The 57,671-nt window shown below is 70.5% G+C and carries 46 protein-coding genes (2 of these 46 only partly in view); 25 read left to right on the top strand and 21 right to left on the bottom strand.

Features of this window, described 5'->3' with window-relative positions:
• A protein-coding gene (locus tag CHC05_RS03660) for a chloride channel protein (RefSeq protein ID WP_089244573.1) crosses the window boundary here: on the bottom strand, positions 1-865 show its 5' portion. Its footprint begins 419 nt before the window's first position; 865 of the gene's 1,284 nt are visible here — the first part of the coding sequence; the start codon lies at positions 863-865; the stop codon falls past the left edge of the window.
• A 684-nt stretch (positions 866-1,549) separates the two neighbouring features.
• A complete protein-coding gene (locus CHC05_RS03650; RefSeq protein WP_089244569.1) occupies positions 1,550-2,239 on the bottom strand; it encodes a hypothetical protein in 690 nt (229 codons plus the stop codon).
• Between the two features lie 94 nt (positions 2,240-2,333).
• Between CHC05_RS03650 and CHC05_RS03645 the strand changes: the two genes are divergently transcribed.
• From CHC05_RS03645 to CHC05_RS03630, 4 genes are all read left to right on the top strand, one after another.
• Positions 2,334-3,119, top strand: a complete 786-nt coding sequence (locus CHC05_RS03645; protein ID WP_144022466.1) for a hypothetical protein — start codon at positions 2,334-2,336, stop codon at positions 3,117-3,119.
• A 104-nt stretch (positions 3,120-3,223) separates the two neighbouring features.
• Positions 3,224-7,132 carry a ThuA domain-containing protein gene (locus CHC05_RS03640; protein WP_089244565.1) on the top strand — a complete coding sequence of 1,303 codons (3,909 nt, stop codon included), beginning with the start codon at positions 3,224-3,226 and terminating at the stop codon, positions 7,130-7,132.
• Between the two features lie 59 nt (positions 7,133-7,191).
• The gene (locus tag CHC05_RS03635) at positions 7,192-8,793 is read left to right on the top strand and encodes a SpoIIE family protein phosphatase (RefSeq protein WP_144022465.1); all 1,602 of its coding nucleotides are present in this window, start codon (positions 7,192-7,194) and stop codon (positions 8,791-8,793) included.
• On the top strand, positions 8,794-9,000 hold the full coding sequence (locus CHC05_RS03630; RefSeq protein WP_342745605.1) for a hypothetical protein: 207 nt from the start codon (positions 8,794-8,796) through the stop codon (positions 8,998-9,000).
• Positions 9,001-9,008: 8 nt separating this feature from the next.
• On the opposite strand, the gene CHC05_RS03625 is transcribed toward CHC05_RS03630, so the two are convergent.
• The 5 genes from CHC05_RS03625 to CHC05_RS03605 form a co-directional block, all read right to left on the bottom strand.
• The gene (locus CHC05_RS03625; RefSeq protein WP_089244753.1) at positions 9,009-10,577 is read right to left on the bottom strand and encodes a serine/threonine-protein kinase; all 1,569 of its coding nucleotides are present in this window, start codon (positions 10,575-10,577) and stop codon (positions 9,009-9,011) included.
• A gap of 66 nt (positions 10,578-10,643) precedes the next feature.
• A complete protein-coding gene (locus tag CHC05_RS03620) occupies positions 10,644-13,784 on the bottom strand; it encodes a type I restriction endonuclease subunit R (protein ID WP_089244561.1) in 3,141 nt (1,046 codons plus the stop codon).
• A 6-nt stretch (positions 13,785-13,790) separates the two neighbouring features.
• Positions 13,791-15,047 (bottom strand): restriction endonuclease subunit S, encoded by a 1,257-nt coding sequence (locus CHC05_RS03615; RefSeq protein WP_089244559.1) that lies wholly within the window; start codon positions 15,045-15,047, stop codon positions 13,791-13,793.
• Positions 15,044-17,065, bottom strand: coding sequence for a type I restriction-modification system subunit M (locus CHC05_RS03610; RefSeq protein WP_089244557.1), 2,022 nt, complete (start codon positions 17,063-17,065; stop codon positions 15,044-15,046). The genes CHC05_RS03615 and CHC05_RS03610 overlap by 4 nt, the downstream gene beginning before the upstream one ends.
• Positions 17,062-19,209, bottom strand: a complete 2,148-nt coding sequence (locus CHC05_RS03605; protein WP_179266038.1) for an N-6 DNA methylase — start codon at positions 19,207-19,209, stop codon at positions 17,062-17,064. The genes CHC05_RS03610 and CHC05_RS03605 overlap by 4 nt, the downstream gene beginning before the upstream one ends.
• A gap of 269 nt (positions 19,210-19,478) precedes the next feature.
• Between CHC05_RS03605 and CHC05_RS03600 the strand changes: the two genes are divergently transcribed.
• The 6 genes from CHC05_RS03600 to CHC05_RS03570 all read left to right on the top strand — a co-directional run bounded on the left by CHC05_RS03600 (position 19,479) and on the right by CHC05_RS03570 (position 29,049).
• Positions 19,479-21,941, top strand: coding sequence for an AAA family ATPase (locus CHC05_RS03600; RefSeq protein ID WP_089244553.1), 2,463 nt, complete (start codon positions 19,479-19,481; stop codon positions 21,939-21,941).
• Positions 21,938-22,294: a hypothetical protein gene (locus CHC05_RS03595; RefSeq protein ID WP_089244551.1), complete on the top strand. Its 357-nt coding sequence runs from the start codon at positions 21,938-21,940 to the stop codon at positions 22,292-22,294. Before CHC05_RS03600 ends, CHC05_RS03595 begins: the two co-directional genes overlap by 4 nt.
• A gap of 15 nt (positions 22,295-22,309) precedes the next feature.
• Complete coding sequence (locus CHC05_RS03590; protein WP_089244549.1) at positions 22,310-25,984, top strand: ATP-dependent DNA helicase; 3,675 nt, start codon at positions 22,310-22,312, stop codon at positions 25,982-25,984.
• A 352-nt stretch (positions 25,985-26,336) separates the two neighbouring features.
• Entirely contained in the window at positions 26,337-27,362 is a 1,026-nt protein-coding gene (locus CHC05_RS03580; protein ID WP_144022464.1) for a hypothetical protein, read from the top strand.
• Between the two features lie 75 nt (positions 27,363-27,437).
• Positions 27,438-28,076, top strand: a complete 639-nt coding sequence (locus CHC05_RS03575; RefSeq protein ID WP_089244543.1) for a hypothetical protein — start codon at positions 27,438-27,440, stop codon at positions 28,074-28,076.
• 79 nt (positions 28,077-28,155) lie between these two features.
• Entirely contained in the window at positions 28,156-29,049 is an 894-nt protein-coding gene (locus CHC05_RS03570) for an aldo/keto reductase (protein WP_089244541.1), read from the top strand.
• Positions 29,050-29,122: 73 nt separating this feature from the next.
• Here CHC05_RS03570 and CHC05_RS03565 read toward each other — a convergent pair whose 3' ends face one another.
• Positions 29,123-29,701 carry a cadmium resistance transporter gene (locus CHC05_RS03565; protein ID WP_089244539.1) on the bottom strand — a complete coding sequence of 193 codons (579 nt, stop codon included), beginning with the start codon at positions 29,699-29,701 and terminating at the stop codon, positions 29,123-29,125.
• A 40-nt stretch (positions 29,702-29,741) separates the two neighbouring features.
• Between CHC05_RS03565 and CHC05_RS03560 the strand changes: the two genes are divergently transcribed.
• Positions 29,742-30,104 (top strand): hypothetical protein, encoded by a 363-nt coding sequence (locus tag CHC05_RS03560; protein WP_089244537.1) that lies wholly within the window; start codon positions 29,742-29,744, stop codon positions 30,102-30,104.
• Here CHC05_RS03560 and CHC05_RS03555 read toward each other — a convergent pair.
• The 3 genes from CHC05_RS03555 to aceA all read right to left on the bottom strand — a co-directional run bounded on the left by CHC05_RS03555 (position 30,085) and on the right by aceA (position 33,508).
• A complete protein-coding gene (locus tag CHC05_RS03555) occupies positions 30,085-30,624 on the bottom strand; it encodes a hypothetical protein (RefSeq protein WP_089244535.1) in 540 nt (179 codons plus the stop codon). The genes CHC05_RS03560 and CHC05_RS03555 overlap by 20 nt on opposite strands.
• A gap of 83 nt (positions 30,625-30,707) precedes the next feature.
• A complete protein-coding gene (aceB, locus tag CHC05_RS03550) occupies positions 30,708-32,243 on the bottom strand; it encodes a malate synthase A (RefSeq protein WP_089244533.1) in 1,536 nt (511 codons plus the stop codon).
• Entirely contained in the window at positions 32,243-33,508 is a 1,266-nt protein-coding gene (gene aceA, locus CHC05_RS03545) for an isocitrate lyase (protein WP_089244531.1), read from the bottom strand. Before aceA ends, aceB begins: the two co-directional genes overlap by 1 nt.
• A gap of 171 nt (positions 33,509-33,679) precedes the next feature.
• On the opposite strand from aceA, the gene CHC05_RS03540 reads away from it, so the two are divergent.
• The 11 genes from CHC05_RS03540 (at position 33,680) to CHC05_RS03495 (ending at position 43,392) form a co-directional block, all read left to right on the top strand.
• The gene (locus CHC05_RS03540; protein ID WP_179266036.1) at positions 33,680-35,068 is read left to right on the top strand and encodes a short-chain fatty acyl-CoA regulator family protein; all 1,389 of its coding nucleotides are present in this window, start codon (positions 33,680-33,682) and stop codon (positions 35,066-35,068) included.
• 15 nt (positions 35,069-35,083) lie between these two features.
• The gene (locus CHC05_RS03535) at positions 35,084-36,733 is read left to right on the top strand and encodes a RecQ family ATP-dependent DNA helicase (RefSeq protein ID WP_089244527.1); all 1,650 of its coding nucleotides are present in this window, start codon (positions 35,084-35,086) and stop codon (positions 36,731-36,733) included.
• Between the two features lie 128 nt (positions 36,734-36,861).
• A complete protein-coding gene (locus tag CHC05_RS03530; RefSeq protein ID WP_089244751.1) occupies positions 36,862-38,052 on the top strand; it encodes an AAA family ATPase in 1,191 nt (396 codons plus the stop codon).
• Complete coding sequence (locus CHC05_RS03525; RefSeq protein ID WP_089244525.1) at positions 38,049-38,735, top strand: hypothetical protein; 687 nt, start codon at positions 38,049-38,051, stop codon at positions 38,733-38,735. The genes CHC05_RS03530 and CHC05_RS03525 overlap by 4 nt, the downstream gene beginning before the upstream one ends.
• A gap of 87 nt (positions 38,736-38,822) precedes the next feature.
• The gene (locus tag CHC05_RS03520; RefSeq protein WP_089244523.1) at positions 38,823-39,128 is read left to right on the top strand and encodes a hypothetical protein; all 306 of its coding nucleotides are present in this window, start codon (positions 38,823-38,825) and stop codon (positions 39,126-39,128) included.
• 17 nt (positions 39,129-39,145) lie between these two features.
• On the top strand, positions 39,146-39,820 hold the full coding sequence (locus tag CHC05_RS03515) for a hypothetical protein (protein WP_089244521.1): 675 nt from the start codon (positions 39,146-39,148) through the stop codon (positions 39,818-39,820).
• A 13-nt stretch (positions 39,821-39,833) separates the two neighbouring features.
• Positions 39,834-40,262, top strand: coding sequence for a YbaB/EbfC family nucleoid-associated protein (locus CHC05_RS03510; protein WP_089244518.1), 429 nt, complete (start codon positions 39,834-39,836; stop codon positions 40,260-40,262).
• Between the two features lie 3 nt (positions 40,263-40,265).
• A complete protein-coding gene (locus CHC05_RS41280; protein WP_179266035.1) occupies positions 40,266-40,412 on the top strand; it encodes a hypothetical protein in 147 nt (48 codons plus the stop codon).
• Between the two features lie 19 nt (positions 40,413-40,431).
• Positions 40,432-41,241, top strand: a complete 810-nt coding sequence (locus CHC05_RS03505; protein WP_089244516.1) for an SDR family NAD(P)-dependent oxidoreductase — start codon at positions 40,432-40,434, stop codon at positions 41,239-41,241.
• Positions 41,242-41,271: 30 nt separating this feature from the next.
• Positions 41,272-42,288, top strand: coding sequence for a LacI family DNA-binding transcriptional regulator (locus tag CHC05_RS03500; protein WP_425426702.1), 1,017 nt, complete (start codon positions 41,272-41,274; stop codon positions 42,286-42,288).
• Between the two features lie 141 nt (positions 42,289-42,429).
• Positions 42,430-43,392 (top strand): LysR family transcriptional regulator, encoded by a 963-nt coding sequence (locus CHC05_RS03495; RefSeq protein ID WP_179266034.1) that lies wholly within the window; start codon positions 42,430-42,432, stop codon positions 43,390-43,392.
• Positions 43,393-43,709: 317 nt separating this feature from the next.
• On the opposite strand, the gene arfA is transcribed toward CHC05_RS03495, so the two are convergent.
• The 8 genes from arfA to CHC05_RS41275 all read right to left on the bottom strand — a co-directional run bounded on the left by arfA (position 43,710) and on the right by CHC05_RS41275 (position 52,300).
• A complete protein-coding gene (gene arfA, locus CHC05_RS03490) occupies positions 43,710-45,212 on the bottom strand; it encodes an arabinosylfuranosidase ArfA (protein WP_089244511.1) in 1,503 nt (500 codons plus the stop codon).
• Between the two features lie 8 nt (positions 45,213-45,220).
• Complete coding sequence (locus CHC05_RS03485; RefSeq protein ID WP_089244509.1) at positions 45,221-46,078, bottom strand: carbohydrate ABC transporter permease; 858 nt, start codon at positions 46,076-46,078, stop codon at positions 45,221-45,223.
• 1 nt (position 46,079) lies between these two features.
• Positions 46,080-47,030: a carbohydrate ABC transporter permease gene (locus CHC05_RS03480; protein WP_245870634.1), complete on the bottom strand. Its 951-nt coding sequence runs from the start codon at positions 47,028-47,030 to the stop codon at positions 46,080-46,082.
• 14 nt (positions 47,031-47,044) lie between these two features.
• Positions 47,045-48,391, bottom strand: a complete 1,347-nt coding sequence (locus CHC05_RS03475) for an extracellular solute-binding protein (protein ID WP_089244507.1) — start codon at positions 48,389-48,391, stop codon at positions 47,045-47,047.
• A gap of 117 nt (positions 48,392-48,508) precedes the next feature.
• Positions 48,509-49,498, bottom strand: coding sequence for a beta-L-arabinofuranosidase domain-containing protein (locus tag CHC05_RS03470; RefSeq protein WP_144022463.1), 990 nt, complete (start codon positions 49,496-49,498; stop codon positions 48,509-48,511).
• A 78-nt stretch (positions 49,499-49,576) separates the two neighbouring features.
• The gene (locus tag CHC05_RS03465; protein WP_179266033.1) at positions 49,577-50,821 is read right to left on the bottom strand and encodes an FAD-dependent oxidoreductase; all 1,245 of its coding nucleotides are present in this window, start codon (positions 50,819-50,821) and stop codon (positions 49,577-49,579) included.
• The gene (locus CHC05_RS03460; RefSeq protein ID WP_179266032.1) at positions 50,788-51,807 is read right to left on the bottom strand and encodes a UbiA prenyltransferase family protein; all 1,020 of its coding nucleotides are present in this window, start codon (positions 51,805-51,807) and stop codon (positions 50,788-50,790) included. Before CHC05_RS03460 ends, CHC05_RS03465 begins: the two co-directional genes overlap by 34 nt.
• A complete protein-coding gene (locus CHC05_RS41275; protein ID WP_179266031.1) occupies positions 51,800-52,300 on the bottom strand; it encodes a hypothetical protein in 501 nt (166 codons plus the stop codon). Before CHC05_RS41275 ends, CHC05_RS03460 begins: the two co-directional genes overlap by 8 nt.
• Positions 52,301-52,572: 272 nt before the next feature.
• Here CHC05_RS41275 and CHC05_RS03455 point away from each other — a divergent pair, with 272 nt between their 5' ends.
• The 3 genes from CHC05_RS03455 (at position 52,573) to CHC05_RS03445 (ending at position 55,752) form a co-directional block, all read left to right on the top strand.
• Positions 52,573-53,382 (top strand): phosphatase PAP2 family protein, encoded by an 810-nt coding sequence (locus tag CHC05_RS03455; protein WP_089244501.1) that lies wholly within the window; start codon positions 52,573-52,575, stop codon positions 53,380-53,382.
• Between the two features lie 154 nt (positions 53,383-53,536).
• The gene (locus tag CHC05_RS03450) at positions 53,537-55,156 is read left to right on the top strand and encodes an ABC-F family ATP-binding cassette domain-containing protein (RefSeq protein WP_089244499.1); all 1,620 of its coding nucleotides are present in this window, start codon (positions 53,537-53,539) and stop codon (positions 55,154-55,156) included.
• A gap of 14 nt (positions 55,157-55,170) precedes the next feature.
• The gene (locus CHC05_RS03445) at positions 55,171-55,752 is read left to right on the top strand and encodes a hypothetical protein (protein ID WP_089244497.1); all 582 of its coding nucleotides are present in this window, start codon (positions 55,171-55,173) and stop codon (positions 55,750-55,752) included.
• A 56-nt stretch (positions 55,753-55,808) separates the two neighbouring features.
• Here the strand turns inward: CHC05_RS03445 and CHC05_RS03440 are convergent, their stop codons facing one another.
• Positions 55,809-57,047 (bottom strand): 5'-nucleotidase C-terminal domain-containing protein, encoded by a 1,239-nt coding sequence (locus tag CHC05_RS03440; RefSeq protein WP_089244495.1) that lies wholly within the window; start codon positions 57,045-57,047, stop codon positions 55,809-55,811.
• 22 nt (positions 57,048-57,069) lie between these two features.
• Positions 57,070-57,671, bottom strand: the 3' portion of a protein-coding gene (locus CHC05_RS03435; RefSeq protein WP_089244493.1) for a TIGR03619 family F420-dependent LLM class oxidoreductase. The gene runs 361 nt beyond the window's last position; only the last 602 of its 963 coding nucleotides appear in the window; its start codon lies beyond the right edge, outside the window; it ends in the stop codon at positions 57,070-57,072.

Below are 57,671 nucleotides of genomic sequence, written 5' to 3'. Positions count from 1 at the left end.
CCTTGTCGCTGACCGCCGCGAACAGGGCCGCGAGGCCGCCGACGACCAGCCCCGCCAGGGGCGTGGCGAGCAGGACGCGCCGCGACACGTACGGCTGGAGCTGAAAGGCGAGGCGACGGATCGCGGTGCCGAGCATCCCGGCGGCCAGCCCGATCGCGACGGCCCAACCGAACTGACCCACCGTCGGCGCGCCCAACGTGGGGATGTTCGGCACCGCCAGCGAGAACGTGCCGAACCCGGTGACGTGGTCGAGCCCGACGAAGATGAGCGCGCCGATGCCCGCGGCCAGCAGCCCGGGAGCCAAAACGACGCTGGCCATGCCCGCGCCGACGCCCGCCGCCTCCAGCAGCAGGAACGCGCCCGCGAGTGGCGAGATGAGCAGGGTCGAGATGGCGGCGAAGCTGCCGGACGCACCGACCACCACCAGCGCCTTGTCCGGGGCGTCGCGCTTGAGCAGCCGCGCGATCACCACCGCCAGACCCGAGCCGATGAGCACCAGCGGCCCTTCGGGCCCGAGCACCGCCCCGAACGCGAGGGTGGCCAGCGAGGCGGCGGCGACGCCGGGCAGGTCGCGTGCGCTGACGGCCGGCCCCGCGACGAACCCGTCCGCTGGGTTGTGGCCGCCGGTGCCCGGCAGGTAGCGCAGGCTGAGCCCGACCAGCAGTCCGCCGACCGCCACCATGGGGATCGGCCACCACACGGGAGTGCCGGCGAACCCCAGGTCGTGCGGCAGGTCGGTCAGAAAGAAGCGCTGAGCCCTGCCGACCGCCTCGAGGTAGAAGTAAGCGACGATCGCCACAGGTGCGCCGATGACCGCACCCAGGACCAGCAGCGCGATGTAGCCGCGGCTCCGGAGCAGCTCCATGGGGCTGGGCGCACTCGACGACGCACTAGACACGACGGTCCGCGCGCTCACCCATCAGCGACTCCTTGTCAGGCCCCTACGCTGATCTTCCGTAGGATCCGCGACCCGCGGGCGGACATCGCGAAATTCACCGAACGAGGGCCTCGAACGGCTGACCCCTTCGGACCCCGAGCGCACTGCTCCCGGTGCCGCGACCAGGGTTTTTCGACGTGGGTCGAACGGACGTGCAACCTGCGGCCGGTGGTTGGACGCTGTGGTATGGCCGGCCAACGGCCACATCATGCGGCAACTACGGGGGAGAGAACATGCGGAAACTCATGGCGGCGGTGGCAGCGATCTGCGCCGGCTTCGCGCTGGCGATGGTTGGCGGATCACCCGCGTTGGCCCAATCGAGCGGTGACGTGTCGATCCTGTCGACTCGCTGCACGGAGCGGGCCGACCTCAACCCGGGGACCTACTTCGGAGTGTCGTGCTCCACCGACTTGTGGACGCCATGGCAGGCCTTCAAATACCGAGCGCGGATCCAATGCTCGGACGGCGCCCAGTACTCAGGGCCGTGGCGGCACTCCATCACCTTCTCGAGTGAGTCTCGCGCCGTCTGTCCGTTCGGGACCAGGACCAGCGGCTGGATAGAGACCGCGTAACCAACGTCCGGATTTCGCCAGGGCGACCCAGCGGTCGGGCTCAGGCCGGTTCCTTTCGGCGGCGTAGGCGGCGCACCGCGAAGAGGGAACCGGCCGCGGCGACCAGGATCAGACCGATCACCGTGGCCAGTTGCACGGCGGCGCTGCGGCCTCGACCGGCGTCGGGCCCGGGCGGTGCTCCGACGAGCGTCCAGTCGTGCGTCTCGTCCGCGCCGTCGTACACCGCCTTCTGGCCGTTCGGTCCCGTGGCGAGCGTGCGGTACGCGGGGTTGAGGTCCGTCAGCATCCGGACCGCGACCGTCGCCGTGGTCACGGGGCCAGGGCACGTGTAGTCGGCGGTCGCGCCCTTGAGGCCGAGGGAGAGGATCGGCTGTGTGCTCCCCGTGCACGGCCGACCGGAACTGGTGATGGTGATCCGGTCCAGCAGGTAGCGGGAGAACGTTTCCGACTTGGCGAGCACTCCCGGGTCGGTGTAGCGGTAGTCCACGGCTCCGTCGACCATGATGCGGTCCGCGGGGAGCAGGCCGAGCGAGACGCCGAGCACCGTGAGGTCGTCGGGTCCGCCGACCCGCCACGTCACCTGGACGACGTCGGCGCGGTCCGCGGCCAGGCCGATGGCCACCGTCTGGGGGTCGCCGAACGGGTGCGCCGACGCCGGCTTCGGGACCAGGACGGCGGCGGCCGAGAGGGCGGTCACCGCCAGCAGCGCACGGGCACGGGTGGAGAGCACGGCACAGTGTCGCCGCCAAAGGTGATCTTCAAGGGTCGCCCGCGTGAACATCGCAGGGGCATCGGGTTCGGGATCTTGCGATTAGCCTGTGCCGATGTCGACAGCGAAACGGATTCTGGCGCTGCTCGTGCCGGTCGCGGTGGCGCTCGCCGGCGCGCTGGCCGGATCGCCCGTGGTCACCGGCACCGGTGTCATCCTCGTGTACGGCGTCCTCGCGTTCCAGGACCCGGCGGTGCCGCGACCGACCCGGCTGCTGCTGCGCGCGGGCCTGCTCTTCCTCGCCGTCGCGCAGGTCGGCACCGTCTGGGTTCCGGCGACCGTCGGCGACGAGCAGCAGGTGTTGAACTGGGTGGCCGACCCTGCCAACCACCGCGTCTACTGGTACTGGCAGCTCCTCGCGGCCTCCGCCATGCTCCTCGCCTGTGTCTGTCTCGCGGCCGCGATCGCCCGGATTCCACGGGAACCGCTGGACCGGGTGGGTCTGATCACCCCTCTGGCCGCCGGCCTCATTCTGCTGGCGAGCATCTTCCTCGACCTGCTCACCGTCGGCCGCTCGATCGAGACCGCCTTCGTCCCGCTGGTGGCGCTCGCCGCTTGCGCGCTCGTGGCCATCCGGATCCTGTCCAGGCACGGGATCGCGGCCGCTGTCGGGCTCGGCGCCGGCACGCTCGCCGTGGTGACCTACTCGAAGCTGTCGTACGCCTGGTACACCCGGCCGTCGTTCGGCGAGCCCGTCGGGTCCGATGTGCGAATTCCCGAGGCGGCCCGACAGGCCCTCGACATCGACCTGGCCGTTGCCGTCGCCGTGCTGCTCACCGGCGCCATCGTCACGGTGCTGACCTGCGCGCGGCTGAACACACCGGAATCGGCACCCGCGTAGGGGACTGTTCGAGGGATTGACGGAGAGCGCTCTATCGGCCATCGTTTCAGGCACGGCGTGGTCGGCGCACGCTTCATGACCGTCCCCATGAGAAAGGTCCGATCATGTTGCGCAGAGCGCTGCTCTGCGTCGCCCTCGTGGCAGCGGCACTCGTCGGAATACCGGCGACGCCCGCTCTCGCGGCCGACTTCACCGTGCTGGTCTTCAGCAAAACGGCGGGGTTCCGGCATGACTCGATCCCGGTGGGCATCACCGCGATCCAGCAGCTGGGCGCGCAGAACAACTTCACTGTCGAGGCCACCGAAGACGCAACCGCCTTCACGACCGCCAACCTGGCCCGCTTCCAGGCCGTCATCTTCCTGTCCACCACCGGCGACGTGCTCAACGCCGCACAGCAGACCGCGTTCGAGGGCTACGTCCGCGCCGGCGGCGGCTACGCGGGCGTGCACGCCGCGGCCGACACCGAGTACGACTGGTCCTGGTACGGCAGCCTCGTCGGCGCCTACTTCCTCCAGCACCCGGCCATCCAGCAGGCGACCGTACGCGTCGAGGACAGCAGCCACCCGTCGACGGCCGGCCTGCCGGCCAACTGGGTGCGCACCGACGAGTGGTACAGCTACCGCACCAACCCCCGGGCCAACGTGCGCGTACTGGCCAACCTGGACGAAGCCACGTACTCCGGCGGTGGCATGGGTGACCACCCGATCGCCTGGTGCCGCGCCTACGACGGCGGCCGTTCCTGGTACACGGGCATGGGTCACACCCAGGAGAGCTACGCGGACACCAACTTCCGCAACCACCTGCTGGGCGGCATCCGGTACGCCGCGCAGGGCACCGGAAACTGCTCGGTGGGCTCCGGCCCGACCGACCCACCCGGCGCCTTCGCCCAGGTGACGCTGGCCAAGGGTGTCGCGGAGACCGGCGAGCCGATGGGCCTGACCGTGCTGCCCGACCGCGGCGTGTTGCACACCTCGCGCGACGGCGTCGTCCGCTACACCGACGCCGCCGGCAACACCAAGGTGGCGCTGACCCTACCGGTCTACTCGCACGACGAGGAGGGCCTGCAGTCCATCAAGGCCGACCCGGCCTTCGCGACGAACCGCTGGGTCTACCTCTACTACGCGCCGCCACTGTCCACACCGGCCGGTGACTCGCCGACCACCGGCACGCCCGCGCAGTTCGCGCCGTTCGACGGCGTCAACCGGTTGTCCCGCTTCACCGTGCGGGCGGACAACACGATCGACCCGGCGTCCGCGGTCACGGTCATCGACGTCCCCGCCAGCCGTGGCCAGTGCTGCCACGTCGGTGGCGACATCGACTTCGACGCCGCCGGCAACCTCTACCTGTCGACCGGCGACGACACCAACCCGTTCGACTCCGCCGGCTACGCCCCGCTGGACGAGCGGACCGACCGCAACCCGGCCTTCGACGCGCAGCGCTCCTCCGGCAACACCAACGACCTGCGGGGCAAGGTGCTCCGCATCAAGCCGTCGGCGGCCGGCGGCTACACGATCCCGTCCGGCAACATGTTCGCGCCGGGCACGGCCAACACCAAGCCCGAGGTGTACGCCATGGGCTTCCGGAACCCGTTCCGGATGAGCGTCGACAAGGCGACCGGCATCGTCTACCTCGGCGACTACGGCCCGGACGCGGGCACCGCGGACCCGAACCGCGGGCCGGCCGGCACGGTCTCGTACGAGCGGATCACCCAGCCCGGCAATTACGGCTGGCCGTACTGCTCCAACTACAACACCCCGTACCACGAGTACACGTTCCCCAGTGGACCGTCGCTCGGCCAGTACAACTGCGCCGGTGGCCCGACCAACAACTCGCGCAACAACACCGGTCTGACCACGCTGCCGGCGTCCCGGGCGGCGTGGCTGCCCTACGGCGGCGGCCAGGACCCGCCGGGCATCTGCTGCGGCAGCCTCTCGCCCATGGGCGGCGCGGTCTACCGCTACAACGCCGGGCTCAACTCGAGCGTGAAGTTCCCGCCCTCGTACGACGGGAAGTTCTTCGCCACCGAGTTCGGCCGCCGGTTCATCAAGACGATCAACATCAACGCCAACGGCACGCCGGGTACGATCACGAACTTCCCGTGGACCGGCACGCAGGTGATGGACTACGAGTTCGGCCCGGACGGCGCGCTCTACGTCCTCGACTACGGCACCGGCTGGTTCGGCGGCGACGCCAACTCGGCCGTCTACCGCATCGAGTACCAGGTGACCGGCGGCAACCGGCCACCGGTCGCGGTCGCGTCGGGCAGCCCGACCGGCGGCACGGCACCGCTGACCGTGCAGTTCTCGTCGGCCGGCTCCACGGACCCCGACGGCAACCCGCTGACGTACGCCTGGGACTTCCAGACGAACGGCTCGGTGGACTCGACGGCGGCGAACCCGTCCTTCACCTACACCGCCAACGGCCAGTACACGGCGACGCTGACGGTGCGCGACCCGTCCGGCGCCTCGGCGACGGCCAGCGTGGTGATCGGGGTCGGCGGCCCGACGATCAGCGTGTCGTTGCCGCAACCCGGCCGGCTGTTCAACTTCGGTGACCAGGTGCCGTTCACGGTCAACGTCACCGACCCGGCCAACCCGACGATCGACTGTTCCCGGGTCAACGTGACCTACGTGCTCGGGCACGACTCGCACGGCCACCCGATCACCAACGTGGCCGGGTGCTCGGGCAACATCCAGACGACGGTGGACGGCGAGCACGACGTCTCGGCGAACATCTTCGGCATCATCAACGCCGCCTACACCCCGCCGGGCTCGACCACCGCGATCAACGCGACGCCGGTGGTCCTGCAGCCGCGCGCTCGGCAGGCCGAGCACTACGGCAACCAGCAGGGCGTCAGCATCGTCACCTCCACGGCGGCGCAGGGTGGCAGCGCGGTCGGCAACATCGGCAACGGTGACTGGATCTCGTTCACGCCCTACTACCTGTCCGGACTGGCCACCGGGTTCACCGCCCGGGTGTCGGCACCGGCGGGTGGCGGCGGCACGATCACGATCCGGTCGGGCTCGGCCACCGGCACGGTGGTCGGCACGGCAACCGTTGCCGCGACCGGGTCGTTCGACACGTTCGCGGACGTGACCGGCACGATCACCGCCCCGACCACCTCCGGACCGCTGTTCCTGGTGTTCACCGGCGGCACGGGCGCGGCGCTGTTCAACGTCGACTCGTTCGCGTTCACGAGCGGTGGCACGCCGCCGACGGGCACGAACCTCGCGCTCAACAAGCCGGCGACGGCGTCGAGCGTCGAGGCCGCCGAGTTCCCGGCCTCGCTGGCCGTCGACGCGTCCGCCACCACCCGGTGGTCGAGCGCGTTCGCCGACCCGCAGTGGATCCAGGTCGACCTGGGCCAGACGTACGCGATCGACCGGGTGCGGTTGCTCTGGGAGGCGGCGTACGGCTCGGGCTACCGGATCGAGACCTCGACCAACGGCACCACCTGGACCGTCGCGCGGACGGTCACCGGTGGCAACGGCGGCGAGGACGACAACACCGGTCTGGGCGCCAGCGGCCGCTACGTCCGGATCTACGGTACGGCCCGCGGCACGGCGTGGGGCTACTCGCTGTTCTCGTTCGAGGTCTACGGCGGTGGCGGCCAGCCGCCGACGGCGACCAACGTGGCGCTCAACAAGCCGGCGACGGCGTCGAGCGTCGAGAACGCGGCGTTCCCGGCCTCCCTGGCGGTGGACGCGTCCACCACCACGCGCTGGTCGAGCGCGTTCGCCGACCCGCAGTGGATCCAGGTCGACCTCGGTCAGACCTACTCGATCAGCCGCGTCCGGTTGCTCTGGGAGGCCGCGTACGGCTCGGCGTACCGGATAGAGACCTCGACCAACGGCACCACCTGGACCGTCGCGCGGACGGTGACGGGCGGTAACGGCGGCGAGGACGACAACACCGGGTTGTCGGCCAGCGGGCGATACCTCCGGATCTACGGCACCGCCCGCGGTACGGCGTACGGCTACTCCCTCTTCAACCTGGAGGTGTTCGGAAGCTGACCTTTCGGTGGGGGGTGCGGTGACGCGCCCCCCACCACGGTCGGAGTTAGGCTGTGCGCGTGATCGAAGGGGCCACTGACAGCGACGAGCGCCTGCGGGGCCTCGAAGCCGTCACCGACGCCGCCCTTTCCCACCTGGGGGTCGACGAGCTCCTGTCCGAGCTGCTCGACCGGGTCTTCGAGCTGCTCCAGGTCGACACCGCGGTGATCCTGCTGCTCGACCCGCACGCCCGGCAGCTCGTCGCCACCGCCGCCAAGGGCCTCGACCAGGAGTTCCGACCGGGCGTACGCGTGCCGGTCGGCCGGGGTTTTGTCGGGCGGATCGCCCGCGACCGGCGGCCGTTGATCATCGACGACATCGCCGAGGAGACCGACACCAGCAATCTCGTCCGCGGCGGGGGAGTCCGGTCGCTGCTCGGCGTGCCGATCTTCGGCGGCGGCGAACTGGCCGGGGTCCTGCACGTCGGCAGCGTGCGCCCGCGCGCCTTCTCGGTCAACGACGTCCGCCTGCTGGAGATGGTCGCCGACCGGGCCAGCGTCGCCACCCACACCCGGGCCGGCACCGTCGACCGCGACACCGCCCTCGCCCTGCAGCGCAGCCTGCTGCCGACCGCCCTGGCCGCGGTGCCCGGCGTCGAGATGGCGGCGCGCTACCTGCCCGGCCACGACTCGGGCGTCGGAGGCGACTGGTACGACGTGTTCAGCCTCCCGTCCGGCTGGCTCGGCGTGGTGGTCGGCGACGTGTCCGGCCACGGCCTCGCGGCGGCCGTCGTGATGGGGCGGCTGCGCAGCGCTCTGCGGGCGTACGCGCTGATCTGCTCCGATCCCGCCGACGCCCTGACGCACCTCGACGCGAAGGTCCACCACTTCGAGACCGGCAACCTCGCCACCGTGCTCTACGCGATGATCCCGCCCACGCGCGACAGCATCCACATCTCGCTGGCCGGCCACCCACCGCCGGTGCTGGTCGACGCGGACGACCACGTCGCGTTCCTGGAGGCGCACACCGACGTCCCGCTCGGCATGGGCCACCCGGCCACCGACCGGCGCACCACGGTCGTCGACTTCCCGCCGGGCGCGCTGCTGGTCTGCTACACCGACGGCCTGGTCGAGCGCCGCCGCGAGTCGATCGACGTCGGCCTCGACCGGCTGCGCGCGACCGTCTGGGCGGGCCAGCCGGACGAGGTCTGCACGGCGCTGATGCTGGTCGTGGGCGAGGAACGCCCGACCGACGACACGGCGCTCCTGGCGATCCGTCGCTCCGGCCCACCGCCCCGGCGGGTCCTGCTCGACGAGGCGTTCGACCGGGCCGGCGTGGCGTCGCTGCGCCGCCGGGTCGCCGACGAGGCCGCGCGGCACGGCATGGCGGACGAGGCCGCCGACGACTTCGTGGCCGCCGTCAACGAGGTGATGACCAACGCGATCCGGCACGGCGGCGGTGCGGGCACGCTGCGCCTGCTGCTCGCCGACGACGCCGGCCTGGTCAGCGAGGTCCGCGACCGCGGCGCCGGCTTCCCGGCCGCCGCGTTCCTGGCCCGCGTAGAGCGGCCGGTGCCGTCGTCGACCGGCGGCATGGGCCTCTGGATCGCCCAGCAGACCAGCCGCCTGCACATCGAGAGCGGCCCGACGGGCACCCTGGTGCGGATCACCGCGGCCGGCTGAATGGTCGCGGCACTCGAGCTCTACCTGGACACGGACGCGACCCGGCGGCTGCGCGCGCTGTGGAAGGCCCTGGAGGCCGAGGGCATCCCGACGCTGGCGTCACTACAGGACTCCAAGCACCGCCCGCACGTGTCGTTGGCGGCGGCGTCGCGGCTGTCCCCGTCGGCCGTCGCCGCGGCGTTGGGCTCCGTGCCGCTGCCGGGCTGAGCCCGAGGTCAGCCGGCTGAGTGCCGGAGCCGGTCGAGCACCTCGGCGACCTCCTGGGTCTCCTCGTGTTCCGGCCCGAAGACGAGACAGAGGTCCTCGTGCAGCGGGCGCAGCTCGTCGGCGGCCTCCGCGGTGTTGCCCTCGGAGAGCAGCAGCATGGCGATGTTGCGACGCAGGTCGAGCGCGGTGGCGGAAACGTCGCCGGACGCGGCGCGTACGTGGGTCAGCACCTGCCGGAACTGGCGTAGCGCCGCGGTGGCCTGGCCGAGCTCGGCCCGGCAGTGTGCGGCCTGCCGGAGGCATTCGAGCGTGTTCTCGCCGGTCGGTCCCTCGGTCCGCGTGTACGCGGCGGTCAGCGCGTCGAACTCGGGTAGCGCGCGGCGGAAGTCGCCGCCGATGACGAGGATCGCGGCCCGGCGCGAACGCAGCCTGAGCACGCGTGGACTCTCGGCACCGAGCGCCGCGCTCGCGGACCCGATCACCTGCTCGAGCACCTCGGCCGCCTGGGCGAAGCGTTCGTCGTCGAGCAGGTCGGACGACTGCGCCACGGCCGCGTTGATCGCGTCACGCAGCTCGGTCCGCGGCACCAACGTCGGGTCGACGCTCTCAGTTCGCTGCGCGGGTACGACCGGCGCCGGCTCGGGTCGGCGCCTCGGCGAGTTCGGCCGCCGGTACACCAGTGTCGGGTCCGGCATTCTCCCGGACGGCGTCTCGGCGGCCGTCGGCGTCGACCCGGGCAGCGGGAGAAACGGCAGGAGCCGGTCGTAGACGTCGTACGCGTCCGCCGGGCGGTCCTCGGGCGCCTTGGCCAGCAGGTCGAGGACCAGCTCCTCGATCGGCGCCGGCACGTCCGCCCGCAGCGTCCGCAGCGGTGGTGGCGGTTCGAGGACGTGCTTGCGCCACAGCTCGAAGCCGCTGGCGGCCACGAAGACCCGCCGGCCGGCGAGCAGCTCGTGGAGGACGCAACCCAGCGCGTACAGGTCGCTCTGCGGTGTGATCTGTCCACCCTGGATCTGCTCGGGCGGCATGTAGTGCTGGGAGCCGATCGGGCTGCCGGTCGCCGTGAGCCGGGTGACGTCGGTGCGCAGGATCGCGGCGATGCCGAAGTCGAGCAGCTTGACCGTGCCGTCCGGGGTGATCAGGACGTTGTCGGGCTTGAGGTCGCGGTGCACGACGGGCACGGCGTGGGCGTGCGAGAGCACGGTGCAGATCTGCGCGGCGATGGCGGCGGCCCAGGTCACCGGCAATGGGTCGGCCGGGTCGATGAACGAGCGCAGCGCGCTGCCGCGGACGAACTCCATGACCAGATAGAGCCGCTCGTACGAGCGGTCGAGCACCGCGTCGTACACCTGGGGAACGCCGTGGTGCTGGATGCGCGCGGTGACCCGGGCCTCGCGGCGGAACCGCTTGGCCAGCTCGTCGGCCAGCTCCACGCTGTGCACGGCGTCGGGGCGGATGAGCTTGATGGCGACCTCGCGGTCGAGGACGCTGTCGTAGCCGCGCCAGACCTGCCCCATGCCGCCGGCGCCGATCTCCTCGACCCGCTCGTACCGACCGGCGATCGGCTCTGCCCGCACCACGTTCTCCGTCCCGCCGCGACTGCCTCGGCCGACGATCAGTGTTGACTGTCGCACCGATCTCTATCACGCCGCCTCGTCGTCTACGACCCCTTCCTGGCGGCGGATGAGCCGCCACGCGGCGCTACGGGCGCTGCGGTTGAGCGAGCTGCGGAAGTCGGGCTCCGGGCCGAAGTACCGTTTGCCGAGGTCGGCGGTCGTCTCGAAATGGTCCATCATCTTGTCTTCGAAGACCGGGATGAAGACGCGGCCGAAGTTCTCCTCGTCGTTGGCGACGGCGGCCTGGCGGACCTTCGGCTCGGCCAGCGCGTCGTTGAACGGCTGGACGACGTCCTCTTCGGTGAAGCTGGTCCCGAATCGCTCGTTGAAGCGGTCGATGAGCTGGGAGAGCAGCCCCTTCTCAGGTTCCTTCGCCCCGCCGGAGCCGTCGCCGAACCCCTTCATCTCGGCCGGGCCCTCGGGGTCGAGGCTCACGTTGTGCTCGCCGGTCTTCTCCACCCGCAGGTGGCTGAGGTCGACCTCGCCGATGTCGACGCCGCCGTCGTCGCGCCGGGGTAGTCGATTGAGCAGGTGGCGGCCGTAGAGGTAGAGCCGTTCCAGCTCGGGGTCCGCGTACGGGACGATCTGGGCGAGGAAGCCGTACTTGCGGACGTAGTCGTTGAGGTTCGCGCGGAACGCCTCCGCGGTCTCCAGGTCCGCCTCGTCCTCGCTGTCGAGCAGCACCTCGAAGCGCTCGACGGCGGGCTCGAGGTGGCGGTAGAGCTCGGCGTGGAGCTTCGCCCACTTGTTCGCGTTGCCGGCGGCCGTTTCCTCAGCCGCGAGGTAGGCCTCCACGAACGACTGCATCTCCGCGTCGACCAGCAGGTCCGCGGCCATCACCCGGCTCTGCGCCTGGTAGAGCAGGTTCGGGTCGGAGGGGAGGGTCTCGGCCTCTTCGAAGTACGGCCGGAACGCCTCCTTGATGTCCTCGGCGTCGTTGACGAAGTCCAGCACCGCGAGGTCGCCCTGGCTCTTGCGGTCGGCGGTGCGGTTGAGCCGCGACAGGGTCTGCACGGCCGAGACACCCGCGAGCTTCTTGTTGACGTACATGGTGGTCAGCAGCGGCTGGTCGAAGCCCGTCTGGTACTTCTCCGCGACCACGAGGATCCGGTACTCGCGCTGCCCCGCCGACGTGCCCGCGCGGGCGGTCTTGTCGTCGGCCCGCGTGTAGGCGAACGCCTTGGCCAGACCCGACTCCGGCAGGCCGCCGTTCTCCTTCGACTCGGTGACCTCCTCGCCCTCGTAGGTCAGGCTGCCGGAGAACGCGACCAGCACACCCGGGTCCGGGTAGTCGCGATCCCCGAGGTACCGCTTGATCGCCCGGGACATCTGCACCGCGCTCTGCCGCGAGGCGGTGACGACCATCGCCTTGGCCCGGCCGCCGAGCCGACCCGCGGTGTGCGCCCGGAAGTGCTCGACGACGATCTGCGCGTGCTGGGCGACCGTCGAGTCGTGGGTCAGCGCGTACCGGGCCAGCTCCTTGTTGGCCTTCGACGAGTCGACCTCCCGCTCGTCCGGGTTCTCGTTGACCAACTTCCAGTAGGTGTCGTAGGTGACGTAGTTGCGCAGCGGATCGAGGATGAAGCCCTCCTCGATCGCCTGGCGCATCGAGTACGTGTGGAACGGGTGGTACTTGCCGTCGTCCCCGAGAGTGCCGAACAGTTCGAGCGTCTTGTGCTTCGGCGTGGCGGTGAAGGCGAAGTAGGACAGGCTCTGGCTGCGCTGCCGCTTCCGGACGCTGGCCGCCAGCTTCTCGTCGGCGGTCTGCGGGCCGTCGGCGCTGGCGGCGCCCTTCTCGTCGTCGTCGGCATCGAGGCCGAGGTCGCGCAGCACCCGCCGCACGTCGGTAGCCGCCTCGCCGGCCTGCGACGAGTGCGCCTCGTCGACGACGATGGCGAACCGACTGCCGCGAATCTCGGTCGGGTTGCGCTTGAGGTAGTCAACGAGGGCCGGAAACGTGGCCAACGTGACGGTCACGATCTTGCCAGTCTCCTGCGAGAGCGCCTTGGCCAGCTGTTCCGACTTGGCGCCGTGCTTCTCGTCAATCTTGATCACGAGGCCGGCGGTCTGCTCGAAGGAGCCGATGGTGTCGCGGAGCTGCGAGTCGAGGTTCCGCCGGTCGGTGATGATGAGGATTTTGTCGAAGACCGGGGTGCCGGGGTCGCTCTCGCTGTGCAGCGACGATAGTCGGTGGGCGAGCCAGGCGATGGCGTTGGACTTGCCGGAGCCGGCCGACGCCATCATCAGGTAGTTGTGCCCGGCGCCATGGCGGGCCGCGTGCGCGGTCAGCTTCTTCACCGCGTGCCACTGGTGGTAGCGGGGGAAGATCAGCGACTTCTTGGTGCGCTTGTCGGGCCCCTTCTCCTGGTGGAGGTGGACGAAGCGCTCCAGGAGATCGAGCCAGTTGTCGGGCTGCCAGATCTCGTCCCAGAGGTACGAGGTCGCGTACTTGCCGAACTCGGTCGCCGCCGGGTTCCCCTTGCCACCGGGCTTGCCGGGCCCGTTGCTGCCGGTGTTGAAGGGCAGGAACCGGGTCTGCGGGCCGCGCAGCTGGGTGGTGACGAAGACCAGGTCGGGGTCGACGGCGAAGTTCGCGATGACCCGGCGGGTGAAGATGAGCTCGGTAGGGTCGCGGTCGTTCCGATACTGCTCCTTGGCGTGCTCAACCCCAGACCCGGTGAGGGGGTTCTTGAGCTCAGCGGTCGCAACCGGGATCCCGTTGAGCATCAACGTCAGATCAAGCCGGTGACCGCGGTCGGCCTGCTTGGTCGCATACGCCAGCTCCCGAACGACGGTAAGCCGGTTCCTGCGATAGTCGGCCAGAATGGCGTCCGACTCCACAAAGGATGGCTTAAAGTAAGCGACCCGAATCCGCACACTGTGGTCTTTGACCCCGTTGCGGAGCACGTCGAGCAGCCCTTTGGTCGCGATGTCTTGATCGAGTCGCTTGACAAACCCCCGTTGCGCAGCGTCCGGGTCCCCGCCGTAGTAGGTAAGCAGCTCCTCCCACTGCTCGGCCTGCGTAGCGCCGATAAACGTGAATAGCTCACCGGTGTCGAGGCCAAGCTCGGCGCGATAAGCGGCGGGGTTGCCTTCGATCCAACCGCTGGCAAGAAGGGCTGTGGCGATCGCGTCGCCGAAGGCCGACTCGTGGTGTATGGCGCCCATCTCTGCTCAGCCCTCGATCCCTCGTCCACTCGCCGTCGACACGTCAACCTGCCCGGTAACCGCTGCCGTAATCAACGAGCGCCTACGCTCAGTTTGAAGATTTAGGCGCACTCCGAGAAGGCGTTCGACTCTTTTCATGTCAAGAACAACTTCGTCGACCCGCTCAACGACACGCCTCTGCGTGCGAAGGTCTGCGATGGGTAAATTTATGAACCGGACATTCCCGGCCTCAAGGTGAGGGTGAAGGGCTCCAGTCTGCTCACGAAGCAGAATGTTCCTCCCCCAATGGCTGCGCAGTGCGTGCCATAGATAAGTGGGATCAAGGATCGCCTTATTTGCCCTTGCGATCAGGAGGGCGTGACAACTCGCGCCAGCGCTTCGTTCGTCAACAATCGCAACTTCGCCAATCGCGCCAGTTTGGACGATCAGGACATCGCCGATTCCCAAACTTATTCGAGGTCGCTCCCGAGCCCAATCCGCAGATACGAAATATGGGCGACGCTCGAAGTCGACGCGACCGTCCTTTATGTGTAAGGACTGAAGATAGGGGACTCCTTGATCGACCAGGATATCGCGAGTCGGTCCTACATATCCGTTAGTCAATTGCGTTAGTGCTTGGTTTAATGGAACCATGTCCCAGTGGTCGGCTTCAGCGCGCGGACTAAGTATATCGAGACCGGGGCCTCCCTCGATTTCGATCGCGTGATGGAACGCCGCGCCACGACGTTCGACCATCAACGAAATTTGTCGCTGTGTCGCAATCTGAAGTCGATCGATGAGGGCGATTTCGCCATCGAGGAAGTCGGCGATGCGTTGTTGCTCACGTAAAGGTGGGATGACGACCGGAACCGATGCTAAGGATTCGGACGAAAGCTCAACAAATGTCGTGCCCAGCCCGCGAGCTTGGAGATCGGGACGCATTGATTCCAGCTGGTATCCGATGAAACGCGGATCCACGTTATCGTTTAGAACGAGCGCACGACATCCTTGATTGAATGCCATTGGCGTGCTTGCCAGAGCAACATAACCGATTGGGGCCCGCGTGGATAGCAAAATCGCACCTGCCGGGACGATTGTCGAGCCAACCTTTGCGCCAAGCGCGGTCAAAGTCCTACGCGTCGCGGTAATTGGGGCGAACGCTGCGCCGAAATCGGCTGGTGTGGCCCATGGGACGTCGCCGTTCCAATTCGCGTCGTCCGGTGACGGCGTCCCTCCGTTGATTACCTTTGTGATTCGACGCAGTGGGAGTAGGTCCGAACTCACAGGGTCACCTCACCGAGAAGGGCTTGAATTTCGGCTTCAAGCGCCTTCAGGTCTGCGTCAATTTCGGCAAGGCGTCGGGGTGGCTTGTAAACGTAGAAGTGGCGCGTGAAGGGGATCTCATAGCCGATCTTCGTCTTGGTGTGGTCTATCCAAGCGCCCGGGGCGTGTTGCACCACTTCGCGGCGGAGGTACTCCTCGATATCCTCCTGCAGCGGCACGTTTTCGTAGTCGCGCATGTCCGGGTCCGGCTCGGGCTCGCCCTTGATGAGCTGCGCCTCGCCCTCTGGGTCTCGGATGCCGATGACGTCGCGTAGTGCCTTTTGGACGGGGGCGCCGGTTGGCCACAGCACGCCGGCCTCGGCCATCGCCGTACGAAGTGCGTCCCACGCTGCGCGCTTGGTAGTCCACGAGCGTCCGACGAGTGGCTTCAGAGCCATCTCGAAGCCGGCGATGTCGAGGGCCTTCTGGAGGGGCTTCGACTCGCGTACCTGGGCCAGGGTTTCTTCGGTGACCTCGAAGCGGAGCTTGAGCGGGCGCTCGACGGTGATCCGGCGGTAGCCGAAGTCCTCGTTGGCGAACACCTTGACCTTCTTGTGCAGCGGGTGCTCGGGGTTGTCGACGACCTGCAGAGCCTCGGTGTAGAGGCTCGTGATCTCGGAAATCTGGTCGCTGGTCAGGTACTTGCGCTTGTCGCCCAGTGACTTGCGCATCTTGGCGAAGTAGTCGCGGGCGTCCAGCAGCACGACCTTGCCGCGGTGGTCCGGTGACTTGCGGTTGGTCAGGATCCAGAAGTACGTGGAGATGCCGGTGTTGTAGAACAGCTGGTCCGGCAGGGCGACGATCCCCTCGAGCCAGTCGTTCTCCAGGATCCACTGGCGGATCCGCGACTCGCCCGACTCGGCCGCACCGGTGAACAAGGGCGAGCCGTTGAAGACGATCGCGATGCGGCTGCCGCCCTTGTTGTCCGCGGTGACCGGCTTCATCTTCGAGATCATGTGCTGGAGGAACAGCAGCGAGCCGTCGTTGATGCGAGGCAGGCCCGCACCGAAGCGGCCGCTTTCGCCAAGCTTCTCGTGCTCGTCCTCTACCTCTTCCTTGACCTTCTTCCACTCGACGCCGAACGGCGGGTTCGCCAGAAGGTAGTCGAAGTGCTCGCCGCGGTGCCCGTCGTCGCTGAAGGAGTTGCCGAACTTGATGTTCTCCGGGTCCTGGCCCTTGATCATCATGTCCGAACGGCAGATCGCCCACGACTCGGGATTGAGCTCCTGGCCGAACACCTCCACGGTGGAGGACGGGTTGAGGCGCGTGATGTGTTCCTCGGCCGCGCTCAGCATGCCGCCCGTGCCGCACGCCGGGTCCATGACAGTGCGCACGACGCCCGGGATGCTCAGCGCGTCGTCGTCCGGCGCGACCAGCAGGTTCACCATCAGCTCGATGACCTCGCGCGGCGTGAAGTGCTCACCGGCGGTCTCGTTGGACTGCTCCGCGAAGCGGCGGATCAGCTCCTCGAAGACGTACCCCATCTGGTGGTTGGAGACCACGACCCGCGACTGGCCGCGCTCGTCGATCTCGACCGGCCGCAGATCAAGATCTGCGAACCGGCCGACCACCTGGTAGAGCAGGTTCGCTCCGGCGAGCCGGCGGATCTGCTGGGGAAATTCATAGCGATGCAACACCTGCTGGGCGTTCTCGGAGAACGCCCCGATGTAGGACAGCAGGTGCTTCTCGGCCTGCCCACCGTCACCGGTGATCGACTTCAACGTGTAGCGGCTCGTGTTGTAGAAGCTGTGCCCGGCGGCACGACGCAGGAAGCGCGCCACGTCGACGTCCTGGCCGTCGAACTTCGCGTAGGTCTCGCGTACCGCGTCCCGGGTCGGCTCCAGCACGCACTCCAACCGACGCAGCACGGTGAACGGCAGGATGACCTTGCCGTAGTCGGACTGCTTATAGTCGCCGCGAAGGAGGTCGGCGACCGACCAGGCGTGGTTTGCCAGCTCGGTGTGCTTGCTGCTGTTCAACGGGATCCTTCCAATGTGCCTTCGTCAGGCTGGCCGGGGGAGCAGGGTGGTTCCAGTGCGCCACCGGTGAGGCCGGCGGCGAGGGTGCGGGCGGTTTCGTCGGCGAGGCGGTGGGCGATGTCGGCCGCGCTGCGTAACGCGCTGAGTTGCCGAAAGGCCCTGCCATAGCGTCGCTGCTCCGCGAGCGGCAGCAGCGGCACCCGCAGGCGGCGGGGGTCGAGGCGCACGACGGTGGTGCCCGACGACGACGAGCTGAGGTTCTCCTCGGCACTGAGAAAACCCGCCAGGAACCACGGGTCCAGGCGGGTCGGGTCGGGCCGCAGGAGATGCAGGTGCCGGCCGAGGCGGTGGCCGGCGTCGCGGGCGTCGGCTACCCGGGCGGTGCCGCCGCCATTGTGCAGCAGCTCCGGCAGGATGACGTCCCCCGCGCGGATCTCGACCTCGGCACCCGCCGGCTCTTCCTCCGCCGGTCCGGACGCCGGGCGGTGCGCGGTCACGTCGTGGGCCGTCAGCACGCGCGGCGCGGACGGTAGAGCGGGCACGGGCATGGGGCCGCGGAGCGCGGCCGGCGCCCGCAGCAGGGTCAGCGCGTCGCCGCGCAGCAGGTCGGCGATGCTGGCCGTGCGCCACGACCGCGGACCGCTGCCGACCGCGGCCCAGGGCTGACCGCCGCTGAGCGTGAGCAGCCCCGTCGCCGCGCGCCGCATCCGCGAACGCAGCTCGAAGCTCATCGCGGCCAGCTCGTCGGGCATCGCCGGCACCGGGGTGGCCCGGACGTGCCGGGCGGGCGTGAGGTCGACCGTCTCGTCGAGCAGGTCGATGATGGGCATGGCCTGTGCAACGCCCGGGACCGGGTCGAAGTTGTTCGGGTGGCGGTCGTAGTCGTTCCAGGCGCGCAGGGCGTTCTCCCGCACCGCGGGCCAGTCCATCGTCTGCCGCTTGCTCGGCGGCTGCCCGGTCGCCGGCGTGCCGGTCGGGACGGTGTCGACGATGAGGACGGTCCGGGGCAACGCGCCCTGCGGGTGCGGGCGCTCGATCACCCAGAGCTGGAGCCCGATGTGCAGCGGCTGCGCGACCCCGGGCGGGAACGCGATGACCGCGCGCAGCGCGCCGCTGCGGAGCAGCTCGGCCCTGATCCGGCGGCCGGCGCTGCGTTCCGCGGCGGCCGGGGGCATGAGGAGGATGGCGCGGCCACCCTCGGCGAGGTGCGCGAAGCAGTGCTGGAGCCAGGCGAGCTCCGACTCGCTCTTCGGGGGAAGGCCGTAGACCCAGCGCGAGTCGTACGCCAGCTCCTCGTGACCCCAGTCGCGGTTGCCGTAGGGCGGCGTGCTCAGGACCGCGTCGGCCACCAGGGCCGGGTACGCGTCGGCGCGGAGGCTGTCGGCCGCGCGTACCGTCACCTGGGCCCTGGTGGTCTCGGTCTGGAGAGCCAGCCGCACGGCGGCCTGCGCGGCCTGTGACGCGAGGATCTCCTGGCCGCACAACCGCTCGGCACCGCGAGCGGCGGCCGCGAGCAGCAGGCCGCCCGCGCCGCACGCGGGGTCCAGGACGACAGCGGGATACGGCTCGCCCGGCTCGGCGAGCATCTCGGCCATCAAGGAGGCGACGGGGGCGGGCGTGTCGTACATGCCGCTGGCGTAGCTGCCGTCGGGGTCGCTCTCCGCGAGCACCTCCGTGGCCCGTCGCGCGCCCTCCTCGGCGACGCAGCGCAACAGCGCGCGCAGCGGCGCGACGTCCCGTGCGCTGTACGTGGTGCCCGCGGCCCCGGGAATCTCGTCGAGATAGGGCCGGATCGCGCGCGACGCCTGACCGGGGAGCTGAGTGTCGGGCAGGTCGACGAGCTGTTTCAGGTCGCTCTCGGTCATCCGGGAGGCGGCCAGCACCAGGGGCAGCAGGGTGCTCGGGCCGGCCCAGGCGGCGCGCGCCGCGGTGCGTAGGTCGTCGGCCGCCGAGGTGGCCGGCAGTTGACCCCGGGCGGCGAGCCAGGTCTGGACCGCGTCGAGGTCGTACGCCGGGCTGGTGTCGGTGCCGCCGCTCGGGGCCGGGAAGTCGGAATGCCGCCGGCGCCAGTTGCTGACAGTGGCACGCGTGACGCCCGCCAGCCGGCTTATCTCGGCGGCGGTCACCTGGGCATGTCTGGGCATCGGTGTCCTGTCAGTTCATGCATGATCCTGCTCGCGAGTGACTCTACACGACGCCTGGGGCGTGTAAACGGTTTGACGTTGCTTTCACGCCCGAGTGTGCTAGTGTCGCTTTCACCGAGCGAGCCGAGTACGCCTTGGCTGCCGCCCATGCTTCCGGTCCGGGTTTCCCTGCCCGGGCGCGCCACCCCATTCGCTTGACCGCACGCCCGGCCGACATCGGCCCGGGCGGGTTCACCGTGTCGCCATCCATCCTCCGAGAGGAGGCACCCATGACCGTCGACCCGCAGGACGACACCGTCGATCGGCTCATTTTCGACCACCTCGACCACGCCGACCTGGCCGAGGCCGCCAAGGACCTGGTCATCGCCGCCGTGTTCGGCGACGAGGAGCTGTCCTCGGTGCTCGGCGGCGCGGACGTGCGCCGGCCGGCACCCGCGCCGAGCGAGCGGGAGACCGCCGAGCCGATCGGGACCTACCTGGAAAGCATCGAGGTGACCGGGTTCCGCGGCATCGGACCCACCGCCACCCTCAACCTCGTGCCGGGCCCCGGACTGACCATCGTGACCGGACGCAATGGATCGGGAAAGTCCAGCTTCGCCGAGGCCGCCGAGCTCGCCCTGACCGGCGAGAACAAGCGGTGGTCCGGCCGCACGTCGGTCTGGAAGGACGGTTGGCGCAACCTGCACGCCACCGAGAGCCCGCGCATCCACGTGCGGCTCGGCGTCGAGGGCCAGCGCAACGGCGCCGCCGTGCGGTGCGACTGGGCGCCCGGCGCCGGCCTCGACGAGCGCACGGTGTTTCTCCAGGTCGCCGGCGAGAAGCGGCAGTCGGTCGCCGACCTCGGCTGGGCGCAGCCGTTGGAGCTCTACCGCCCGTTCCTCTCGTACGCGGAGCTCGGTGGTCTGCTCAGCGGCCGGCCCAGCGAGATGCACGACTCCCTGCACCGCATCCTGGGCCTCGGCCGGCTCGTGGAGATCGAGACGTCGCTCAAGAGCGCCCGCCGGGCGATGGACGACCGGCGCAAGCTCGCGGCTGCCCGGCTTCCGGAGCTGCGGGACGCGCTCGCGCGGCACACCGACCCGCGCGCCCGCGCCGCCGAAGAGGCGCTCGCCGGCCGGGTCGCCGACCTCGACCAGCTCGGGACGCTGGCCACCACCGACGAGCCCGCCGACGCCACGACCAGCGTGCCGCTGCGCCAGCTCGACGTGCTCGACCTGCCCGACCGCGACGATCTGGTGCGGCTGGTGGAGCGGCTCCGCGGTGCGCTGCGGGAGATCGACGAGCTGGCGGGTACGTCGGTGGACGAGGCTTGGGCGCTCGCCAAGCTCCTCGGCGACGCGTTGCGTCATCGCGCCGGCCACCCGGGCCAGCCCTGTCCGGTGTGCGGGGGTCGCACCCTGGACGACGAATGGGCCGCCGAGGCACAGGCGCGGCTGCGCGGCCTGACGGAGCGCGCGGAGCGGCTCGACGAGGCGCACGAGACCGAGTCGGACGCCCGTCGTGCGCTGGGCGGGTGGCTGGCGCCGTTGCCGCCGGCACTCGGCGTGGACCTTGGGGCCGACGGGGTGGAGTCGGCCGACGCCCGGCTCGCCTGGCAGCACTGGGACGACCTGATCGGCGCCGGCGACGCCCGCAAGATCGCCGAGACCGCGCTCGACACCTTCGACGCGCTCGTCGCCGCCCTGCTGCCGGTCAAGGCCGCGGCCCGGCGGGCGCTCGACCGTCGGCACGCGGCCTGGCAGCCGCTGGCCGACCAGCTCCGCGCGTGGATCGACACCGAGCGGTCCAGCCGGCAGGCGGCGCGGATGCTCACGGCGCTGAAGGCGGCGGTCACCTGGCTGCAGCGGGTCGGCGGCCAGATCCGAAACGACAAGCTCGCACCGGTGGCCGCCGAGGCGACCGAGATCTGGAACACGTTGCGCCAGGAGAGCAATGTGGACCTGGGCTCGATCCAGCTCGCCGGCACCGGCAACAGCCGGCGGGTGGACCTGTCGGTCAACGTGGACGGCGTACCCGGTGCGGCGTTGGGGGTGATGAGCCAGGGTGAGCTGCACTCGCTGGCCCTCGCGCTCTTCCTGCCCCGCGCCACCATGCCCGAGAGCCCGTTCCGCTTCCTGGTCATCGACGACCCGGTGCAGTCCATGGACCCGGCCAAGGTGTACGGCCTCGCCAGGGTCCTGGACCAGGTGGCCCGCCATCGGCAGGTCATCGTCTTCACCCACGACGACCGCCTCCCGGCCGCGGTGCGGCACCTGCAGCTCCAGGCCCGGGTCCGGATCGTCAGCCGCCTGGCCCAGTCCCAGGTCACCGTCGCCGGTGACGCGCACGGCGATCCCGCGCGGCGCTACCTCGACGACGCGATGGTCGTCGCACGCGACGAGGAGATGACCGACGCGGTGCGCCGCCCGGTGGTCTGCAACCTCGTCCGCGACGCTCTCGAATACACCTGCCACGAGCTGATCCGCACCCGGGACTTCAAGGCCGGGCGGCCGATCGCGGAGACCGAGCAGGCCCTCAACGACGCGCAGGGCCTGTCGCCGACCCTGGCGCTCGCGCTGCTGTCGGACCATCGACGTTTCAAGGAGCTGCGGGACCCGCTGGAGAAGCTCCACCCGGCGGCCCCGCGGGTGGTGGGCTTCGCCAACCGCGGCGCACACGGTGACTCCTACGGCGACCTCGCGGCGCTGGTGGCCGACGCCCGGGCAGTGGTGGGGAGGCTGAGCCGGTCATGACGCCACAGGGCTATCTCGACGCCGCCGGCGAACTGCTCGTCCGCCCGCCGGCCAGCATGCGGCGTTGCTGGCAGCGCGGCTCCGCCTGTCTGACCCGCCTCGCGCTCGAACAGGGGCTCCGGGACTACTGGGACCGGGTCGCGCCGTCGGTCGCCGACCGGGTCATGCGTCACCAGTTGCTGGTACTGCCCACCTTCGCCGGCGCCGCGGCGGCCGCGACGGCCCGCACGGCCTGGCACGGCCTGTCGCGGGCGATGCACCACCACACCTACGAACTGGCGCCGACCGTCGCGGAGCTGCGCGGCTGGCACGAGAACGTCACGACGTTGTTGACGCACCTGCGCTCCTCGTAGACCCCTGGAGAAACCATGCAGCATCTGACCATCCGCACCGCATGGCATGACAGCGCATGGAACGGCACGGTGTGCGCGCACCCGACGGCCAACCCCTACTGTCTCGACCTGCCGCGGATCCGCGAGTCACGCGACGACGCGCACGAGCTGGCGAAGGCGAGCCGCACGTTCGACGTCCTCGGTCCGTCCGGCCTGCCGCCCTGCGCGGGCGAGTCAGGTGGTTTCATGAACCCGACGCCCTGGATCAGGGAGTTCCGGCACCCGTACACCAGCATTCCCAAGACCCAGGCGACGCACGGCCACCTGCTGCCGACGGTGCTGAAGGTTCCGGAATACACCACGTTCGCCACGCCGTTCGCGTGGATGCTGCGCTCGCGGTCGGCCACCATCGAGGAACGGCTGCCCGAAGCGCTCTCGCCGGACCAGGAGCCACCGTTCCCCTCGCCCTGGGTGTTCGCGGCCGCTCGCCAGCGCGAGCTGAGCGACGCGTGCTTCCGGCAGATATCGCCCGACGGTTCGCTGGTGCTCTTCTACACCAAGTCCGGCCACCCGCTCGGCGACCACATCAACCGGCTGGTGGTCGGCATCGGCCGGATCACGAAGCTCAGCGGGATCATCGACCACGAGGCGCCCGCCGGATCGCCGACGTTTCCGTTGTGGGAGCGGATGGTCAGCCACTCGATCAGACCGGAGGGCGCCGACGGCCTACTGCTCCCGTACCACGCGTACCTCGCGGCGACGGGAGATCCCGCCGAGGACGCGCGCCGCCGGGAGCTGCTGGGGGAGATCGCCGTCTTTCCGGAGAGCGCCCAGATCGCCGGGTTCTCCTACGGCAGCGAGGTCATCGGCCCCGACGTCGCACTGACCACATTGGAGCGCGCGCTGACCGCCGTCCGCGCGGTCATCCGGCACGGAGTCGCGACCGGGCCGTGGGCCGACCGGGAGGAATGGCTCAACGCCCGAATCGCGGAGACCTGGCTGGACCGGGGCGCGTTCCCCGGCGCCGGCGCCGTGCTCGAAGCGCTCGGCCTGCGCCTCGCCACCTCCCTGCTCCTGGACCTGCGCCGCGACGGCAGCCTCGCACCCGCGGCGGACCCGTGGCCGCTCCTGGACGCCCTGCTGCGCGGCGTCGGAACGCCACCGAATCGGGTGTACGAGCCCGACCTGGCCGCCGCCCGCAAGACCTGGACCGCGCTGCCGGAGCCGCGGCGTGACCTGGTCAAGCTGCTGAGCCGGTTCGCCCTGACCACGGCGGCCGCCAAGCGTTGGCTCGAACCGGGCCTCCGCGACGACGCCACCACCCGGCCCATCTCCGACGCGGACCTGCTGCGCAACCCGTACCTGGTGGCCGAGGTCGACCTGGGCGACGGCGTCGACCTGCCGGTGTCCCTCCCGACGGTGGACCGCGGGCTGCTGCCCGACCCGACCGTCGCGGTCCGCGCCCCGCTCCCGCCACCCAGCCACGTCGACTCGGCGGGCGACGAGCGGCGCGTCGCGGCGACCGTCGTCACGCTCCTGCGCGAGGCAGCGGCCGAGGGTGACGCGCTGCTGCGGGTCGACGAGGTGCTCAGCCGGATCGCCGACCTCGCGCTCAGCCCGCCCGTGGTCGTGTCCAGCGACTGGATCGCCGGTCACGTCGGAGCCGACCACCCGACCCTGCGGCTCGTGCGGGTCGCCGAGGGTGGACCCGCGTGCCTGCAGCTCCGGGAGCTCGCCGAGCGCGGCCGCACGCTGGCCCGCGTGCTCGACGCCCGGGCCGGCCGCTCCTTGCCGAGCCTGGGCGAGCGGTGGCGGGACCTGCTCGTCACGGCGATCACCGCCGGCGGCGGCACCGTGGACGCGACGAACGAGCGCCACGCCCGCGCCCTCGACGAGCAGGCCGAGGCCCTCGAACAGATCACCACTCGCAAGCTCGCCGTCCTCGTCGGCCCGGCCGGCACCGGCAAGACGAGCGTCGTGGGCGCCCTGCTCGCCTCGGCGAAGCTCAACGCCGAAGGGGTCCTCCTGCTGGCGCCGACGGGCAAGGCGACCGTCCGACTCGCGCACAAGACCAACGCCAAGGCCCTCAACGTGGCGCAGTTCCTCCACAAGCTCAAGCGATACGACGGCACGCGGCAGCGGGTGCTGTTCGAGGGCGCGGAGAAGTACGCCCAGGAACGCACCGTCGTCGTCGACGAGGCGTCGATGCTGACCGAGGACCAGCTCGCGGCGCTGCTCGAGGCGCTCGACCAGATGCACGTGCGGCGCCTGATCCTCGTCGGTGACCCGAGCCAGCTGCCGCCGATCGGCGTCGGCCGCCCGTTCGCCGACCTGGTCGCGCACCTGTCCGCTTCGGCGCGTGCCGACGCCCTCGCGCGGCTCACCGTGGAGCTGCGCACGAAGGGGGAGCGCCCGTCCGACATCCTGCGCCTGGCGTCGCTGTTCACCAACGAGTCGCAGCAGGTCGACGCGGAGTCGGTGATCGGCGAGCTCGCGGCCAACGCCGACGGCACGGGCTCGGCGGCGGGGGCCGGCGGCGCCGACTCGGACGTCCGTCTCGTCTTCTGGCAGACCCCGGCGGAGCTGCACGCCCGCCTGCTGGACGAGCTCGCGCAGGCGCTCGGGATGACCGGACCCGACGACAGCGCCGGGTACGCCAAAGCGCTGGGGCTGACGGCCGAAGGCTGGGTTCCCTTCGACGACCATTCCGGCGCCGAGCGATTCCAGGTGCTCTCGCCCGTGCGGATGCGCGAGTTGGGCACGTACGAGCTGAATCGCTTTCTCCAACGGCACTTCCGTGCGGCGGACCTGGCCGCCTCACGCACCCATTACGGCGTGAGCTACGGCCCGGAGGAGATCGTCGTCCGGGACAAGGTCATGCTGCTCCGCAACGGCATGCGCGACGGGTACGACTGGGCGCAAGGTGTCAAGATCAGGGACTATCTCGCGAACGGCGAGGTCGGACTGCTGGCCAGGCAGAAGAGGCCCTGGGCCAGGGTGGCGTTCGCCGACCGCAAACAGCGACACTTCAACTTCCGGATCGCGTCGAGCAACGCCGAGAAGGTGGACCTGGAGCTGGCGTACGCGTTGACCGTCCACAAGGCACAGGGAAGCGAGTTCCGCACGGTCCTCGTGGTCGTGCCCGAGGAGAGCAGGCTGCTCTCGCGCGAGCTGGTCTACACGGCGCTGACGCGGGCGCAGGAACGCCTGGTGCTGCTGGTGCAAGGTCAGGACGTCACGACGCTCCGGGAGCTGACCCGCCCGGGCCGCAGCGAGACGGCCCGCCGGAACACCAACCTGTTCGTCGGGGGAGTCCGCCGCCTCGACCCGGACGTCCCGTTCGCGGAACACCTCGTCCACCGCACCGCGGGTGGCGAACTGGTCCGCTCGAAGAGCGAGGTCATCATCGCCAACCTGCTGCGCGCGGCGCGGGTGCCCTATCTCTACGAGCACCCACTGCGGGGCCACACCGGTACGATCCATCCCGACTTCACCATCGTCGACCCGGCCGGCGACCCGATCGTGTGGGAACACCTCGGGATGCTGGACCGCCCGGGCTATCGCGCGTCCTGGGAGCGCCGCCAACGGTGGTACGAGGAGAACGGCTTCACCCTCGGCACGAACCTCTTCACGTCCGCGGAAGACAACGGTGTCCTCGACTCGCAGGCGCTGGACCGCCAGGTAGCCATGATCCGCGAAATGGTCGAGTGAGGGACGATTCGACTTCCTCCTCGACCGGGAAGGGCCTGGGCGCCGGGCTGCGACCGCTCGGCGTTCGTCCTGCCTCGCGCGACCCGGCCCGGCACGTCCTCCTTGCGGTCGGTGGGGGCGGCGAGCGGCTCGGCCGGAGCGCCGCCGCTCCTCGCGAGCGTGGCGAGCAGCCGGCCGGTGACGGCCGGGTCGATGAGCGCGTCACCCCGCACGACGGCGTGGATCGCCTGGACCAGTTGCTCCGGTTCGGGGCTCGTTGACCCAGACCACCGGCCGTGGGCTGCGCGTATCTCGGTCGCGGCGGTCGCGGGCCGTGGCGCAGAATGGCGGCGGTTCGAGCGGGGGAGGGCGCGTGTCGCGTCTGGGCAGGACGGCGGGGACGAGCGAGCTGGCGCAGCGTCTGTTGGAGCTGCCGGCCTCTGGTCGCGCCGCCGCGCGCGCCGACGCCCTGCGCACCCTCAACGAGGCCGACGCCGGTTGGTGGTTGGGGTTCGACGAGTCGCTGCGGTCGCACTGGTCCTGGGGGTCCTACTCGTCCTGGCCGATCATCACGCGGGTCGCGCGCGGTGCCTGCGACGCCCTGGACGTGGTCCTGGCGGGCTGCCACGCGGACGGTCGGATCCGGGAGGCGATGCTGGCGCGGTTGGCCGCCCTGGGCGGCCCGGCCGCGACGACCGTGCTGGCGATCCGCACCGGCGACTGGGTACCGCAGGTACGCACCCGGGCCCGACGCGAGGTCGAGACGCTGCTGTCGACGGCCGGCGAGCCGTCGCTGCTCACGCTGGCGACCACCGCGACCCTGACCCGCGGGCGATTCAACGGTGGCTGGCTGGCCGAGCGGATCGACACGCACGTCTCGGGCCTGACCGCGGACCGGCTCGAGCCGCTGCTGCGCAGCGAGGATTCCCGCGTCCGGCGGATCGCCTACCGCACTGCGATCGACCGCGAGCTGCTCGACGCCGACCACCTCGTCAGGGCGGCCACCAAGGACCAGGACCAGCCGATCCGCGTCCTGGCGGCCCGGGCCGCCGTGGCACACGCCCGGAGCCTCGCCACCCTGCGCCGGTTGGCGGCCAGCCGGACCGCCCTGGTCCGGGCGGAAGCACTGACCGCCCTGGCGGCCTGGGGAGACACGGAGGCGGCGATCGGCGCGCTGCCCGACCGGCACCCGATCGTCGGGGCCGTCGCCCAGGACGCGGTCCGCGCCGCCGGCGGCGACCCCGCCGAGCACTACCGACGCCTGCTCACCGCGACACCACCGCGGGGCGCCGCAGCGGTGTCCAGCGGCGGTGCCGGCGGGCTTTCCGGGGGTCCGCTCTCGGGCACGACCGGGTCGGGTGCGGCGGTGGTGTCTGGCGGCGGTGCCGCCGGGTATTAAGGGGGTCTGCTCTCGGGTGCGACGGCGTCGTCGGGTGCGGGCGTGTTGTATGGCGGCGATGTCGCTGGGCGTTCCGTGGGCGTGCTCTCGGGCACGACCGCGTCGCCGGGTGCGGCGGTGGTGTCTGGTGGCGGTGCCGCCGGGCATTCCGGTGGCCCGCTCGCCGGCGCGACCACGTCGCCGGGTGCGGTGGCCGGTCTCGGTGAGACCGGAGGTCCGGCCGACGCTCCCGTGCTGCGCGTCCACCTGGCCCACCCGAGCGCGCGCGGCCGCGTGGCGGCCCTGCGGGCCCTGCGCCGCCTCGGCGGCCTGCCGACCGACGCCGCCGTCGCGCTGTTGACGGACCCGTCGAGCGCCGTCGTCAAGAACGCGGTCGCCGTGCTGTTGGCGGACGCGGCGACGCTCGACGCCGGTCTGGCGGAGCGGTTGCTGGCACCAGAGCAGCCGAGGCATGTGCGGTTCGCCGGCTACCGGCTCGCCGCCGCGCGGGGTGCCTGGTCGCGGCTGATCGCCGATCTGCGTCTGCTCGACGACCCCGACGAGCAGCTGCGCCAGGTGGCGCGGGTGGACGTCGACGGATGGCTGTCCCAGGCGGCGACCGCCTACCGGATGCCGACCGCCGCGCAGCGTGCGGAGCTCGCCGCCCTGCTCGACCGGGCCGCGCCCACCCTCCGTACCGCTGGCGTGCTGCGCTTCCACGCTGGGCTCACCTGATTCATCCTAGGATGCCTTAGGGAGTGTGCGCCGGGTGGGTTCCGGCCGATGCCGGCTGGTCAGGGTGCATGCTGTCTGGGTGGGTTTTGATCGACTGGATCTGACGGTGCCGGTGCACCGGCTCGGGCTCGGGCTCGCCGCTCTCGGCCGTCCTGGCTACATCAACCTCGGGCGGGACCGGGACCTGCCCGCCGAGCGGACGGTCGACGCGATGCGGCGGCGGACCCACGAGGTGCTCGACGCCGCGTACGCCGCCGGAATGCGCTACTTCGACGCCGCGCGCTCGTACGGTCGCGCCGAGGAGTTCCTGGCCAGCTGGCTCGACGGCCGTGACGACGTCGTGGTCGGGTCGAAGTGGGGCTACACCTATGTGGCCGGCTGGCGGGTCGACGCCAAGGTGCACGAGACCAAGGACCACAGCGTCAAGACGTTCGACCGGCAGGTGGCCGAGACGCTCGCGCTGCTCGGCACGCGGCTCGACCTCTACCAGATCCACTCGCTCACGCCGGAGAGCACCGCGCTCACCGACCGCGAGCTCCATCGCCACCTCGCCGACCTCGGCTCCCGCGGGGTGACCCTCGGCGTGTCGACCAGCGGCCCGCGCCAGGCCGACGCGATCCGGGCGGCCCTGGAGCTCGAGGTCGACGGCACGCCGCTGTTCCACTGCTTCCAGGCCACCTGGAACCCGCTCGACCCGTCCGCCGGCCCAGCCCTGAAGGAAGCCCACGACGAAGGCCGACACGTGATCATCAAGGAGGCCGTGTCCAACGGCCGCCTCGCCGACCGGGACGCCGACGTGCTCGCCCACGCCCTCGCCCAGCCGTGGGTCGACGTGGTCCTCTCCGGCGCCGCCACCACCGGCCAACTCGCCAGCAACCTGCAGGCGCTGGACGTCACCGACCCGGGACCGCTTCCGGATCCGGAGACACCCGACGAGTACTGGCGGCATCGCGCGGCCCTGCCGTGGTCGTAGGGTCCGCCTCGAAGTCCTGACCGGCTGCGGCGGAACCCAGGCGTCGCCTCCCTCCGGCCCCCCACCTCGTGGGTCAGAACAGGCCCGACAGGATCACCAGGCCGATGGTGATGAAGACCAGCGGCACCAGCCAGTGTCCGAACCGGCCGAGGACCGCGATCACCCGCCGGTGCCCGCCGAGCCACGACGCGGCCAGGCACCACACCGCGACCAGTACCGCGAAGACCGCGATCGTGACCAGGCTGTCGACGACCCCGATGGTGCGGAACACCGGCGTGTAGACGGCTATGTTGTCGGCGCCGTTGGCCATCGTGACCGCGGCCACGGACACGAGCCCGGAAGCGACCGGCGGCGCCGCGTCGCCGGGGGAGCGGACCGCGGCGACCAGCCCACGAATCCCGAGCGCCAGCGGGATCAGCCCGAGCAGCCCCACCCACCGGTCCGGCAGCAGCGTCAAACCCAGGGCCGCCGCGCCGGCGATGGCGACGAGGGCTCCGATGCCCGCGTACTGGCCGGCCCAGATCTGCCACGGCCGCGGCTTCCCGGCGGTGCGGGCGGCCAGGAACAGCACGGTGAGCACGATCAGGTCGTCGATGTTCGTGCCGGCGAAGACGCCGGCCGCCGCTGCCACGGTCCCCCCGAGATCCGTCACCCGAGGCACCTTACGCCACGCGGCGCGTACTCTCGGATCCGTGGCCTTTGCCCTGCTCGCGCTCGTGGCGGCCGTCGCGGTGAGTGTCGCGGTGGCGGCCTGGCGCAAGGGTGCCGCCGCCCGCCGCTGGCACCTGCTGCGCGCCTGGGCCGACGGCGCCGGCTGGCAGCTGCGCCCGTCCGCGGCGGAGGTCGGCTGGCTGCCCGCGGTCGCGTTGCCGATCGCGGTCGTCGACGGCCGGCACGAGCAGCACGAGATCGCGGTCGTCTGGTCGGCCGGCAAGGGCGCGACCACCACCGTCTACCTGCGGGTGGCCGACCACGGCGCCGCCGTCGCCTCGTACCAGCGCTGGCTCGACCCGACCGAGCTCGACGAGGCGGTGCTCACGGCCCTGCCCGGCTGACGGGGCGGCAGATCTGCTCGTGGCTAGTCGCCCACGGTGTCCCTTGGACGATCATCATTGACGACGTGACGCGGGTCTGACCGTCCGCTGTCCGCACCTTCAGGACGGCCTGCCCAGGGTCGGTAAACCCTTGGGCACAGTCGGCCGTGATCGTCACGAGGACGTAATCGACTCCCGGCCGGACGGTCGCCGTGGACGTCGACAGGAAGGTGAGCCCGCCGGCGTCGCCGCGCACCTCGTCGACGGCGACCGGCAGCGGACCGCTGTTGGCGACCGCGACGCTGCCCTCGATCGTCATCGTCCGACCGTCGCTCCCACCGCTCCCGGCCCGCGCGACCAGGGTGGTCAGCGACACCGTGGCCTGCTCTCCGATCTGGCGCCGACGATCCTCGACGAGATGCGTCCCCACGGCGGCCGCCGTCATGGCGACGAGCACGGCCACCGCGAGTTGCGACACGCCGAACCGGCGCCGCGGGACCTCCTCACCGGACGGAACGTCGAGGTCCAGCATCGGTTCCACGCCACGCACGCTATCAACCCGCGACAGTGCCCCCTGCGGCTGCCGTGTTCCGCAGGGGGCACTGTCGCCGGTGTTGCCGGCCTCTAGACGAGATAGCGGGCGTACGCCTCGGGCGTGAAGAAGGCCGGCAGTTCCTCGGCCAGCGCCGTCTCCAGGAAGATCCGTGCGGCCGCCGGTCGCAGCCCGGCCTCCTCGTCGTCCACGATGGACCGCACCAGGTCTTCGGTGACCACGTCGCCGCCGGCCAGCGGGGTCCGGTGATGGACCCACTGCCACACCTGGCAACGCGCGATCTCGGCCGTGGCCGCGTCTTCCATCAGGTCGAAGATGGCCGCCGCACCGGTGCCGCGCAGCCAGCTGTCGAAGTAGCGCAGCGCGACGGCCACATTGGACCGCAACCCCTCGGCCGTGACCGCGCCCGGCGTCAGGTCGACGGCGAGCAGGTCGTCGGCGCTGACCGCCACCTCGGAGCGCTGCCGGTCGAGCTGGTGCGGCCGGTCGCCGAGCACGGCGGTGAAGGCGTCCGAGCACGTGGAGACCAGGCCCGGGTGCGCCACCCACGAGCCGTCGAAGCCGTCGCCGGCCTCGCGCTCCTTGTCGGCGCGGACCTTGCCGAACGCGACCTCGTTGACCGCCGGGTCGCGGCTCGGGATGAACGCCGCCATGCCGCCGATCGCGTGCGCGCCGCGCTTGTGGCAGGTCTTCACGAGCAGCTCCGTGTACGACCGCAGGAACGGCACGGTCATCGTCACGTCCGCGCGGTCCGGCAGGACGAAGTCGGCGCGCTGCCCGAACTGCTTGATGATGCTGAAGATGTAGTCCCAGCGGCCGGCGTTGAGACCGGCCGCGTGCTCGCGCAGCTCCCAGAGGATCTCGTCCATCTCGAACGCCGCGGTGATCGTCTCGATCAGCACGGTGGCCCGGATGGTGCCCCGCGGGATACCGAGATAGTTCTGCGCGAAGACGAACACGTCGTTCCACAGCCGCGCCTCGCGGTGGCTCTCCAGCTTCGGCAGGTAGAAGTACGGGCCCTTGCCCGCGTCGATCTGCCGCTGCGCGCAGTGGAAGAAGTGCAGCCCGAAGTCGACCAGGCTCGCCGAGATCGGCCGGCCGTCGACCACGATGTGCTTCTCGGCCAGGTGCCAGCCCCGCGGGCGGACCACGATCGTCGCGGGGTCCGGGACGACCACATAGCGCTTGCCGGAAGACTCGAAGTCGAGCTCACCGTCCAGCGCCGCGATCAGGTTGGCCTGGCCGCCCATCAGGTTGTCCCACGTGGGCGCCAGCGCGTCCTCGAAGTCGGCGAGCCAGACCCGCGCGCCGGAGTTGAGCGCGTTGACCGTCATCTTCTTGTCGGGCGGCCCGGTGATCTCCACCCGCCGGTCGACCAGGCCCGGTGCCGGCGGCGCGACCCGCCAACTGGCGTCCTCGCGGATGTGCGCCGTCTCCGCCAAGAAGTGCGGGAGCTGACCGGCCGCGTACCGGGCCCGCCGGGCCCGCCGGGTGTCCAGGAGCGCCACCCGGCGGCCGGCGAACTCGCTGTCCAACGCGACCAGGAAGTCGAGCGCCTTCGGGTCAAGGATCTCGTCGTACCCGTTGCCCATGACCTCGATCCTCATCAGAACTGCTCCTCTTCGGTCGAGCCGCGCAGCGCGGTCGTCTCGGCGGCGGGGTTGAGCACCGTGCTGATCAGGTCGAAGTAGCCGGTGCCGACCTCGCGCTGGTGCTTGACGGCGGTGTAGCCGTGCTCCTCGGCGGCGAACTCCTTCTCCTGCAGCTCCACATAGGCCGGCATGCCGTCGGCCGCGTACCCCCGCGCCAGGTCGAACATCGAGTAGTTGAGCGCGTGGAAGCCGGCCAGGGTGATGAACTGGAACGCGTACCCCATATGGCCCAGCTCGCGCTGGAACTTGGCGATGGTGGCGTCGTCGAGGTGCTTGCGCCAGTTGAACGACGGCGAGCAGTTGTAGGCCAGCAGCTGGTCGGGATAGCGCTGCTTGATCGCCTCCGCGAACGACCGCGCCTCCTCCAGGTCGGGAGTGCTGGTCTCCATCCAGATCAGATCGCTGTGCGGCGCGTACGCCAGGCCGCGCGCGATGCACGGCTCGATGCCCGCGTGCACGCGGTAGAAGCCCTCGGCGGTGCGTTCGCCGGTCAGGAACCGCTGGTCGCGCTCGTCGATGTCGGTGGTGAGCAGGTTCGCGGCGTGCGCGTCGGTGCGGGCCACGATCAGGCTCGGCACCCCGGCCACGTCGGCGGCGAGGCGGGCCGCTTCGAGCGTGCGGATGTGGTGGCCGGTGGGGATCAGCACCTTGCCGCCGAGGTGGCCGCACTTCTTCTCGGACGCGAGCTGGTCCTCCCAGTGCACGCCGGCCGCGCCCGCGTTGATCATCGCGCTCATCAGCTCGTACGCGTTGAGCACGCCACCGAAACCGGCCTCGGCGTCGGCCACGATCGGGGCGAGCCACTCGATGTCGTCGTTGCCCTCCGCGTGCGTGATCTGCGCGGCCCGCAGCAGGGCGTTGTTGATCCGGCGGACCACGGCGGGCACCGAGTTGGCCGGGTAGAGGCTCTGGTCCGGGTACGTCTGGCCGGCCAGGTTGGCGTCGGCCGCGACCTGCCAGCCGGACAGGTAGATGGCCTTGAGCCCCGCCCGCACCATCTGCACCGCCTGGTTGCCGGTGAGCGCGCCGAGCGCGTGCACGTAGTCCTCGTCGTGCAGCAGGCTCCAGAGCCGCTCGGCTCCTCGGCGGGCCAGCGTGTGCTCTTCCTGGATCGCCCCGCGCAGGCGGACCACGTCGTCCGCGCTGTAGGTGCGCTCCACGCCACGCCACCGCGGCGCGGTCGCCCACTCCTGCCGCAACTGCTCCGCCGAAATGGTCATCGCCGACTCCTTAAGTCGAAAAGGCTCTGCGGTCACGGTCGCACGGGCGAAATGAGCGCGCGAGATACGGAACGAGCCAATTGTTGAAAAGTCCTCACGGCCATTTTGCTAAGTTGCGAATGACTACTTAGCAGCGTGCTAACATCGCGACACATGGTGGAGGTGAGGCGCGTGGCCAAGACTTTCGCGGGCGCACGGCTGCGCCGGTTGCGGGAGGACCGCGCGGTTTCCCAGATCGATCTCGCCCGCCAGTTGGGCATCTCGCCGAGCTATCTCAACCAGATCGAGCACGACACGCGGCCGCTGACCGTTCCGGTGCTCATGCGCATCACCGAGGTGTTCGGGGTCGACCCGGCCTTCTTCGCGCCGCACGACACGCCGCGGCTGGTCGCCGACCTGCGCGAGGCGCTGCCGACCCGGGCCAGCCTGCACGACCTGACCGAGCTCGCGACCAAGCTGCCCGACGTGGCCGAGGCGGTGATCGACCTCTACCGCCGCTACCGGCAGACCGACGACCAGCTCGCCGAGGTGGTCGGCGACCGCGACCTGGTCGCCGGCCGCAGCCCGCACGACCAGGTCAGCGACTTCTTCTATCGGAAGCAGAACTATGTGCCCGCGCTCGACGAGGCGGCCGAGGAGCTGGCCGGCCGCCTCAGCGCCCGGCGGGGCGAGATCCTCGAGGCGCTGCGCGACCGGCTGTCGACCCGGCACGGCGTGCGGATCGTCCGCGAAGACCACGACCGGCTCGGCGGAGACCTGCACCGCTATCATCCCCAGACCCGCACGTTGCATTTGTCGCTGTCATTGCGACCGGGCCAAATGGCGATTCGGATGGGCGCCCAGATCGGCATGTTGGAATACGCCGACATCATCGACGAAATCATCGAGGAAGAGAAGTTCGACGACGTTCAGACACAGATTCTGACGCGGGTCGGGTTGGCCAGTTACTTCGCGGCCGCGCTGATCCTGCCGTACGGGGTGTTCCTCGCGACCGCCGAGCGGATGCGCTACGACATCGGCCTGCTGACCGAGCACTTCGGGATGGGCTGGGAGAGCGTCTGCCACCGGCTGTCCACGCTGCAGCGGCCCAAGGCGCGCGGGGTGCCGTTCTCGTTCGTGCGGGTCGACCGCGCCGGCAACATGTCCAAGCGCCAGTCGGCGACCGGCTTCCCGTTCTCCCGCTCGGGCGGCACGTGTCCACTCTGGAACGTCTACGAGGCGTTCAACGCGCCCGGCCGCGTGATGACCCAGATCGCCGCGATGCCCGACGGCCAGCGCTATCTGTGGATCGCCCGCACCGTGATCCACCAGCACGCCGGCTACGGGCAGCCGGGCAAGGCCTTCGCGATCGGGCTCGGCTGCGAGATCCGGCACGCGGGGCGGCTGGTCTACTCGGCCGGCATGGACCTCGACGCCGTCGACGGCGCCACCCCGATCGGCCCCGGCTGCAAGACCTGCGAGCGGCTGACCTGCCCGCAACGGGCCGCGGCCCCGATCGGCCGCCGACTCGATCTCGACGAGAATCGCAGCACGTTCATCCCGTACCCCCTGATGGGCTGAGTTAGCCTCGGTTTGATGGAGGCAGTCGATCAGGTCACCCGTGCGGTGTTCGGTTTCGACCTGCGGCCGGGGCAGCGCGCGGCCGCCGAGTCGATCGTCTCGGGCCGCGACACGCTCGCCGTGCTGCCGACAGGCAGTGGCAAGAGCGCCATCTACCAGGTGGCCGGTTTGGTGCTGGGCGGGCTGACGGTGGTGGTGTCACCGCTGATCGCCCTGCAACGCGACCAGGTCGCCTCGCTGTCCCGCCGGCGCAAGCCGTCCGGTGACCCGGTGCGGGCGGTGGTGCTCAACTCGTCGATGCACAAGGCCGACCGCACGGCGGCGCTCGACGGCCTGCGCGCGGGGGAGATCGACTTCGTGATGGTCGGCCCCGAGCAGTTGGCCAACGAGGAGTCGATCGGCGCGCTGTCGGGGGTCACGCTGTTCGCGCTGGACGAGGCCCACCTGATCAGTCAGTGGGGACGCGACTTCCGGCCCGAGTACCTGCGGCTCCCGTCGATCTGCGAGTCGCTGGGCAGCCCACCGATGCTGGCGCTGACCGCGACCGCGGCGCCGCCGGTGCAGGCCGACATCACCCGTGAGCTCAACATGCGCGAGCCGAAGATCGTGGTCACCGACTTCGACCGACCCAACATCCACCTGGCGGTCCGGCGTACGCGGCACGACCTGCCCGAGGACCGGGCGATCGACGACCGCACGGTCGAGGTGGTGCTGGCCCACGACGCCCCGGTCCTGGTGTACGCGTTGACGCACGCGCGGTGCGAGGCGCTCGCGGAGCGGTTGTCGCTGGACGCGTACAAGGCGGCGGCTTATCACGCGGGGCTGCCGGCGGCGCGGCGATCCCAGGTGCAGGACGACTTCCTGGCCGGTCGGCTGGACGTGGTGGTGGCGACGAGCGCGTTCGGGATGGGCATCGACAAGCCGGACGTACGCTCGGTCGTGCACGCCGGTGTGCCGGGCAGCCTGGACGAGTACTACCAGGAGATCGGCCGCGCCGGCCGCGACGGCCAGCCGGCCCGCGCGGTGGTCGTCTACGACCCGCGCACCATCCGCATCCCGCGACTGCTGGCGGCCCGCTCCCGGATCTCGCCGGACACGGTGCACGCGGTCATCGACGCGATCGAGGCGGCACCGGGCCGGGTCGCGGTCAAGGCGGTGGTCGACGCCAGCGGCGTGAGCCGCCAACAGGTGCTGCGGGTGATCCAGGAGCTCGAGGACCTGGGCTTCCTGGAACCGGACGGCAGCGACGGGTTGGTCCGCCCGGACCGCCTGCCACCGGACACGTTCGCGCTGGTGTCCAAAGAGGGCGGTCGCCAACAGTCGATCCTGCGCTCCCGGATCGAGGCGGCGCGCGAGTTCGCGGAAACAGTCCGCTGTCGGCGGGCCGAACTGCTCGGCTACTTCGGCGAGCACTACGACCCACCGTGCGGCACGTGCGACAACGACGAGGCCGCCGCGGCGGCGCGGGCCCAACCGTCGAAGGCCCAGGTCGGCCGGCGCCACCAGCCGGACCCATCGGCGCCGCGGGTACGCCACAAGCTGTGGGGCGAGGGCACGCTGCTGTCCCGCGACGACCACGAGCTGACGGTCGCCTTCGACACGGTCGGCTACCGCCACCTGACCCCGGCGGTCCTGGAGAACGGCATCCTCACGGTCGAGAACTAACCGCGCGGACCTGGCAGGTTCTCCGGCCGGAAGACTCGACTCCCGCCGCAGGCGAAAGTAGAGTCACGCAGCGTCTAATCAGGCACAGTGGGTAATCGTCGGCTTCTCGACCGGGTAAGGACGTGTACGTGGACAAGCGACTGATTGGATTGGAGGTCGAGAACTTCCGTAGCCTACGTCGGGTCTCACTGCCGCTGCGGCCGCTGAACGTTCTCGTCGGGCCTAACGGCGCGGGAAAGACCAACCTCCTGGAGGTCTTCCGCTTCCTCGCCGACGTCATCAGGACCGACCTCCAGCCGGCACTCGACCTGCGCGGCGGATTCGACGAGGTTCGGTTCTGGGGAGGTGAGAAGACGCCGACTTCCGTTCGTATCAAGCTCACTGCCACGTGGACGACCAACAGCAGCCGAAACGCGCCTGACGAGTACGAGCTACGGGTGTCGTCGTCGTCCCACCGCTCGACGCTGTCGAGGCGAGAGACGTTCCAGTTCAAACGCACACAGGGCCGCGGCCGCCGCATTCAGATTTCCGGTCAGCGGGCGACGGTCAGCGACACTGGACGCGGCGGCAGTGAACGCGAGATCGGTATCAGCGCACTCAGTAGTGGTCTCTCGACGTTGCCCAGGCTCGCTGACGAGAAGGGCGGCACCGAGGTCGCGCAGGTGGCTCGCAGACTCGCTTCGTTCCGTGTGTTCGACGTGAATGTCGACTCTGCCAGGCGCCCTTCCCGGTTCCCTCGGAACGAGTTGGAGACACTCGACGACGACGCGGCGAACTTGGCGAGCTTTCTGCTGCGGCTTCAGATTCAAGACCAAGCGGCCTGGGAAAGGCTCGTTGCGGATGCGATGGAGGTTCTTCCGCAGCTCGACGGGATCGACTTCGCCTATCCCTCAGGCGCGGCGCGAGAGGTCATCGTTGTGCTGAACGAGCGAGGACTTCGGCGGCCTACGGAACTCGCCGATGCCTCGTACGGGACGATCCGCCTGCTGGGACTCCTCGCGTTGCTCTATGACCCGAGCCCACCTTCGCTCACGTGCGTCGAGGAGATCGACCATGGCCTGCACCCTCAAGCGCTCGAACTGCTGGTCGAGCGCTTGCGTGACGCCAGTGAGCGCACCCAGTTCCTCATCGCCACGCACAGCCCCGCGTTGGCCGACCGTCTCGAGCCGGAAGAGTTGGTTGTCTGCGAGCGGCGCGACGACGGCTCCTCGGCGATCCCGGCGGTTTCAACCGAACGGGTGGCCGAGATAGTGGACGAAAGCGAAGGTCTGGAACTGGGCACGCTGTGGTTCTCCGGCGCGTTGGGCGGCGACCTGTGAACCGGCGGGGAGGCACCAAGATCGCGGCGTCCCGCAAGCCGATCGTCGTGCTTGCCGGTGAAGACCGCAGCGACCGCGCCAGCATCCGCGTCCTCCTCGAGGATCTGTGCCCGGACACCCGCGGCCGGATTGTCGAGATTGGCGACTCTGTGCGGTTGCGTGACGCCGGCAGCGAGAACCTGAAAGCGCGGGTGACGACACTCCGCCAGAAGGTGAAAGCCCGTGCGGCCCGCGAAAGTGCGGATATTGCCTGCGTTTTCGTGCACGAGGACTTCGACCAGCCACATGGCGACACCTACGAGACAGTCCGCACCAGAGTCGAGGGCGCCCTCCTGGGGGTCTTTTCCAGCGCACATTACGTGCTTGCCGTGGCGGAGATGGAAGCGTGGTTGCTCCTGTTCCCGGACGCCGTGGCGGCCCACAAAGTTAGCTGGTCGGTGCCTGCGAAGTACCGCAACCGCGACACCGGGATGATCGCCGATCCCAAACGTGTACTCATGCGGGAATGCACACCCGAGCGGCTGAAGTACCGCGAGACAGATGCTCCCGACGTCTTTGCCCGCGCGGCGCAGATGGGGCGGCTCGAGCGACCCGTCGGTCGGAACGACTCGTGGTCCAGGTTTCGCCGCGAGGCCGACGAGTGCTGTCGCTCGCATATTCCTCGGCCGCGCACGGGTCAATGAGTAATCGTCGGTGACCAGGGTCTCACGATCGCCGATGGACCGGTACGGTGGGTGCGACATCGCCGCTTAGGGGAGGGGCGCTGGTCCATGTCCAAGCACATCTCGTCCGAGGCGATCAACGCCATCGCCGATCACCTGCGGCAGCAGGTCGCTGCCGGGCCCAACGGGGTTGCCGAGATCGAGGCGAAGCTTCCGGCCACCGAGGTGGGCTTTCCCGGCTTCGGGGTCGTGGGCATCCCGCTCGACATCGCCTACTCCGGGTTCCGCGACCGGTTCGCCGACTCGCTCGCGGCGGTCAAGGCGTCCGTCGACGACTACATCGCCGAGCTCGGGCGGGCCCGGGTCGCGTGGGTCGAGGCCGAGAACGCCAGCACCGTCGTCGTGCGCGACTGATCGAGAGGACGCTGACCGTGCCGGGTGTCGAGGGCGCACTGTTGTACGCCGTGATCATGACCAAGCTCCGGATCAGCGCGGGCCTGGCGCCGACCGCCGCGTTCGGTGTCGTGCTGGCCGCCAGCCTGGCCTCGAACCCGCTCGGCATGTTCGACGCCAAGAGCGAGGGCTGGGACCAGGTCTCCAAGCGGCTCAGCGGCATGCTCGCCCAGATCGACCTGGCCATGGAGCGCGGCGACGACTGGATCGCCGACGACAAGGACGCGTTCGAGACGTCCATCGTCAACTTCAAGAACGAGGTCGAAGCGCTCAAGAAGGCCGCCGACGACGCCGGCTCCATGCTGGTGCTCACCGGCACCGGGTTCGTCACGACGTACATCGCGATCCTGACCTTTCTCGGCGCGGTCCTGATCTCGCTGCTCGCCCTCGCGGTGATGCGGCTCAACCCGTTCACCGCCGCGCCGGCCACGGCGATCACGATGCAGCTCGGCCTGATGATCAATTTCTTCATCGGCAAGGCGACGATCCTGTTCGTGGGGCTGGCCACCGCGGCTGCCACCGCGATCGCCGCGACGGTGGTCGGCCTGAAGCTGACCGACTCGGCCGGCGACATCGTGCCCGAGCCCGCGCGGTTGGAGCAGATGCGCATCGACTACCGGAAGCCGAGCGTGTTCGAGGCAAAGAGCGTCTGAGCGGAGGAGTCACGTGGACAACGCCCGGCTGGAAGATCTCGACCGCTCGATCCGCGAGACCGAGCAGCGCATGCGGGGCCTCGGCGACCTGCAACGCACGCTGGAGGAGACCCGAGCGACCTACGCCACCGAGTCCGGTCTGGTGACCCTGGTGCTCGGCGCCGACCAGGTGGTGCACGGCGTCGAGCTCCACCCGGCGGCGATGCGGCTGGCGCCCGAGGAGTTGGCCAGCGAGATCAAGGCCGCCTTCGCCGGCGCCCAGGCCGAGCTCGCCCGGGTCGTCAATCTGGCGATGGCCGGAGTGCTCGGCACCGAGTCACCGGAGGAGGTCCTCGAGAACGCCGCCGGCCTGGAGCACACGATGACCGACACGCTCAGCGAGCTGACCCGCTCGATGAACGACGCGATCGTCGCGGTGAGCCGCCTGCAGTCGCGGAGCTAGGCCATGAGCAACTGGGCCATCTATCTCTATCCGGTCCTCGTGCTGGTGGTCCTCGTCGTCCTCTACATCGGCATCGCCGCGTTCTTCAGCTACCGCCGCAGGAAGTTCGACGAGAAACCACCGTCCAAACGCCGACCCTGGCGTCCGTGAGCGGCTAGTTTGATGTTTCGTGGAGCTGGCCAACCGCACGGTGGTGCTGACCGGAGCCACTGACGGCATCGGCCGCGCCACGGCCGTCCGGCTCGCGGGCCGGGTCGGCCACCTGGTCCTGCACGGCCCGCAACCGCACGCCGCGGTGGCCGATTTCGTCCAAACCCTGCCCGGCCGGGTGACCTACCTGTCCGCCGACTTCGACCACCTCGACCAGATCGCCGGGCTCGCCGCCGACGTCCGGCAAGCCACTGACCGGGTCGACCTGCTGGTCAACAACGCCGGCCGGCCGGGCACCCCGCGCCGCGAGCTCAGCGCTGACGGCATCGAGGCGACCTTGCAGATCAACTATCTGTCGACGGTCATGCTGAGCACGAGCCTGCGCGACCGGGGCAGCCGGATCGTCAACATGGCCTCCGCGACCCACGCGACCGAGCACCTCGACCTCACCGACCTCGGCCTGGCCCGCGGCAACTATGCCGCCATCACCGCGTACGCCCGGTCGAAACTGGCCATCGTCACGTACACCTGCTGGCTGGCCGCCCGCCTCGACGCCGCGACCTCGGAGGCGGCGAGCATGCACCCCGGCGTCATCCGCTCCAGCCTGCTGGCCAGCATGTTCTCGATCGAGGGCCAGTCGCCCGAACACGGCGCCGCCAACGTCGAGTACGTCGCCACCCTGCCCGGCGAGATCAATGGGCGGTACTTCGAGGAGCGCGAGCCGTCGCGCCCCAACCCCGAGGCCGAGGACCCGGCGGTCCAGGACGGCCTGCTCGAGCGCACCGCCGAGCTGCTGGCACCGATCGGCGTCGACCCACGGCAAGTGTGAAGCGCGTCCTATGTGGTCATCCCGCGTACCATGGGACGAGTGCCAGAAGGACGTCGCCGACCCGCCACGATGGCCGATGTGGCCCGCCAGGTCGGCCTGTCCCACCAGACCGTCTCCCGCGTGCTCAACGACCACCCGCTGGTGCGCCCCGAGACCCGCGAGCGCGTGCGCAAGGCGATCGAGGACCTCGGCTACCGCCCGAACTCCGCCGCGCGTGCGCTGGTCACCCGGCGCTCGCAGACGCTCGGTGTGATCACGTTCAACAGCACGTTGTACGGCCCGGCCAGCACCCTGTTCGGCATCGAGCAGGCGGCTCGCGACGCCGGGTTCGTGGTCACCATCGACAGCCTGACCGCGCTGACCGCCACCTCGGTGCGGGCGGCCCTCGACCGCCTCGCCAAGCAGGCCGTCGAGGGCATCATCGTGATCGCGCCGCTGTCCGGCACGGCCGAGGTGCTCAGCGCCCTGGCCGGTCAACTGCCGGCGGTGGTGGTCGAGGGCGGCGCGGTGCCGGGGCTCGGCGCGGTCAGCGTCGACCAGGAGGAGGGCGCGCGGCGGGTCACCCGTCACCTGCTCGACCAGGGCGCCGCCACGGTCTGGCACGTCGCCGGCCCGGGGGACTGGGTCGAGGCGGAGGGCCGCGTGCTCGGCTGGCGGAGCGTGCTGCGCGAAGCCGGAGCCGTGGTCCACCGGCCGCTGCGCGGCACGTGGAGCCCGTCGTCGGGCTACACCGCCGGAAGGCGCCTCGCGGATCGCGGTGACGTGGAGGCGGTCTTCGTCGCCAACGACCAGATGGCGCTGGGGTTGCTGCGGGCGTTCCACGAGGCCGGCGTACGGGTGCCCGGCGACGTGCTGGTCGCGGGGTTCGACGACGTGCCGGAGGCCGCGTACTTCACGCCGCCACTGACCACCGTCCGGCAGGACTTCACCGCGGTCGGGCGGCGCAGCATCGAGCTGCTGGTCGAGCAGGTCGCGGCCGGTCGGCCCCTCGAACGGCGGGCGGTCGTGCCGGTCGAGCTCGTGGTCCGGCAGAGCTCGAAGCGCTGAACCGTTTCAGAATCAAGGCGTCACACGCTTGACATCTCTTGTGTACGTAATGTTAGCGTTAACATTCACGTTCATATTGGAAGAGAGAGGCGCGCCGACATGGCCGAGTTGGGCGCATCCCCCGCCTTGCAACGTCGACTCGTGACCCCACCGCTCCCGGATGCCGTCGCCGCGGCCCGCATCGAGCTGCGCCAGCTGCGCTATTTCGTGTCGCTCGCCGAGGAGCTCCACTTCGGACGCGCCGCCGCCCGCGAGCACATCGTCCAGTCCGCGCTCAGCCAGCAGGTCCAGCGGCTCGAGCGCACCCTCGGCGTGCTGCTCGTGCACCGCACCACCCGGCACATCGAGCTGACCCCGGCCGGCGCCCGCTTCCTGCTGGAGGCGCGGCAGATCCTCGAACACGTCGACCGCGCCGCCGGCCTAGCGCAGGGCCTGACGTCGACCCCGCCGGTGCTGCGGGTGGGCCTGCTCGACGAGGGCTACGAGGCGGCCCGCCCGGTCCTGCGCGCGCTGCGCGCCCGCCACCCCGAGTTGGAGCTCCACCAGGTGCAGGTCGGCGTGCCCGAACAATGCCGGATGATCGCCGACGGCCGCCTCGACGTCGGCATCGGCCGCAGCTGCGCGGCACCGGCCCAGATCGCCTCGGAGCTGTTCCGGCTCGACCCGCTCGGCGTACTGGTGGCCGACGACCACCGCCTGGCCCGCCTACCCGTCGTTCCGGTCACCGCGCTGGCCGGTGAGCCGTTGCTGCTGCCGGACGAGTCTCGCGCCCCGGAGCTGGCGGAGTTCGTGGGCGAGATCTGCCGCACGGCAGGCTTCGTGCCGGCCGCCCACCGCGACACCGTGCAGAACCTCCGAGCGGCCGTCGACCTGGTGGCCAGCGGCCGCTGCCTGATGTGCGCCCCGGCCTCGACCGCGGAGCTGGCGGCCCCCGCCCGCTGGCGTCCCCTGGCGCCGGCGGTGCCGCGCTACCCGTGGTCGGTGATGTGGCGCGCCGAACGCCCGTCCCGCGAGGCCAAGGCCTTCGTGGCGATCGCCCGCGAGCTCTCCCGCGGCCAGGGCTGGCGCGACCCCCGCGCGCCCCAGGTCGACCTGGCCAGCTAGGACCAAGGCGAAGCAGGGGCCTCTCGTCAACCCCACACCCGGCCGAGGCGCGCCGCGCCGTCAGGCCCATGCCACCGCCCCGCGCGACCGCGCAACCTCGCGCCATCTCGCGGCCGCGCAGCGCCGTGCCATCTCGCGCGGCCGCGCAGCGCCGCGCCACCTCGCGCCACCGCGCTGCGCCGCGATACGCGTTACCGCGCGGCGTCACTCCTCTGCCTCGCGCGAGCCGCGCAGCGCTGCGGTCCGCGCGCCGGGCCTGCGTTGACAACGGCCCCTTCCGACACGGAAACCGTTGACAACGGTCCTAGCCTTTCGCCTCAGGTCAGGCGGAGCATGTTCCACGACAGGGGTGGGAGGACCGCCTGGAGGCGGCCGCCGTCCAGTTTCGGGGGGTCGAGTTGGCGCGGGACGACTCGGTTCGGTTGGGTCGCGTCGTTGACCGCGTCCGGGTCGTCGTCCGACAGGGTGACGTGAGAGGCCGACGTCAGTGACGGCAGCGACCGGGCGTCGACGTCGAGCGTCAACTCCTGGTGTTGGTCGCGGTTGACCGCGAACACCGTCACCCCGCCCGAAGGCTCGTCGGCCAGCACCGCCACCGCGTCGAGCACCGGGACCTCACCGTGCGCGGCCGTGTCGTACACGGGCCCGCGCGGTTCCAACCGCAGCACCGTGCCGCGGCCGTAGCGGGACGTCAGCGCGAACGGGTGGTAGCTGCTCTGGCGCCACGCCGGACCGCCCGGCTCCGTCATGATCAGGCCGATCACGTTGACGAGCTGGGCCTGGCAGCCGATTCTGACCCGGTCGGCGTGCCGCAGCAGGCTGATCAGCAGGTTGCCGACCACGACCGCGTCGGTCACCGAGTAGACGTCCTCGATCAGCCTGGGCGTACGCGAGATCGACAGGTTCTTCTCGCCCACGAATCTGGTCTGGTACCACACGTTCCACTCGTCGAACGAGATGTTGATCCGCTTGCGGTGCCGCCCCACTGCCCGCACGTGGTCGGCCGTCGCGATCACCGCGTCGATGAACGCGTCCATGTCGACCGCCGAGGCGAGGAAGCTGCCCCGATCACCGTCGCGCTCCTGGTAGTAGGCGTGCATCGACACGTAGTCGGCCACCTCGTAGGTCTCCCGCAGGACCGTCGCCTCCCACGACCCGAACGTCGGCATCGCGCGCGACGAGCTGCCACACGCCACCAGCTCGATCGACGGGTCGACGAGCCGCATCGCTTTCCCGGTCTCGGCCGCCAACCGTCCATATTCCTCAGCCGTCTTGTGTCCGATCTGCCACGGCCCGTCCATCTCGTTGCCGAGGCACCAAACCTTGATGTCGTACGGATCAAGCGAACCATGAGCACGGCGCTGGTCCGACCAGTACGTGCCCGACGGGTGGTTGCAGTACTCGACGAAATTGCGCGCGGCATCCAGACCGCGCGTGCCCAGGTTGACCGCCATCATCGTCGACGCGCCCACGGAGCCCACCCACCGCTGGAACTCGTCGACGCCGACATGGTTGGGCTCGACGGAACGCCACGCCAGGTCGATCCGCGTCGGCCGGGAGGCGACGGGCCCGATCCCGTCCTCCCAGTTGTAGCCGGACACGAAGTTGCCGCCCGGATAGCGCACGATCGGCACACCGAGCTCCCGGGTCAGCGCGGCGACGTCACCGCGAAAGCCGTGCGCGTCCGCGGTCGGATGGCCGGGCTCGTAGATCCCCTCGTACACGCACCGGCCGAGATGCTCGACGAAGCTGCCGTACAAGCGGGGATCGACCGGGCCGACACGGAACGCGGGATCGACGGTGAGCGAGGCGAAGTGCACAGAGTCCCCTAACCTTTGAGTCCGGAACCAGCGATGCCCTGCACGATCTGCCGCTGGAAGAGCAGGAACACGGCCACCAACGGGATCGCGCCGAGGATCGCCGACGCCATCGTGTCCGCGTACCGGATGCCGAAAGCCCCTTGCACGGTCGCCAGCCCGACGGGCACGGTCATCAGGTCGGGGTTGCTCAGCACCAGCAACGGCCAGAGCAGGTCGTTCCAGGTGGTCACGAAGATGAAGATGGCCACGGCCGCCACCGCGGGCCGGGCCAGCGGCAGCACGATCCGGCGGTAGACCCGGAAGAAGCTCGCGCCGTCCATCCGGGCCGCCTCCTCGAGGTCGCGGGGGAGCCCGTCGAAGAACTGCTTGAAGATGAACACCGCGATCGCGGCCGGGAGCTGCGGCAGGATCACCGCCCAGTACGTGTTCAGCAGCCGCAGCGCGTCGAACTCGCGGAACCACGGCACGATCAGCACCTGCCCCGGGATCATGATGCCGGCGAGGATCGCCCAGAAGACGACGTTCTTGTAGCGGAACCGCATGCGGGACAGGGCGAAGGCGGCCATGCTGGCCACGATCACGGTGCCGAGCGCGGCCAGCGACGAGACGATGAACGAGGCGCCGTACCAGCTCCACATGTCCGTGTCCCGCAGCGTACGGGTGAACGCGTCCAGGGTGGGGTTGTCGATGAGCCACGTCGTACGCGTCGTCTCCGCGTTCGGCTTGATGGCCGTGTCCACCGCCCACAGCAACGGCACCAGCCAGAGCAACGCGAAGGCGATCAGCACGCCGGCGCAGATGCGGTTGAACAGCTTCTCGCGGGCGTTGATCCGCTCCATCGTGATGCCGACGTCGGGGTTAGCCATGTCAGACCACCTTCTCCTGCCTGCGCACCAGCGTGAACCACACGGCCGACACCGCGAGCACCACGAGGAAGAACAGCATCGACACGGCCGCGGCGTACCCGACGCGATAGTTGGTGAAGCCCTCGTCGTAGACGAGCTGGAGGATCGACCGGGTGGCGAAGTTCGGACCACCGCCGGTCATCAGGTACATCTGGTCGAAGACCTTCAGTGACGCGATCACCTGGAGCACCGCGACGAGCGTCGTGGTGCGGCCCAGCATCGGGATCGTGATGCTGCGGATCTGCTGCCACGGGCTGGCCCCGTCCATCGCCGCCGCCTCGTAGAGGTCGCGCGGGATCTCCTGCAGGCCGGCGAGATAGAGCACGAAGTTGAACCCGAGTGTCCACCACACGGTGGTGATGGCCAGCGACGGCATCGCCCAGGCGGCATCACCGAGCCAGCTCGGCGCGGTCATGCCCACCTTGGCCAGCATCGTGTCGAACAGGCCGAGCGCCGGGGTGTAGAGCCACATCCAGATCAGGGCCACGACCGCGGACGGCAGGATGTACGGGGCGAAGAAGGCCAGCCGGAAGAACCAGCGGCCGCGGGCGACCCGGTTGGCCAGCAGCGCCAGCAGGAAGCCGAGGATCACCAGGGGCGGCGTGGTCAGGATGGTGAACCACAGCGTGTGCCACAGCGACGACCAGAAGTCCGCGTTGCTCAGCGCCTCGGCGTAGTTGCCGAACCCGGCGCCGCCGTTCAGCCCCGGCTTGACCAGGCTGGCGTCGGTGAAGCTGAGCACCAGGCCGTACAACGCGGGGCCGATGATGAACAACAGGTAGAGGACGACGAACGGGGTGAGGAACGCCGCCGCGGGCCGGCCCTGTCCCGGAGCCGCGCTCGGGCGTGGTGCGGTCGGTGCGATGCCGCGGTCGGCGTCGCTGTCGGTGTGTACGGGTGTCTGCGTGGACACGGGTGCCTCCCGGTCTACAACGGTGACGCGGTGCGGGCGAGCTGCTCGAGGCTTCCGCGCATCTGGGCTATGGCCTGCTGTGGGGTCGAGGCGCCGGCCAGCACGTCGCCGATCGCCGAGCCGGTGATGATCTCGAAGTTGGAACCGGAGCCCGAGTACCAGCCCTCAGCGTCGTACGCGGCACCGTCCGCCGCCGAGGCGTAGTTCGACTGCGGGCTCATCTGCGCGTACTCGGGGCTGTCCGCGAACGGCAGCCACAGCGGCACGTGCCCGCCCTCCGTCCACGTCTTGCTCTGGTCCAACATGGACCGCACGAAGGTCAGCGAGCGGTCGAGCCGGGCCTGGTCGCGGTGCGGCTGGCGGGGGAGCACGAAGGTGTGCGAGTCGCCCTGCACGGCGTACGTGCCGCCGCCGAAGACGTTGGGGAACAGCGTCATGCTGAACGGCAGCTTCGCCGTCTGGAAGGTGGTGATCTCCCACTCGCCCTGGAAGAAGAAGCCGATGTCGCCGTTGGCCATCATCGCGATCGAGCCCTGGTAGTCGATCGGGTTCGGGAACAGCCCGTCGCGGGTGAGCCCGGCCATGAACTCCAGCGCCCGCGTCGCCTTCGCGTCGTCGATCACCACGCGGGTGCCGTCGTCCGCGAGCATCTGCCCGCCGAGCTGGGAGTAGAACGACTGGAACATCCGCCACGGCGTCGCGGTCTCGGAGGTGAACGCGACCGCGCCGCCGTACGTGCCGGTGACCTGCTTGGCCTTGGTCATCGCGTCGACGAACCCAGCCTCGCTGTCGAACGGCTTGAGCTTGCCGGCGTCGTCGAGCAGGCCCGCCTCTTTACAGATGTCGGTGTTGTAGAACATCACGAACGGGTGGGTGTCGATCGGCAGCGCGTACGCCTTGCCGTCGACCAGCCCGGCCTCCCACGCCCGCGAGTTGAACTTGTCGGGCGTCATCCCGTGCCGGGCCAGGTCCTCGGGCAGCAGCTCTTCCAGCAGGTCGGCTCGCACGAGGTTCTTCATCCGGGTCAGGTGCGCGATCGCGACCTCGGGCGGCCGGTCACCGAGCGTGGCCAGCGACAGCTTCGTGTAGTACGGATTGCCCCACGCGAGGGTGACCGCGGCGAGCTCGATCTCGGGGTGCTCGGCCCGGAAGGCGTCGAGCATCTGCTGCATGCGTACGCCGTCGCCACCACCGAACAGGTTCCAGAAGTCGAGGGTCCCGGTGTCCCGGGAGGCACTGAGCCCACCGGCCACGGTGGAGCAGGCACCGAGCGCACCCGTCGCACCCAGCCCGATGGCGGCGGCGGTGGCTCCGAGCAGTCGACGGCGGGTGAACCCCCGCGGATCGGGATGGTTCGTCATGGCTCCCGTCCTTTCCACGCCGGCGCGTTGACTGAGCCTCGCCGTCGCGCGGACGGGAAATCCATGAGTTGATCTTCGCAATCACAGATCGGCCGCACACGAAACGAGAAAGATCGCTCAACGCAGGAGGAGCTCGATCGTGTCGCCGGCTTGCCACGTGCGGACCACCTCGGCGTACGTGCCGGCCCACGCCCGTTGCCGGCCGCCGTCGAGACGCAGTTGGGCCGCGCCGGCCCAGGCGGGCACGCGGATCGACAGCGTCCACTCGCGGCGTGGTGCGTCCAGCACGCGGGCCCGGATCCGGTTGTCGCCGGTCTCGACCGCCACCTGGATCCGGCCTTCACCGAGCCGCGCGGTCACCCGGCAGGGCACGTGGAGGTGGAGCTGGACACCGTCGGCGTCGGTGGTGGCCAGGTACGTGTCCAGGCTCGACAGGGTGCGCGGGTCCCGGTCGTCCAGCAGGCGCTCGGCCGCGTCCGCGTAGTGCGGCTCGCCCGTCGCCAGCAGCATCCGCCAGGCCCAGTGCAGGCCGCCCGGGCCGCCGGCGTCGGGATCGTGGCGGGTGAGCGCGTCGAGCAGGTCACCGTCGTCCTGCTCGATCGCGACGTCGGCCGCGCCGGCGGCGAGGTAGCCAGGCCGGGTCGGGCCGTGCGCGTCGACGAGCTGGCGGGCCAGGTCGAGGTACCGATGGTGGTCGGTCTCGCGGAACAGCTCCACCAGTGCCATGGCCAGCCCCGGGTGGCAGCCCGGGTTCCCGTCGAGCGCGTCCGCGACCTCCGTGGCGACCTGGAGCGGGCGGCGGTCGCCGGTGGCGCGGACCAGCGCGATCGCGGCCCGCAGCAGATGGCCGGCCTGGCCCTCCCGCACGGGCAGCGGGGCCGCGCGCAGGGTGCGCAGGAGGCCGGCGTCCGGCTCGCGCGCGTACTCCCACGCCGCGGCCTCCAGCCATGCGTAGCCGTTCCCGGCGGGCCCCGCCCGGATGGCGGCGCGGTTGGCCCGCTGGCTCGCCGCCCAGCGGCCGCCGGTGATGCGGGCGGCGCCGAGCGGCAGCGGACGCAGCCGGCAGGCCGCGGCGGCGGTCGGCGCCACGGGCCCTGGGCTCGACATGCCGCCAGCGAACGCCGTGTCCGGCCGGCCCGGCAAGGACCGAAACGAGCAATCGAGATCGCCGCGACTGATAAGTGCCTATACGGGGTGAGGACGGCGCACCGCGTTCAGGATGGTCAGCGGTTTGGGGGTCAGCCAGTGCAGGCCGCAGTAGGACGCCATGACATAGGTCCGGAAGTCGCGGTCGGCGGCCAGGTGGCGCAGGGTGCGTTCCTTCAGCGCGGACAGCACCCTGCTGCGGCGGGTGAAACCCCACAACGAGAGGTCCCCCAACTCCTGGATCCGCTCCGCCTGCGGCCGTCGCCAGAGCTCGTACGGGCGCAGGGCGCGTGCGGTGAAGTCGCCCCGGCGGAACGCCTGCCCGGTCACCACCGCCAGCGTCAGCGCGTCCTCCAGGGCCAGGGAGACGCCCTGGCTCGTGATCGGGTTCACGGTCAGGGCGGCGTCGCCGAGCAGCGCCACGTGGTCGGCGACCCAGCGCTCCGCCCGCATGCGGAACCCGGGCGCGACCGTGACCTGGTCCCACGACTCGACGCTGTCCACCGAGCCCGCCAGGATCGGCGCCCTCCGCACGTAGTCCTCTCGGAAGCGCTCGATGCCGCCGACCCGGTGCGGGCCTGCGGTCAGCTCGAACGCCACCAACTCGCCCGGTCGGGTCGGGACGACGCCGAGGTACGAGCCGCGACCGAAGTAGATGTGCCCCTCCGTGAGGGTGTCGTCGTCGCGGCTCATGATGGTGTCCACCCACGAGTGCGAGTACCGGCGCACCCGCGCGCCGATGCCGGCCTGTGCGCGCACCCGCGACCGAGGGCCGTCGGCGCCGACCAGCAGCTTGGCCGACGCCGTGCGGCGCTCGCCCTCGACCTCGATGTCGACGTGCACGCCGCCCTCGACCCGGCGGTAGCCCTGGAACGCGCCCGGGATCACGACGTCGACTCCGGACAGGCGCTCGCGGAGCCGGCGGCGCAGGAGATGGGCGCGCACGCACACGGCGTACGCGTGGGTGTGGCGCAGCTCGTCGTAGCGCCACTCCGACAGCCGGCCCCCGCCTTCGCGTTCCGCGATCCAGCGCTCGTGCCGTACACCCAGTCGCTTGATGTCGTCGAGGAGGCCGAGCCAGTCGAGCGCGAGCAGCCCGTTCGGCTCGATGTCGTGGCCCCAGGTCATTCTCGACTCGTCGAAGTCGACCTGTGGATCGACCACGAGGATGCGCAGGCCCTCGTCGCGCAGCGCCATGGCGAACGCCGTCCCGGCGACGCTGGCACCGACGACGACGATGTCGTACGCCTTCACGAGACCGTCGCGTTCGTGAGGACCCGCCACGATCCGGACCACGTGAAGCTGGGTTCGGCGAAGCGTGGCGCGAGCTGGAGGGCCAGCGCGAGGGTCCGCCCTGCCAACAGGCAGAGCGCGACCGTCACGGCCAGCAGGCCCGGGCTGTAGAGGACGAACAACACGAGCATGAAGAGGTGTACGTAGGAGAAGGCGAGCTCGTACGCCAGGATGAAGGTCTCCAGGGTGTGCGCGCGTTCGCCGAGCACCATGACGGCGGCGCCGATCACGCTCAGCGCCGCCAGGGCCAGCATGCGCGGGGGCAGCTGGCCCGTCGCCGTCAAAGCGAGCAGCACCAGGTACGGCGAGCCGGCGATGACGGTCAGCGCCACGCGGCGGGTGAACCGGTTGCGGAGGCTGAACACGCCGGGCGCGCCGACCGACTCGTCGCCGACCACGTCGGGCAGGTCCTTCAGGAGTGCGCTGACGCCGAAGAAGAACGTCACGAGCCACACCACGGCGGGCACTGTGGACAGTGGCTGGTGCCAGGTCCAGCCGGCGAGGTAGCCGAAGAGCGTCGCCCACGCGATGTCCAGCTCCGCCCACCCGGGCCGGCGCTTGAGCCGCAGGCCCCAGTTGTAGATTGGCGCGGCCAGCCAGGCGGCGAGCATCATCACCGCGACGACGGGGTTGACGAGCACGCCGGTCGCGATCGCGCCGCAGAGGCTGACCAGGTAGCCGCCGACTGCCGTGCGCCACAGCACCGGTTCGCCGACCGACCTGACCAGCGAGGGCCGGCGGGGCTGGTTGGCGGCGTCCTCCTCGTGGTCGACGAGCTCGTTGTGGATGCAGTTCGCGGACTCGACGAGGCAGATGCCGGCGACGCTGACGACGAACCACCACAGGTGCGTCGACCCACCCTCCGGTGCGGACGCCAGGTAGGCGAACGTGAACGGCGTCACCCAGATGAACCAGAAGGGCACCTTGCTGATCTTGAGTACGGCGACGGCGGGATGCCACGTGCGCTGCTCAGCCACGGGTGGCTCGCCGTGTCCTGAGCCGAAGGCGCGCCAGCATGGCCAACGCGTCGGCCTCGTCGAACGCCGCCCGGCCCGCCGTCCCGACGCCGACCGCGACGGCGCGTAGACCCTCGGCCGTGCGCCACCCGGCCGCACACATCCAGGCGTCGTGCACCGGCCCGTCGAGCTCGGCGAACGTCACGTCCGCCGTGGTCAACGTGGCGCGCTCGCAGAGGTTCGGCAGGTTGACGGCGCTGGCCATCGTTGTCCGGACGATGGTGGGCCGGATCGGACGCCGTCGTCGGTGCGCGACGCACATCGCCGCCGCCTCGGCCGCGGTGCGTGGGTCGTCCACCGCCGTGGAGTAGAGCGCGACCGCGAAGAGTCGCAGCCCGTCGGACGCGGCGGGCAACGCCAGGTAGGCCGCCGCCGCCCGGACCGGATGGGACACGCGCCGCAGCGGGGTCGAGCGCGGCGGGCCCGCGACCAGGTAGGGCAGGGGTGCTCTCACCTTGATCACCTCCATACTTGAACACGTTCAAGTTGGCCGCAGCGTAGCCCCGCGCGTCGCACGCGAACAAGTGCGCCCGATGAGACGCACAGCACGCACGGCGTGTGACGAAGGACAAACGCGAACGTTCTTCCTTGATCGGCGAACGCCGAGCTGCCATGGTCAGGGGTCGAAGATCCATTTTCCGAGGTGAGATGACCAGCCCGACAGCTCAGCGTCAGCGGACGCCCGCTGGACGGCGCGTCACCCGCACCGTCCGGTGCCGGAAGGGCATGCGGATCAGTGGAGGCGGGGCCGGGCGGACGCCGCGACCCGTCCCGGAACCTCCGATACGTCGCAGCCGCTGGCGCCCCGCGATCCTCGAACTTCTGCTGGTCGTCGTGCTCTTCCTCGCGTACAAGGCCGGCCGTCAGGTCATCTCGGGTCATGTCGGCGAGGCCACCAAGAACGCGACGTCGGTCTGGCGCTTCGAGCGTTGGCTGCACCTGCCGAGCGAGCTGTCCGTCCAACACGCGCTGCTGAGCCACGACTGGCTGGTCACCGCGGCCGACAGCTACTACGCCTACGTCCACTTCCCGGCGACCGCCGCGGTGCTGATCTGGCTCTACCTGCGCCGCGCACAGCTCTACCGGACCACGCGCCGGACCCTGGCCTGGCTGACGGCGGCCGCGCTGGTCGTGCACGTGTGGTTTCCGCTCGCGCCTGGCCGGCTGGTCCCGGCGACCGGCCTGCTCGACACGGGAGCCGTGTACGGCCCGAGCGTCTACGGCCCGCCGGACACCGACACGCTGACCAACCAGTACGCGGCGATGCCGTCCCTGCACGTCGGCTGGGCGCTGGTGGTCGCGGTGGCCCTCGTCGCCGCGGGCCGGAGCCGCTGGCGGTGGCTGTGGCTCGCCCACCCGCTGATCACCCTGCTGGTCGTGGTGTCGACCGGCAACCACTACTGGCTGGACGCGATCGTCGCGGTGGCCATGGTCGCCGTCACGGCCGCCCTCGTGCTGCCGCGCCGACCATCTCTTGTGGAGCCGCGCCGGCCCGGGCGGATGCGCCTGGGCGGTGCTACGGTGGATCGCGGCTGATCCGTGCGGCGGTGATCAGCGAGACAGGGGAGACGAGACATGGCGGGCGACGACGACATCTCCGGGTGAGACCGGACAGTCGTACTTCCGTGACCATGTCCCCCCTTGTCGGGCGGCTAGCGTCCGCCTGCCCTCACGTCTGAGGTTCCTTCCGATGTCTTTCGTCGTTTGCACCAACCTGTCCTTTTCCTGGCCCGACGACACCCCGGTGTTCGACGGCCTCTCGTTCACGATCGGTGGCGGCCGCACCGGGCTGGTCGCGCCCAACGGGGCCGGCAAGAGCACGCTGCTCAAACTGATCGCCGGTGAGTACCGGCCCACCGCCGGATCCGTCTCGGTCGACGGCGTCCTGGGCTACCTGCCGCAGAGCCTGCCGCTCGTCGGCGACCTGACCGTGGCCGAGGTACTGGAGATCGCTCCGGTGGTCGCGGCCCTGCATGCCATCGAGTCGGGCGACGCCAGCGAGGAGCACTTCACCACCATCGGCAACGACTGGGACGTCGAGGAGCGCACCCGGGCCGGGCTGGACCGGCTCGGCCTCGGTCACCTCTCCTTCGACCGGCGCCTGGACACCCTCAGCGGCGGCCAGGTCGTCTCCCTCGGCCTCGCGGCCCAGCTGCTCAAACGGCCCGACCTGCTGCTGCTCGACGAGCCGACCAACAACCTCGACCTGGAAGCCCGGCACCGGTTGTACGACCTGCTGGAGCAGTGGACCGGTGGCCTGCTGCTGGTTAGCCACGACCGGGCCCTGCTCGACCGGATGGACCGCATCGCCGAGCTCGACCGCGGTGAGATGCGGTTCTACGGCGGGAACTTCACCGAGTACGAGGAGGCGGTGCGGGCCGCTCAGGACGTGGCCGAGAAGAACGTCCGCAACGCCGAGCAGGAGCTCAAGCGCGAGAAGCGCGAGCTGCAGGAGGCTCGCGAACGGGCGGCCCGGCGGGCCAGCAACGCCTCCCGCAACCTCAAGAACGCCGGCCTCCCGAAGATCTTCGCCGGCACCATGAAGCGGGACGCCCAGGAGTCCGCGGGCAAGGCCAACGAGCTGCACGCGGCACGGGTCAGCGACGCCAAGGCCCGGCTCGACGAGGCGGGGCGGGCGCTGCGCAACGACCAGAAGATCTCGTTGGAGCTGCCCGGCACGAACGTGCCGGCCGGCCGCACCCTCGTGGCCGCCGAAGGGATGCGGGCGCGTTCGCTGTTCGCCGGCGACGGCGTCGACCTGACCATCCGGGGCCCGGAGCGGATCGCCCTGCTCGGCCCCAACGGCGCCGGCAAGTCCACCCTGCTGCGGCTGCTCAGCGGCGACCTGGAACCCGACGATGGCCGGATCAAACGGGCCGACGGGCGCATCGCGTACCTGTCGCAGCGCCTGGACCTGCTCGACCTGGACCGCACCGTGGCGGAGAACCTGACCGCGTTCGCGCCGCAGACCCCGGACGCGCAGCGGCTGAACCTGCTCGCCCGCTTCCTGTTCCGCGGCCCCCGGGCCCACCTGCCGGTCAGCGTGCTCTCGGGCGGCGAGCGGCTGCGGGCCACCCTGGCGTGCGTGCTGGGCGCCGAGCCGGCCCCGCAGCTCCTCCTCCTGGACGAGCCGACGAACAACCTCGACCTGGTCAGCGTGGGCCAGTTGGAGAGCGCCCTGCACGCGTACGAGGGAGCGCTCCTGGTCGTCAGCCACGACGAGCGGTTCCTCCGGGAGATCGGAGTCGACCGCTGGCTGCGCCTGTCCGAGGGCCGCCTGCTGGAGACCGGTGCCCCGGACGCCGGCTGAGGCATACTCTGCCGGTGCTACGCGCAGCCGCCTCCCTCGTCTCCGTCGGTGCACTCGTGGCAGCCCTGGCCGGCTGCGCGGGACCTGGCGACCCCAGGCCGCCGGTCCAGGCCCAGGTCCCGGACCCGACCGCGGCCGCCGCGCCACCGGCGGCGACACCCACCGTGGCGCTGCCGACCCTGTGCGGAAGCCCCGAGCCGGCGCCCCGCGACCCGTTCCCCTACAACAGGGACGCGGGCCGGCGCGACAGCATGCTGCACATCTCGGGGTCCGCCGCCTACACCGGGGGCATCGCGTATTTCGAGGACCTCGACGTGACCGGCCTGGCGGCACTGTTCGAGGCCCGCTTCGTCGACCCCTTCGACCAGCAGAACGCCGCACCGACGGCGTGGCAGATCCTCCAGTTCCTCTGCGACCACCCCCAGGTCCGCACCGCGGGCTACGCGGTCAGCGGCGACCGCGACGACTACCGGACATCGCTCGAGACGGTCTACGCGGTCGCGATCGACGCGAACCTACGCGCGGCCGCCGAAACGTTCTGCGTGGACGCCGACGCGGTCGAGACCGGCGACCACCTGGAGTGCTACTGGGACTGAGCCGGCTATGGCTGGTAGCGGGGCCCGGAGCGGGTGCTCCAGGCCCCGCTGGATGGTCAGCTCAGGGGCTGGGCGCGGCCCAGGGTTGGTGGGCTCATCGGGGACTTCTTCTCCAGGTAGCGCCACAGGGCGTCTCCGCCGTTGTAGGCGCTGCGGTCCTGCTTCGTCGCGCCGAACAGGGCCGTGAAGCCTGGCGTCGCGTTCTTGGCGAAGAAGTTGTTCGCCAGCGTCGCGATCCGGTACGTGGCCGTGGCCTTGACCGGCTTGCGGTCGATGCGGATGCTGCCCGCGGCGATCCGGTCGCCGACCGGCCGTGTCGGGTCGTACGTGTAGCGCACGTTGTCCGAGACGGCGAGCTGACGATAGGTCTCGGTGCCGTCGGCCGCCCGCTGCCACTGGCTTTCCAGGAGCTCGTCGAGCTTGGCGCCGCTCACGTTCCCGCGGACCAGGCCGACACCGATGCCGCTGCCGTAGACGGTGCCGAGCGCGAGCTCGGAGAACAGCACACGACCGGGCGCGTCGGCCGGGTTCGCCGGATCCGCCGCGTAGCTGATGTCCCGGCGGAGGACGCCGGGCATCGCGACCGCCAGGTCGGCCTTGCCGTCCTTGTTGGCCGCCCACAGGAAGGCGTCGGCGGCGGCGTTGTACATCGTGGACTCCGCGCTGTCGCCGACCGATCGGGTGAGCGGCGCGGTCACCCGGGTCGCGACGGTGTTGCCGCGCAGGACCAGCTGCTGCCGCCAGTACTCGGCGATCCGCAGCGTCGAAGGGTCCGGCGCCACGTCGCGGGTGTTGACGTGGTTGACCGACGTGGTCCGGTCGCGCAGCACCTCACCGGTCCGCGGGTCGAGCTGGAGGTTGATCTCGTTGAACAGTCGGCCGTGGTTGGCGGCCTCGACCACCGGACGCGCGTTGCCGGCCGGGTCGGGCAGCATGCAGTTGACCAGGGCGTGCCAGTGGCCGGTGACGATCGCCCGGACACCCTGCTTGCGCAGGATCGCCGCGTACTTGTTGATCGTGTCGGCCTCGTCGAGAAAATCGAAGCCGGCCGGCGTGTACGACATCTGCTCTTCCGACATCAGCTTGGTGGTCGCGTGCACGAAGCCGACGGGAAGCGTGCCACCGCGGCCGTCGGACACGTACTCGACGTGGTACGGCTGCTGCACGGGCTTGCCGCGGTCGTCGACGAGGTTCGCCGAGTAGTAATCGTAGTCGGCGCCGTGGAACCGCCGGCCGGTCGAGTCGGTGAAGCACAGGTCGATGCTCGGGATGCCCTTGCAGGTGCCGTCCTCCATGTGCTGGAGTAGCTGCTGTCCTTTACGGAGCGAAGACGCCGAGTCGGTCGGCTGCCTCGACGACCTCGCCGAGCAACCCGAGCCAGTCGTCGACCTCGGCGCCCTGCACGCCGACGTCGAGGCCGAGGCCCTGGCCGGCGGCGAGGTAGACCTGGGTCGCGCCGCTCTCGCGGGCGGCCAGGAGGTCCTGCGCGATCTGCCGGGGCGATCCACCGAGGAAGGGCCGGCCGTCCCCGATCGGCTCGCGGGTGACCGGCGTCGGCCAGGGCGCCTGGTTGACCACCGTGAGGTCCCGGGGGTCACGACCGGCCTCGCGGGCGGCGGCGTGCAACGTGGACACCACGTCGCGCAGCTCGCGCGCGGAAGAGGTGAGCGGGAGCACACCGTCCGCGATCCGGCCCGCGCGCCGGACGGCGGCTTGCGACGTCGCCGCCAGCAGCACCGGCACGCGCGCCTGGACCGGCTTGGGGTTCACCTGCGACGGCGTGATCCGGTAGCACTCGCCTTCGTGCCGCACCGGGTCCGGGCCCCAGGCGGCCCGCATCGCGGTGATGAACTCCTCGGTGCGGGCGCCCTTGCGCCGGCTCGACACGTTGGCCGTCGCGAACTCGTCCTGCAGCCAGC

This window comes from Asanoa hainanensis (assembly GCF_900188485.1).
Taxonomy (GTDB): Bacteria; Actinomycetota; Actinomycetes; order Mycobacteriales; family Micromonosporaceae; genus Asanoa; species Asanoa hainanensis.
The sequence above is the reverse complement of the archived record's forward strand: the minus strand, read 5'-3'. Positions and strand labels throughout refer to the sequence as shown.

What these genes read in the sequence shown, in the direction of transcription:
- CHC05_RS03645 (WP_144022466.1), top strand. Translation starts at nt 2,334, where the DNA reads ATGTCGACAGCGAAACGGATTCTGGCGCTGCTCGTGCCGGTCGCGGTG.
- CHC05_RS03640 (WP_089244565.1), top strand. Translation starts at nt 3,224, where the DNA reads ATGTTGCGCAGAGCGCTGCTCTGCGTCGCCCTCGTGGCAGCGGCACTC.
- CHC05_RS03630 (WP_342745605.1), top strand. Translation starts at nt 8,794, where the DNA reads ATGGTCGCGGCACTCGAGCTCTACCTGGACACGGACGCGACCCGGCGG.
- CHC05_RS03620 (WP_089244561.1), bottom strand. Translation starts at nt 13,784, where the DNA reads ATGGGCGCCATACACCACGAGTCGGCCTTCGGCGACGCGATCGCCACA.
- CHC05_RS03605 (WP_179266038.1), bottom strand. Translation starts at nt 19,209, where the DNA reads ATGCCCAGACATGCCCAGGTGACCGCCGCCGAGATAAGCCGGCTGGCG.
- CHC05_RS03600 (WP_089244553.1), top strand. Translation starts at nt 19,479, where the DNA reads ATGACCGTCGACCCGCAGGACGACACCGTCGATCGGCTCATTTTCGAC.
- CHC05_RS03595 (WP_089244551.1), top strand. Translation starts at nt 21,938, where the DNA reads ATGACGCCACAGGGCTATCTCGACGCCGCCGGCGAACTGCTCGTCCGC.
- CHC05_RS03590 (WP_089244549.1), top strand. Translation starts at nt 22,310, where the DNA reads ATGCAGCATCTGACCATCCGCACCGCATGGCATGACAGCGCATGGAAC.
- aceB (WP_089244533.1), bottom strand. Translation starts at nt 32,243, where the DNA reads ATGAGGATCGAGGTCATGGGCAACGGGTACGACGAGATCCTTGACCCG.
- aceA (WP_089244531.1), bottom strand. Translation starts at nt 33,508, where the DNA reads ATGACCATTTCGGCGGAGCAGTTGCGGCAGGAGTGGGCGACCGCGCCG.
- CHC05_RS03535 (WP_089244527.1), top strand. Translation starts at nt 35,084, where the DNA reads ATGGAGGCAGTCGATCAGGTCACCCGTGCGGTGTTCGGTTTCGACCTG.
- CHC05_RS03520 (WP_089244523.1), top strand. Translation starts at nt 38,823, where the DNA reads ATGTCCAAGCACATCTCGTCCGAGGCGATCAACGCCATCGCCGATCAC.
- CHC05_RS41280 (WP_179266035.1), top strand. Translation starts at nt 40,266, where the DNA reads ATGAGCAACTGGGCCATCTATCTCTATCCGGTCCTCGTGCTGGTGGTC.
- CHC05_RS03500 (WP_425426702.1), top strand. Translation starts at nt 41,272, where the DNA reads ATGGGACGAGTGCCAGAAGGACGTCGCCGACCCGCCACGATGGCCGAT.
- CHC05_RS03485 (WP_089244509.1), bottom strand. Translation starts at nt 46,078, where the DNA reads ATGGCTAACCCCGACGTCGGCATCACGATGGAGCGGATCAACGCCCGC.
- CHC05_RS03475 (WP_089244507.1), bottom strand. Translation starts at nt 48,391, where the DNA reads ATGACGAACCATCCCGATCCGCGGGGGTTCACCCGCCGTCGACTGCTC.
- CHC05_RS03470 (WP_144022463.1), bottom strand. Translation starts at nt 49,498, where the DNA reads ATGTCGAGCCCAGGGCCCGTGGCGCCGACCGCCGCCGCGGCCTGCCGG.
- CHC05_RS03455 (WP_089244501.1), top strand. Translation starts at nt 52,573, where the DNA reads ATGCGGATCAGTGGAGGCGGGGCCGGGCGGACGCCGCGACCCGTCCCG.
- CHC05_RS03450 (WP_089244499.1), top strand. Translation starts at nt 53,537, where the DNA reads ATGTCTTTCGTCGTTTGCACCAACCTGTCCTTTTCCTGGCCCGACGAC.
- CHC05_RS03440 (WP_089244495.1), bottom strand. Translation starts at nt 57,047, where the DNA reads ATGGAGGACGGCACCTGCAAGGGCATCCCGAGCATCGACCTGTGCTTC.